Origin of the sequence: Alysiella sp. (genome assembly GCF_030525755.1) — a bacterium.
Classification (GTDB): domain Bacteria; phylum Pseudomonadota; class Gammaproteobacteria; order Burkholderiales; family Neisseriaceae; genus Simonsiella.
On the sequence record NZ_JAUNEC010000007.1, the window covers coordinates 1 to 45694 of the forward strand.

Here is a 45694-nt window from a genome sequence, read left to right on the forward strand (position 1 = left end):
GTTTTTTGCCGAAATTGTCGGTTTATATCCATGACAAAACTAGCACTACCCCATAGGTGCAACTTGTTGCACCCTAGGGAGTATTTGAAACGACCATAAATTGCTTCGGGCTGCCTGAAAACAGTAGTACAAGACAAGTCATTTATTTTCATGGCATATTCAATTTTTTATCCCGAACCCACGTTATTTATTACACGGTGTGCGGTTCAACTGCCCATAACGCCCTACTACGTTCTGAATGGCTGCAGCTTCTTGGTCATCAGCAGACATAAATAATATATTCATGCGACTGGACGTTTGGCTGTCGCCATCGCCACCACCTTGTATCACTTGTCGCGTAGCAACATGTGGGAAATTACCCAATAAGCCTTTGATTCTGTGGTAGTCATCTTCGGGCATACTCACACGCGCAGAACACGCACGGTATTGCGCTTTTGCTGATTCGGTTTCGCTTGGCATTTTTTTGGGTACCACGCCATTGTCGCTGGATTTGGTGTTATTGGGTGCAGGACGTGGGTTGGTAATCTGGGTTTTCTGTGCAGATGCTGTATTTGAACCGTTTGCATTAGTGGGATTGGTAATGGCACTCTGCCCCCCCACATTGACCACTACTGGAACTTGATGAGATTGTTGCGATACAGCTGCGGTTTGCTGTGCAGGTTTGTATTTATCCAATACTTTCAAACCAATTATGGCAGCAAAAACAATTAAATTTAACGCCACCAATGTGGCAAACAACCATTTCATTTTTTCTTGTCCTTATTTTTCATGATTTTTGATGTTTTCTTCTTGCTCAATCCATTCCAGCAAACCGTGTATCACAAGATTGTCCACAATTTTGATGCTGTTGTTCAAAGTGAAATATTCAGGCAATGATGCAGCAACTTTGGCTGCACCGCCACCTGTAATAACCACATCAACGGTATTATTGTGTACCCGATTATGTAAACGTGCGTGCATGAGCATCAAAGCACCACATACAGCGTCCATCATACCTGTGGCAATGGCGTTAGCTGTTGTAGTAGGAAAAGGGTAACGCAAACCTTCTTGACGTTGCAAATTGGCGGTTTTTTGTGCCAGTGATTCACGCATTAAATGAAACCCTGGCATGATGCTGCCACCCAAATAATGTTTGTCTGCCGTAATGGCATCTATCGTTACCGCTGTGCCACAACTGACTACCACACAAGCATTTTGGCTGAAACGGCGACTGCCTAGAGCATTAAACCAGCGGTCTGCCCCATGTTCTACTGGGTTGCGGTAATGATTGGTCATGCCCAAAGCGCGTGGCATAGAAGAGAGCCATTCAATTTTTTGCCCAATACATTGTTCAACCAGTTCTTTTTTCTGTTCATTGCATACCGCAGACCCCGTTATCCGCACCACATTTGCGCCATACTGTTGCCATTCTGCCAACAAAAGCGACAAATCTCGATAAGGAGCGTGGTTGGTACGTACGATTTCGCCATTTTCAATCCATGCCCATTTCAAACGGCTGTTGCCACCATCTAATAACAAATAATGGTGTTGTGTTTTTTCAGGCAGCTTAACGGTCATTGCTGCCAATTGTTCAGGTAAACGCAAACTGGTTTCACCGCTGAACACTTTTTCAATACCACCATTTTCTGTTTGCAACAACAATGCCCCATCATCAGCAATACCACAAACCTGCCCTGCCCCAACGATTTTTCCATCACGCAACAACACAATTTCTTGATTGTGGTCGCGGTGTGCCATTTGATAGGCTGCCTGAAACGGTGTAAAACCTTGCGTGGCAAAAGCATTTAAGGTTGTGTACAAATGATTTAGCAGTGTGTCCATCAAACGTTGTGCCGAAATTTTTTGTTTTACGGCTGCCTGAAACGAAGCGGCCTTGTCCACCGTTTTGGGTAAAACAAAATTGATGCCTATGCCAATGACCACATGAGTTTGTCCATCTTGGCGTACGGTTTCAATTAAAATACCGCCCAATTTGCTCAAACCACACACCAAATCATTGGGCCATTTAATTTGTGCCGCACACCCCAACTCCACCAAGGCTTGCTGGCATGCCAAAGCCACCACAGCTGCCAAAGCACCCAGTTGCGCTTGCTCTTGCTCAAACGTCCAACCCAAGCTGAACATCAAACATTCGCCACAGCGGTTTTCCCATATTCGTCCTTGTCTCCCGCGCCCTTGACTTTGACTCAAAGCAATCACAAGCGATTGATGAATGTCGCCACCATTACGAATTTGGGTCAATAATTCATCGTTACTGGACGAAGTATGTGGCAAAACAGTTGCCTGAAAATGCGCATGATGGTAGGTTTCAGGCAGCCATGCCAAAGGACGAACCAAATGCCACATACCATCTCGTTGACGCAATAAACCACGAATGTGTGGCGGCGTTTGTTGCCACAGCGCGTTCAAACGATGTGTGGGTAAACCAACTGCGTTTGCCAACTCGGTAACATGATGTGTGCGACCATCGGCAAGAATGGTAATCAAAGAATAAGGAGACATGAGCAAATCAGGCTGCCTGAAACCTTTATCCACAGTGAATAAAAGCATGGGCAATGTCAAATAAAAGGCAGATTTTACCTGATTTACGCTACCGATACGCGACTTTTTTCTGCAATCGGGATTTTCAGGCAGCCTGACACACCCCCAAAAACATTCACTCCGCCTCCCCGTCCAATTCCCTTAACCAAGCCAATTTCTCACCGATTTTTAACTCCAAACCACGTGGCACAGGCTGGTAAAAATCAGGCTCGTCCACACCATCGGGCATATACGTCTCGCCAGCTGCATAAGCGTGCGGTTCATCGTGCGCATAACGGTATTCACGCCCATAACCCAATTCCTTCATCAACTTGGTCGGCGCATTGCACAAATGCACTGGCACCGCATCACTGCCGTGTTCACGCACAAACGCTCGCATTTGATTGTACGCCTTATAACCCGCATTGGACTTCGCCGCCGCTGCCAAATACAACACCGCCTGCGCCAAAGCCAGTTCCCCTTCAGGACTACCCAAACGCTCAAACGTTTGTGCCGCATCATTGGCAATCGTCAGCGCACGTGGGTCAGCCAGTCCAATGTCTTCCCACGCCATACGCACAATCCGTCGCGCCAAATAACGCGGGTCTGCACCTCCGTCCAACATTCGGCACAACCAATACAAAGCCGCATTGGGGTGCGAACCGCGCACCGATTTGTGCAAAGCGGAAATTTGGTTGTAAAACTGCTCACCGCCTTTGTCAAAACGGCGCAACTGTTCCCCCAAACTCTGCACGACAAAATCGCTGCTTATCCGCGTAATGCCCTGCACTTTTGCCGCATTCAGTAGCCGTTCCATGATGTTCAACAAACGCCGCGCATCGCCATCTGTCGCCTGAAACACCGCATCACGCGCTACATCGTCCCACGATAAATCCGCATATTCAGGCTGCCTGAAAACTTTATCAGCAAGCTGTTGTAACTGGGCTACCTGAAGCGGTCGCAATACATAAACTTGAGCACGACTCAACAGCGCGGGATTGACTTCAAAAGACGGATTTTCGGTGGTTGCACCGATAAACGTGAGCAAACCGCTTTCAACGTGTGGCAAAAACGCATCTTGCTGCGCTTTATTGAAACGATGCACCTCGTCCACAAACAAGATTGTGCGCTGCCCACGCTGCCAAGCCATTTGCGCCTGCACAATCGCCTCGCGTATGTCTTTCACACCCGAAAACACCGCAGAAATCGGCAAGAACTGCGCCTGAAAACCCTGCGCCAAAATCCGCGCCAGCGTGGTTTTGCCAATGCCAGGGCTGCCCCACAACAACATAGAATGCGGCACACCACTTTCCAATGCCACGCGCAAAGGTTTACCCGCGCCGATTAAATGTTCTTGCCCGATGATTTCGTCCAAAGTTTGCGGACGCAGGCGTTCGGCAAGTGGAGCGGTTGGGGTGGTGTCAAATAAATCTTGCATGGTTTCAGGCTGCCTGAAAAAGAAAAACGCTATTGTATAATCGTTTCAAATTAAAATTAAGAACCTGTATTCACAAGATTGATGGCTTGATTTTATGGTCAATTCTTGCCAATACAAGGCGGCTTTCCATACCCATATTGAACATATTGGCGTGAAAAACCAACGCAGTAGGCGCATGAAGTGGCGATAAAACAAGCTATTGAGATTGTGAATACAGGTTCTAAGACAAAGCCACAGCGAGAAGAACCATGTACACCCAGTACATCATGGGGTGGGCAAGGTGGTATGATTTGAACGCAAATTCAGATACAAAAATTGAAAACATAATGAAAATAATTACTTAAATAATTATGTTCAAGCAAGCACTTACAACTCTTTGAGACATGGCACAAACGGTACATTGGCGTAGGGCTGGTGGTGCAAACCACACGCACGTTTTGGCATATAGAACAAAGTATGTGTGTGCTTATGGCACACACCCTGCAAATTAACACGAAACGCTTGGTGACAAAAAACAATTTGCGGTGCAAACCTTTACACACCACATTCACAGTTCCCAAACATGAACTCGGAATAAGTATCTTTTAAATGTACCACAAACTTCACCGTTTCTCCTTGAGAGAAAGCGTTGGAGTGAGGACTTGTGGAGTGGCATACCTTATCCCCAGCTCTCTCTCAATAGGGAGAGGACATTAAAGTTACTTAATTTGATTAATGACTTTTGTCTCCACATCTGTCAGAAAATCACATCATCTGAATACGCCATAAATCAGCGTGGAGACCACCGTCATGATTAAGCCAATCGCGCTTTCGTAGGGAATTAACTTCAAACGCGCTTTCATGTCCATGTTCACGCTGCCGCCTGTGGCATGGAAAAACGAACCGTGCGGCATGTGGTCGGCAACCGTTGCCCCTGCGTGTATCATCGCTGCTGCCGCCAAACTGCTTACGCCCAATTCCAGCAATGTACTGCTGAACACGCTGGACGCAACTGCCGTCCCTGCTGTTGTGGAAGCGGTCGCCAAAGACATCAGTATCCCAGACACAGGTGCAAGCAAATACGCTGGTAAACCCGAAGCCGTCAGTGCGTTAATCAGCACGTCTTTCAGTTGCGAATTGGCGATAATGCCTGCCAAAGCCCCCGTTCCCAACAGCATAATCGCCACCGAAGCCATTTTGTTTAAACCTGAAACCGCGTATTGATTGATGTGTGCCAATCGCCCCATCAACAATGCGCCCACCAAGCCGCCCACAGGTAAGGCAATTAAAGGGTCTATTGTCATGTTTGCCATCGGACGCAATGCCAGTAAAGCGATTGCCGTTAAAGGTGCAGACATCGCCGCCCAAAAAGATGGCAAATTCTGTGTGTCGTGTGCCACCACTTCGCTGTTGTCAATCAAGCCACCCGAACGCAAACGCTTCGCCAAAAAATACGTCAGCGTCAAACCAAACACCGCAGGAATCACACCAGCCAACATCACAGACGTAAGTGGCACTTGAAATGCGTCCGCAGCCGCAATCGCATTGGGGTTGGGCGACATCAAATTGCCTGCTTTGCCACCGCCTATCATCGCCAACAAAATCGCTGCTTTGGATAAATTGGCGCGTTTTGCCAAAGCCAAAGCAATCGGCGAAACGGTAATCACCGCCACATCAATGAACACGCCCACCATGGTCAAAACCATTGTGGCGATTGCCAATGCCAGTAGCGCACGTGTTTCGCCCAGTTTTTTGACGATGGTTTCGGCAATGGTGTTTGCTGCACCCGACTCAATCAACACACCTGCCAACACACCAGCCGCCAAAATCCGCATGACCGCCGTTGTAATGCCCTGTGCGCCTTTAATCATCAGCGAGACGGTTTGTACCAAATCCGCACCACCGACCAATCCACCCAGCAATGCACCCACAATCATGCCGTAAACAGGTGGTGTTTTGCGTAAAATCAAACCGATTGCCACCACCAAAGCGACAATCGCACCCAAAGCCGATACGCTGACCATTTTTTTTGCTCCTTCATGTATTGAATCATTGTGTGGGGTATTTTATCCACAATATTTGAAATAATTGATGTTTTTTTGGTTTGCACCCGCACCTGCTCTACATCAAAAATTCACGCCAATGTCATCAATTTTGCCACATTTTGCGCGGTAGAAATCAGGTTTTCACGCGCATTGGCGAGCGTTTCAGGCAGCGTGTCCAGTTGGCGGATAATCGGAAACACCGCGTCTATGCCATGTTGATACACAACTTCATAATCGGTGCGCAAACTGCCCACAATCGCAATCACGGGTTTGCCAAATTGTTTGGCGGTACGCGCTACGCCAATCGGGGTTTTGCCTGCGATGGATTGTGCGTCCATGCGTCCTTCGCCTGTTATCACGAAATCGGCATCGGCAATGTGTTCGGCTAAACACACGGTGTCCAGCACGATTTGCACGCCCGATTTCAGTTGCACATGGGGCAAAGTCAGCAAACCGCCCCCCATACCGCCCGCCGCACCTGAACCTGCTGGTGTGGCGATGTCTGTATTTAAATTTTGTTGAATGATGTGGGCATAGTGTTGCAAATTTTTATCCAAAATGGCGACCATGTCGGGCGTTGCGCCTTTTTGTGGTGCGAAAATAGCGGAAGCACCGCGTTCACCACATAAAGGGTTGTTCACATCACAAGCCACTTCTACTGAAATACCTTTAAATTTTTGATGGATAATGGAAAAGTCCACACGCGCAATTTGGTCTAAAATGCCACCCGAGATTTTTTCTGTAATTAACTGATTGTGATAATTGAAAAATTGTGCGCCAAGCGCTTGCAACATACCTGCGCCACCGTCATTGGTTGCGCTGCCGCCTATGCCCAAGATGATGTGTTTCACACCCAAATTGAGTGCGGCTTGTATCAATTCGCCTGTGCCATAACTGCTGGTTTTCAATGGATTGCGTTTATCCAAATCCACCCAATGCAAACCCGAAGCGGCTGCCATTTCTACAATCGCGGTGTGTTGGTCGCCCGACACGCCAAAAAACGCTGCCACACGCTTGCCCAAAGGGTCGGATACTTCGGTGGTGTGCAATGTGCCTTGCGTTGCGTCAATCAGCGATTGAACCGTGCCTTCGCCCCCATCTGCCATCGGGATTTTGACAATGTGGGCATCGGGTAACACGCGCCGCAAGCCTGTTTCAATCGCCTCGGCAACAGCCAATGCGCTTAAACTTTCTTTGAATGAATCGGGAGCAATGACGATTTTCATATTCATAAATCCTTTGTATTGTCTGATTTTCAGGCAGCCAAATATCGGCGCAAACGCAAAGCATTGCCCAAAACCGATAGGGAACTCAAAGCCATCATTGCGCCTGCTAACATGGGCGTAAGCAAACCAAAAGCCGCAAGCGGTATGCCCAATATATTGTAAAAAAAGGCGAAAAACAGATTTTGTTTGATGACACGCAAAGTGGCTTGGGCAATGAAGATGCCCTCTGCCAGTTGATGTAGGGAAGGTTGCAATAAAATCACGTCTGCGCTGTGTTCAGCGGCATCACTGCTGCCTTTTACCGCAAAACCGACATCGGCACTTGCCAAAGCTGCCACATCATTAATCCCATCGCCAATCATGGCAACTTTTGCGCCACTTTCTTGCTGTTGTACAATCCAAGCATTTTTTTGGCGAGGTGTTTGTTCCGCCAAGGCGTACGATGCAGGTATGCCCAGTTGTTTGGCAATGTGTGCCACAACAGCCACACGGTCGCCACTCAGCAAATGAATTTGCAAACCGCTTGCTTGTAAACGCGCAATCGCAGCTTGACTGTCGCTTTTGAGTGTGTCCAATAGAGCAAACGCGCCTGCAACTTTGTCATTGACAGAAAGTGCCACAATGCTGGCATTGTGCCACACTCCGCCCCAGTTTTCAGGCAGCCTGAAACCGCAATATTCGGGTTTGCCCATGCGCACGTTACCAATGTTATCCACTTGTGCCATTAAGCCTGCACCTGTGTCATGTTGCACATTGTGCGCTTGCAACAGCGATACTTGACGTTGTTTTAATTCTGTTGCCAATGTGTGTGAAAGTGGATGTTGAGAATGGGTGGACACCGCCAAAGCTGCCTGAAATAGCACATCAGGCTGCACATCAGGTGCAAACCAAATGTCTGCTACGCTGGGTTTACCTTGTGTAAGCGTACCTGTTTTGTCAAACACCAGCGTGTCAATACTGCCTGTTCGCTCCAAAGCAGCTGCATTTTTAAAACGTACGCCATGTCGCACCGCCACGCCCATACCTGCCATCATCGCCGCAGGTGTTGCCAAACCCAAAGCACAGGGACATGCCACAACCAGAACCGATACCGCATGCAATAAAGCAGTATTCAGGCTGCCTGAAAACCAATATGTTGTCCCAAAAGTGATGCAGGCAATACCCAATACCACAGGCACAAACACCGACGCCACTTTATCTGCCAAACGCGCAATCGGGGCTTTACCCTCTTGTGCTTGCGCCAAAGCAGTCATCGTATCACCCAAAAGCGTGTGCTGCCCCAAAGCATCAGCACAGTAATCCAAGCTACCTGAAAGCAGCGAACCTGCCAAAACCTTGCTGCCTGCACTTTTGTGTACAGGCAAACTTTCACCCGTCAAATGGCTTTCATCTGCCCATGCTTCGCCACTCAAAACTGTGCCATCTGCAGCAATGCGTCCACCTGCCACACAACGCAAAGTGTCACCGATTTGCACTTTATCTAATGCCACCGTTTGCCATTGTTCATCACGCCATACGAGTACTTGTTTTGGCGTTAAACGCATCATCAATGCCAAACTGTTCAGGCTGCCACGCTTTGTTCTGTCTTCCCAATACTTGCCCAGAGACACAAAGGCAATGACCATCACGCCTGCTTCAAAATAAACCTGATTCGTTTGCCCCAACCACGCCATCAACATGGAATACCCATAAATTGTCGTGGTGCCAATACACACCAGCACGTCCATATTCGCCAAGCCACCACGCACACTTGCCCACGCGCTGCGGTAAAACGGTACAGCCAGACACAGTTGCACCACGCTTGCCAAAACTGCTTGAAACCAAATAGGTGGCATCAAAGCATGCGAACCCCAAAGCATACCGACCATGCCCAACATAAATGGCATCACCAACACCAACAACAGACAAGTTCGCCAATGGGTTTGCCAAGATGAGTTTACCAATAGATTTTCAGGCAGCCCATTGTCCATTAAGGCTGCCTGAAAACCCGTTTTCGCAATGATGTCCAGCAACTGTGCTGGTGTAGTTTGGCTGTTATCAAACACGATATGTGCGGTTTCTGCCGCAAAATTCACACTGGCTTGTTGCACAAAGTCTTTTTTGTTCAATACTTTTTCTATACGACTGGCACAGGCTTGGCATGTCATGCCTTGAATGTGCAAATTCAGGTGTTGTTGTGCCACGATTTTCTCCTTTGTAAAACTGATTTTCAGGCAATTAGGTGTTTGTAAAAATTGTCGTGTACTGTAATTGGCACGGATTGTTCCGTTTGAAACACAGAAGCAACATCAGTAGCTTGATGCACTTGTCAATCATCTGCAAACTAATCCACAAACCCTTGTTTTTTCTGAAACGAAGGCTGCCTGAAACGTTCACCCGTATCCAAATTAACTGCAGTTAACTCACCACCCCACAACGCGCCTGTATCCAATGCCAAAACATGATTGCGCTGCACAAAACCCAATGCCGACCAGTGTCCAAACACAATCATGTGACTTAAATTTTGGCGATTTTCGCTGTCAAACCAAGCATGTAAAGCAGGTGGCATTTGTCCAAGCGTGGCTTTGTAGTCAAAATCCATACTGTTATCAGCAAACAAAGTCCGCATACGCGTGAACACATTGGTGGCAAAACGCAAACGGTCTGCACCCTTTAATTTGGGCGACCATTTATCAGGTTTATTGCCATACATTTGTGCGAAATAATCTTGCGGACGGCTGCCCGAAAGCACAGCAGCCACTTCATCTGCCAAGTCTTGTGCTTGCGCCACCGTCCATTCAGGCAACAAACCTGCATGTACTAAAACATGTTGTTCGGTATGACACATCAAAGGCTGCACGCGCAACCAATCGCGCATTTGGGGCATATCGGGGTGCAGCACAATTTCCGACAGCGTGTCTTGTTTTTTTTGTTTGCCAAAACCATAAAGCACAGCAAGCAAATGCAAATCGTGGTTGCCCAATACCATTTGCACGCTGCTTTCGTGTTGCATGACAAACTGCAAACACGCCAAAGATTGTGGTCCACGATTAACGATGTCGCCAACCAACCAAAGTGTGTCGCTGCCATGATTGAAGCCAATTTGCGCCAATAAAGCAGAAAGTTCGTCAAAACAACCTTGTAAATCTCCGATTGCGTAGTGTGCCATAATGAAAACAGGATACAATAAAGACTGTGATTTTATCATGCTTGTGTCAAACATTCAGGCTGCCTGAAAACATCAAACCATTTTTAAAAACCCAAATATAAAGGAAACCCCATGACCCGAAACGAAAAACTTGCTGCATTACGCACAAAAATGCGTGAACATCACTTGGACGCTTGGCTGATTCCCAGCGCAGACCCTCATCTTTCTGAATACTTGCCCGAACATTGGCAAACTCGTGCATGGTTTTCGGGTTTTACAGGGTCGGTTGGTACAGTAGTCGTTACCCAAAATGCCGCCGCTTTATGGGCGGACAGCCGCTATTGGGAACAAGCCGAACAGCAACTTTCAGGCAGCGAGATTGTGTTGGAAAAATTGGGCTTGGGACGCAACCACATAGATTGGTTGCTGGAAAAGTTGCCTGAAAACAGCTGCGTGGGTGTGGCAGCAGACACCTTATCGTTGGCGGAACACAATCAGTTGTGCCATCAATTTGCTGCCAAAAATATGGTGTTGAATATGCAATATGATTTGGCTGGTGCCTTGTGGACAGACCGCCCTGCCTTACCTGTTGCACCGATTTACTGCCATGCCGCCGAATTTGTCAGCCACAGCGCAGCAGAAAAACTGGCACGTGTTCGTGATGCAATGCGAGAACACGGCGTACAACAACATTTTATTTCAGCTTTGGACGACATCGCTTGGCTGACTAATTTGCGTGGCAACGATGTAGTATTCAATCCTGTTTTCTTGGCACATTTATTGATTGATGCACACACAGCAGTGTTGTTTGTGGACAAAAACAAATTGTCCACCGAAGTTCAGGCAGCCTTAAATGCGGCTGAAATTGCGGTTCAGCCTTATGAAGCCGCAGGCGATGCGCTGGCACAACTTTCAGGCAGCCTGCTGTTGGAAGCAAACAAAACCGCCATGAGTTTACTGCAAAGGCTGCCTGAAAACGTGCAAATTGTGGACAAAATCCTGCCCAGCACCCTGTTTAAAGGGCAAAAAACACCGCAAGACATCGCCCACATTCGCCAAGCCATGTTGCAAGATGGCGTGGCATTGTGTGGTTTTTTTGCCGACTTGGAACACAAATTGGCGCAGCACGAACGCATTACCGAATGCGATATTGACACAATGTTGTACCAACACCGCAGCACACAGCCACATTTTGTTTCCGCCAGCTTTGACACCATTGCAGGTTTCAATGCCAATGGTGCGATGCCACATTATCGCGCTGAACCCGAAACGTGTAGTGTCATTGAGGGCAATGGTTTACTGTTGATTGACTCGGGCGCACAGTATTTCAACGGCACAACCGACATCACGCGCGTGATACCGATTGGCACCACCACAACAGCACAAAAGCGTGATTTCACGCTGGTTTTAAAAGCACACATCGCGCTGGCAACCGCTGTTTTCCCTGAAAACATCGCGTCTCCCTTATTGGACACAATTTGCCGTAAACCCCTGTGGCAAGCACAATGCGATTACGGACACGGCACAGGACACGGCGTGGGCTATTTTTTGAATGTGCATGAAGGTCCACAACGCATTGCTCATCAAGCCCCAGTAATGCCACATCACGCGATGAAAGTGGGCATGCTTACGTCCAATGAACCAGGTTTGTATCGTGCAGGACAATGGGGCATACGCATTGAAAATTTGGTCGTCAATCAAAAAGTGGAACAGCCACAGGAAAATGCCTTTGGCACGTTTTTGTATTTTGAAACGATAACGCTCTGTCCAATTGATACGCGTTTGGTGCTGCCTGAAATGTTGAGCATGGACGAGCGCGAATGGTTGAACACCTACCACAAACGTGTACGTCATGAACTGGAAAATCATGTTGAAGGTGCAGCAAAAGCGTGGCTCATCGCGCGAACAGCAGCAATTTAAAGTTTTTTCATTTTCAGGCAGCTTACTGTGTAACCATAAAATAAAACAATTAGATACTGTTACAATTTACCCCTAATTTGGGGCGCGAATATACAAAGCTGCCTGAAACAAAATATTGTCAATACACACAAACAGGAAAACAAATATGGTAGCGCAAGTTTTAACCATTGCAGGTTCAGACAGTGGCGGTGGCGCAGGCATTCAGGCGGATTTGAAAACCTTCCAAATGCGTGGCACATTTGGCATGAGTGTCATCACCGCCGTTACTGCACAAAATACTTTGGGCGTATGCGACATTCACACCATTCCCACTCACACCATTGCCACACAAATTCAAGCCATTGCCGAAGATTTTCGCCCTACTGCATTCAAAATCGGTATGCTGGGAACAGCAGAAGTAATTGAATGCGTGGCAAACGCGTTACAAAACTGTAGTTTCGGTTTATTGGTGCTTGACCCCGTCATGATTGCCAAAGGTGGCGCCCCTTTATTGCACAATGATGCGGTTTCCGCTTTGAAACAATTGATTTTACCTATGGCTGATGTTATTACCCCAAACCTGCCTGAAACCGAAGTTTTAACAGGTATTCAAGTGAACAACACCAATGATGCGTTTCAGGCAGCCTTACAACTGCAAAAAATGGGCGTGAAAAACGTGGTCATCAAAGGCGGACACCGTGAAAACTCTCAAAGCGCGGTATGCCATGATTGGGTTTTCTTGGCAGATGGCACACAACTGACTTTAAGCAGCCCGCGTTTTGACACACGCCACACACATGGCACAGGCTGCACGTTTTCCGCCTGTCTTGCTGCTGAATTGGCAAAAAGCGAAAACATGGCAAACGCCTTGCAAACCGCCAAATCATTTATTTATCAAGCCATATCCAATCCGATTGGTATCGGTTCAGGTCATGGTGCAGTCAATCATTGGGCTTCAGGCTGCGTACTGCCTGAAACGCCTTTTCTTCCTAATCAGCAAACAATATGAAAGTTTCATCATGAGCAAACCCAACACACTCAAAATCGGCATTGTAGGCGCAACAGGTTACACAGGCGTGGAATTGTTGCGCTTACTCGCTCAACACCCATATGCCCAAGTGATCACCATCACCAGTCGCAGCGAAGCAGGCAAACACATTGCCGATTATTTTCCCAATTTGCGTGGCGTGTACGATTTGCACTTTCAAACACCCGAAGAAGCGGATTTATCACGCTGTGATGCGGTTTTTTTCGCCACACCGCACGGCGTTGCCATGCGTGATGCCCCTGCTCTTTTGGCACAAGGGGTGCGTGTGATTGACCTGTCTGCCGATTTTCGCCTTAAAGACATTGCCACTTGGGAAAAATGGTATGGTTTAAATTTCACCGCTGAACATACCTTATCCGAAGCCGTTTATGGGCTACCTGAACTCAATCGCGCTGCGATTGCCCAAGCTCGTTTGGTTGCCAATCCAGGGTGTTATCCTACTTGTGTTTCTCTGCCGCTTTTGCCCTTATTGCAGGCAGGCGCGATTGAAGAAAACGCTCCTCTAATTGCCGACTGTAAATCAGGCGTATCGGGTGCTGGACGCAAGGCAGCGGTACACACGCTGTTATGTGAAGCCAGTGACAATTTTAAAGCCTACGGCGTATCGGGACATCGCCACCTGCCTGAAATCCGTCAAACCATTGCTGGCTTACAAAAAAATGTGGCAGACAAACTGATTTTTGTGCCACATTTAAGCCCTATGATACGCGGTATGCACGCCACTTTATATGTGCATATCAAAGACGGTTTTGCGCCACAATCTTTGCTGGAACAACATTATTCAGGCAGCCCATTTGTGGACGTAATGCCCGAAGGCAGTACCCCTGAAACCCGCAGCGTGCGTGGTGCGAACATTTGTCGCATTGGAGTACAAAAAGCCCCTGAATACGGTGGCAATGTGTGGATTGTGATGAGCGTACAAGACAATTTGGTCAAAGGCGCAGCAGGTCAAGCGGTGCAAAATCTGAACATCATGTTTGGACTGCCTGAAAACGCAGGCTTAAACCACATTGGCTTGTTGCCTTAATTTTAGTAACGTGGGTGCTTGCACCCACATTTTCAGGCTGCCTGAAACAAAGTTCCGCGTAGCAAAAATCAATCATCGGTACATCATAATGGTGGGTGCAAGCACCCCACCCTAACAATACCGAAAACCGATAACACATCTCTCTCCATAATCCCAAGCAAAAGGAAGCAGTATGAATGAAGCCAACCGTTTTAGCGGTCTGTTCAACGATTTACTCGCACGCGATGCTTTTACTCTGCGTTTATTTGAAAACAGCTTCCGCGAACCATTGGGCTGGATAGAACTGATTGTTGCCTTTGCAATTATGGTCGCCACCCACCAAATCGCCAAACACCTGATTTCAAGCAGCCACTATGAACGCATCAAATGGCACAGTTTGCGCCACATTGCCAAACGCATCACTTGGTCAATATTGGTATTCGGTGTTGGCATTGCTACGCTCATCATTTGGGAAGTTTCTGGATTAACTTCCATTTGGTTGCGTTTGATGCTCTTGGCTGCCAACTGGATGACCGCCATACGCATTATGTTGGCGGTATTGAATTTCGCTTTGCCCGAAAACCGTTTTTCCGATTGGTTGGAACGCAGCGCATCCACCACTTTGTGGGTATGTTTTTTACTGTGGGTATGTGGCATTGACAATATCATCATCAATTGGATGAAATCTTTGCAATTAACCATTGGTTCAAGCAAACTCAATTTGTTTACCATTGCCACGGGCATTTTGTGGGTAGGCATCATCATGCTGCTGATGCTGTGGTTGGCACGTTGGATTAACGCCCAACTGATGTCTGCCAACAGCATGGATTTAAATTTACGCATTGTCTTGGGCAAAATTACCACCACCATATTGATGTTTCTTTCGGTATTGATTGCTTTACCTTTGGTTGGCATTGATTTAGGGGTTTTGTCGGTATTGGGTGGTGCATTTGGTGTCGGTTTGGGTTTTGGTTTACAAAAAATCGCCAGCAATTACGTTTCGGGCTTCATCATTCTTGCAGACCGCTCCATTCGCTTGGGTGACCGCTTAACGGTAAACAATTTCACAGGTTACGTTAGCAAAATCACATCGCGTTTTGTGGTACTCAAAAGCACAACAGGGCAAGAAGCCTTGATTCCCAATGAAACTTTTGTTACTTCTACCGTCATCAATGAATCCTATACCAGCGAAGCCTTATACCAAAGTTTAAACGTCCAAGTCGCCTACCACACCGATTTATCATTGGCTTTACGCATTCTCAAAGAAGCTGCTGCCGAACAAGAGCGCGTGGATAAAACATCGCCACCCAACTCTTTTTTGGTCGGTTTTGGCGAAAATGGCGTGGATTTGCGTGTGGGATTCTGGGTCAAAGACCCAGAAAACGGCTTTGCGGGTTTGTTTTCCGCCATTTTACTGACCATTTGGAAACGGTTTCACGAAGAAAACATTGATTTTCCTTATCCACAACGCGAAATCCGCATTCTGCCCGAAGAAGAAAAACCCAGCGACATCGCCATTCTAAAAGCAGGCATGGAAGCCAAAAAAGAAATGGACACACGCAGCGCACAAGCAGAGGACGAACAGACATGATACTGCCTGAAAACCCCGTTGCCCCCAAACCAGCCAAACAACCCATCTCGGTACTGGTTTTACTTCATGACGACATTGGCAATGTTTTATTATTAGAACGTGCCGACAGAAAAGGGTTTTGGCAATCGGTAACAGGCAGTTTAGAAATGGGCGAAACCCCTTTTCAGGCAGCCTTGCGTGAAGTAGCCGAAGAAACAGGCTTAATTTTACAGCCTGAACACATACACGATTGGCAACATCACATCGTGTATGAAATTTTCCCACATTGGCGACACCGCTATGCAGTAGGCGTTACCCACAACACCGAACATTGGTTTTCGGTTCAACTACCACGCGCCTGCACCATTAAACTTGCCCCAGACGAGCACACCGCACAAAAATGGCTGTCTGCCGCCCAAGCCGCCGAAAAAGTGTTTTCACCGTCTAACCGCGACATCATTTTGCAATGGCATCAAACACATTTCGCTTAACTCAACCACAAACATTCAGGCAGCCACAAATGGATATTGTGGCTGCCTGAATGCTGATGCGTGTATTTTGATTGAAATGAACTTTATTTCACAATTTCCACAGGACCATGGTCATCACAATGGTCGCCATGCTGATGATGCAAACGACCATTCACAATATAATCAATGTGGTCGCCATGCGGCACGGCTTCATGACCACAACCTTCACCATGTACATGACCGCCACACACATCAACAGGATTGCACACCGCAGGATTGTGTTCATTTACATCCAAAACATGTTCATCATAATGACCACCGTGTGCATGATGTAAATGACCATCGTGCAAATAATCAATGTGGTCGCCATGACGAATGGCGGTATGACCACAGGTTTCACTGTGAACGTGTTCGTGATTGGCATGAGTTTGACATTGAGACATGATGCATTCCTTCATAAAACAGGTTAAAAAATCAGATGAACACATTATAAATACAATCACTTTAAATTGCAAATTTTCTTTTAAAATTAATAACTTATATATGATATACCATTTCATCAAGCGATAAGGTATAACATTTTTCCCCATTTTCTGCTTTTTCAGGCAGCCAATCGGTCTATAATGGCACTTTATTCAAGCAGGACAAACACCATGAAAACACCCACAACAACCATTTTGATTTTGACCAGCACACTATTTCTATCTGCCTGTGCAAGCCAAGGCATTTCTTTGGGTTTAGGATTGGGTGGCAACATCGGTCGGCATATTGGTTTAGGTACCAGCATCAATATTCCTCTGGGTCAAACTGCACCTGCCAACACCAGTACAGACAAAAGTGGCATCAACATCATTGAAGAACACATTGTTACCTATTTTGACACACAAGGTCAGCCAACAGACCACAGCAATAAAAATGGCTACTATCGCCGCCTATTGAGTAAGCAAGCCAATGGCAATTATTGGGTACAAGATTTTTACAGCACAGGCGAAAAACGCACCGACCCCATGTTGCTCACAAGCGGACAACTTTTTATCTTCCGTACCCAACCTCAAAATGGCAGCCACACAGTTTACGCCATCAACGGCAACATCATGAGTCAACAAAACTTCCGCAATGGCAAAATAGTGATTACCCCTTAAGAACCTGTATTCACAATCTTGAAGTAAAAAATCATGAAAAAAATCCCAATTGAAGAAATAGTGGACATCATCAATCAAACACACAAATGCGGTCGCAAACACTATACTGCCACACCACCCTTACGCTTAAATGATGCGTTGCAACGTACAGCACAAAAACACGCCGATGACATAGCAAAAAAACGCTCTTTCAGCCACGCCAGCAAAGACGGACGCAGCCCAGTAATTGTGCCAACATCATGCCCCCCAATTTCAGCAAAATCAGCATGGCAAGAAGTGGACAATACTGGGTGCAAACATTCAGAAAACCACACTAAATCAACTTTCCAATAAACTGAAACACAAATCAAAACATCATGATAATCCGAATTTTGGCTTTCAGTTTGGTGGTGTTTGCGCTCTTGCGTATAGCATTGTTTGGCGTGTACCGCGATTATTTTGACCAAGCAAATGTGTGGGCAGCATTGTGGCAGGGAACGCGTTTTGATATGCGTTTGCTGGTGTTGGTGTTTGCACCATTTTTGCTGATTTTGCTGCTACCTTATTCACAACTCAACACTTTGAAATTGAGACGATTTTCCGCGTGGGCGTGTTTTACGCTTTTGCTGATTTTAACGGGCGTGGCAATTGCCAATATCGCTTATTTTGGCGAAGTTAAACGGCATTTAGGTGGCGAAATACTCAATATTGGCAATGACTTGGCATTTATTGTACAAACCGCGTTTGGCTCACGGATTGCTTACACGATTGCGGGCGGATTGTTTTTATTGATAATGTTTTGGGCATACAAAAAAACCGTAATTTCAGCGACAAATTCAGTTTCAAGTAGCCTGAAAAAACGTTTTACATTCAGCGTATTGCAGATTTTGCTACTGGTTTTAATGGCACGTGGCATGGTTCTTTCGGGCAAACCGCTCAATTCGGTGGACGCGTTTCAAAACGGCAATCAAGCACAAGCCAATCTCACGCTCAACGGCACTTGGATTGCGCTGCAAGAAATACGTCAACGCCAAAATCAACAGCCTTTAAATTATTTAAATTCAGATACTTACCAAAAAATCGCCACCGAAAATCCACAGCCATTTGTACATCACAGTACACACAAACCATCTGGCAAAAACGTGGTATTCATTTTGCTGGAAAGTTGGTCATATCGCTATATAGATGCGCTTTCGGGCAATCAATATGGTGTTACACCACATACTGATAAATTAATTTCAAAAAGCCAAGTTTGGACACAATTTTATGCCGCAGGACAACGCAGCATCATCGGTATTCAGGCAGCCTTAACTTCAGTACCCGCCCTACCCGAACGCGAACCGCTCGGTTTCGGCTTGGAATTGAACAAAATGAGCCGCATCGCCGAACTCGCCAATCGGCGCGGCTACCGCACGATAATGGCACAATCGTCTAAACGCCGTTCTTTTCACATGGATGGCATTGCCAAATCATTGGGTTTTCAGGAATATTTTGGGCAAGAAGACGTGCCACTGCTGCGCGATTATCCACAAGACACACCGCCTTTTGGTTGGGATTACGACACTTTGCAATTTTTCGGCAAACAAATCAGCCAACAAGCTGAAAAGCCATTTTTCGCATTTTTGTTCACAGGCACAACGCACGAGCCTTTTGCGAATGTGGACGCGGAATTTACCAAATATCCACATGATAATAAAGGAGAAAATGGTTTTTTAAACACATTGGCATACAGCGATTGGGCTTTGCACCAATTCATGAAATATGCCGAGCAACAATCGTGGTACAACAACACCATTTTCGTGTTTACCGCCGACCACACGCTCAACGCTGGTGCAAAACCCACTGATGTAAAACAACTTTTTCACATTCCTCTGATTGTGTTTGACCCAAGCAATCCAGTAGGACAACGCCACGATGAATTATCCAGTCAATACGATTTGCTGCCGACTTTTGCCGATATATTGGGCGTGAACGAACCTGTGTCCACATTTGGCAAGTCGTTATGGCAAAAGGAAAAAGTCTTGCCAATTACGCTCAATCAGGGCAGCATCAGCAGCGCGATTTTCCCCAACGGCTCAACCGCACAATTTCAAGGGCAAAACGCGATTTCAGGCAGCCTGAACACGCCCGAAGCCCAATTTTTGCAATTCCGTATGCAAAAAGCCGATGAATTATTGCGACAAAATGCGTGGGCAAAATAAGAACCTGTATGGTCGCAGAAATGAAAAAGCAATACAAAGCAACAACGCCCGCCCTGCACATCTGTACATAAGGGAGTTGGCAACACTGTACTGGTTTAAATTGAATTTACTAAATGGATTACTTAATCCCAAGTTCACATGAAACAAAATGCTGCCCAAACAATCCACTATCCAAGCCATTCATCAGCAAATAAATCACCTTGTATTGCTCCCATTTCACTTTCAGGCAGCTGTCCTTTTTCGGCTTTTTTGCGTTCATAAGCCGCTCGGCGTGCCGCCAAAATGGTCAGCAATAAACCACGTTGGCTGTCGTTAAATGTGTGCCAATACAAGCGTTCGTTGCGGTTGCGGTAACAGCCGATGCAATAACCTTTATTGTTCACTTGACAAATGCCAACACAGGGGCTGGCGATGGCAAACATTTCTTGTTGTTCGTTTATCATTTGGCGGCCATCACAATCAGGCTGCCTGAAATCTTTCAGGCAACCTGCTGTGTTTATTTTTCGTTTGTTGGATTTAAGGCTGACTGATTTTCAGGCGAGGTCTCACTTTGTGGCACAGTATGCTTGGTCAAATAGGTAATGTGCTCTGTTGCTCGTTCAATATCAAAATCCTGATGTGAGACTTCATTACGTGGGTCAAGTTCTGCCGAAAGTGTGGCTGCGGCTGCAGGAACTTGTACAAACACGCTGCGTTCATCTTGCGGCACAGCAGGCTGCCTGAACGTGAAGGCGGATAAAAACACACAAACCACCGCATAAAAGGCATAAAAACCGTATTGTGGTGCAAAATCGGTAATCAAACCCAATAAAATCGGTGCTGCCAATGAACCTAATCCATAACAAAACAATAAACTGCGGCTGACTTCTACGGTGTTCATATTATTGGGCAAACGGTCGTTGGCGCGCGCAATGCTCAATGCATAAAGGGCGAATAAACCACAACCAAAGGCAAATGCCACGCCATTGTGCAAAATGGGTGTGGCGTATCCGAACAACATGGTAAACAAACCGATTATTGCACCCAATGCCGAAAAAGCGGCACATACCAAAATCGCATTGCGTCTACCAAAACGGTCAGACAATTTAGCAATCGGCAGTTGTACCAAGAACCCACCAACCATAGCAGAAGTTAAAAAAGCGGAGATTTGCTGCAAATTCAATGATTGTTGCAACAGAAAAACCGATGCCATGGTAAACAAGCCATTTACCAAAATCCCACCACAAAACGCGGTAACAAATGCCAGAGGTGCGATGGCAAACACGCGTGGCGTGCGTATGCTTTGGCGTGGCGGCAATTCAGGGGCTTTCATGCGTGTCAGCGTTACAGGCAGCATGGCTGCCATAACCAATAATGTGCCTAACACAAAAATATTGTCGCTGCTCAAATTCAAACTCAACAGCAAAATGCCCAAAGTGAAAGCAAAATAGTAAACCAAATTGTAAATTGCCAGCACTTTGGCGCGTTTTTGTGGCGTGCTTTGTTCCGCAAACCAACTTTCCACCACCATCAACATACTGAAATAACAAAAACCCAATACCGTGCGTAACACGCCCCAAGCATACAGGTTTTCTGTCATCAAATGCGCCAATGAACACATGGCAAACACTGCGCCAAATACACTGAAACTGCGTATGTGTCCCACATTAGACACAATTCGGTGCGCCGCAACAGCACTCAATGATGCACCACAAAAAAACGCGGCATTGAGCGTACCAATGGCAATATTGCTTACCCCCATTTGCGATAATTTCACCCCAGCCGAATTCAGAAATAAACCAAAACCCGCGAACAGCAAAAAAACCGAAGTAAACAAAGCATAAAAGCGGTTGGAAACAGGCATAATATTGAACCCAAAACGAAAAAAATAAGCCTGACAGATTTTTGTGATGCTGTCAAAAATTCCTTGCTGATATGACGTTTCTGATGATGTTCAGGCTGCCTGAAAAAGATTTCAGGCAGCCTGTTGATGGATTATTCATGTACAGCAGCCGATGTTGCCGCTTTAACCAAGACATTTTCTTTGGGTTTTAAACTGACTGCCCCACCTTGATTGGGCAACCATTTTTCTTCTATACGCCACGTCCCTGCCGCATCTGCAATACGCACATACCAATGTATGGTACTGGGTAACGATTGAAACACCGCCGAAAATTCATGTTTGTCGCCCGACACAGGCACATCAAGTGCTTTCAATTCTATGATTTGGTCATACTCTTTTTTAGCAGGATGTTGCAACAACAAATTGATGGTTTGTTTCGGGTCAAAATCACCACTAATGAACACTTTGGCAGCATTGTTTTCATCATTGAAAAAAACCTGTGCGTGTATATTGCGCTGCATGGCAACCACATCACGTTCCAACTGTAAATTGATGTGTTTGCCGTCTTTATAGTAATCATCACTGACCATATCACTGATGTTGTCGCTGGCAATATTCAAAGTAATGGATGTTGCAATCACAACAATAATTGGTCCCGACATCAATATCCAAAAAATCGGCTGACGATACCAAGGTGCTTGACTGCGTTGTTCTTCAACAGATAATTCTTTCATTTGGCATTATTCCCCAATAAAAATGGCATCTTCTTGAATTTGACGACTTTCGCTTTCAGGAGTACTTTGTGAGCGGTATTGGAAAGTAAACTCAATCGGGTGGCTGCCTTTACCCGCATATTCAGGCTGCGTGGCAACTTGCACAGGCACATTCACGATTTCACCACCTTTTAACACAATGCCATTTTCAGGCAGCCCTGTTAAAACAATGTCTTCAAAACCTGCTACGCTGGCAGTTAGCACTTGTACTTCATCACTGGCATTGCTGATGTGCAAAGTATAAGTGTTTTCCAACATACCTTGTTTGTTTTCACGCACCATCACACCACGGTCTTTAATGATGTCAATTTGTATGGTTTGACGCGTGATAATGCCAACCACCAAACCAACAACCGCCAAACTTAAAGCCATACCATAACCCAATACTTTGGGACGCAACAGGCGTTTTTTGATTTCGGCATCGGTGTATTCGTGTTTCAAAACCGCTTCAGTGGTATAACGAATCAAACCACGTGGATAATTCATTTTGTCCATGATTTCGTTACACGCATCAATGCAAGCGGCACAACCAATACATTGATATTGCAAGCCATCACGAATGTCTATGCCTACGGGACACACATGCACACAAGCCATACAGTTAATGCAGTCGCCTACTGTTTGTTCTTCTTTTGGCACATTTTTCTTGCGCGCACCGCGTGGTTCACCGCGTTCCTCGTCATAGGAAATCACCAATGTATCATGGTCAAACATTGCACTTTGGAAACGCGCATAAGGACACATATGCAAACACACTTTTTCGCGCATAATGTGCCCAAACAACCACGTTACAAAACCGTAAAACACCGCCGTTCCGAATGCCACCGAACCTGCTGTACCTGCAAAAACCGCAGGCACAAATTCACGAATCGGCACAAACCAACCTGAAAACGTTAAACCCGTCCACGCTGCAACAATGAAAATCAGGGTGTATTTAACTGCCTTAATGCCAATTTTTCGTGCATGCCACGGCTCTTTATCCAATTTCAAACGTTTATTGCGGTCACCTTCAACCAAATGGTCTATCCACAACATGATTTCGGTGTACACCGTTTGCGGACAAGAATAACCACACCACAAACGCCCTGCAATCGTTGTCCACCAAAACAAACCAAATGCCGAAACCATCAGCAAACCAGTTAAATACAATAAATCAGCAGGTTCTAAAACCATGCCGAAAATGTAAAAATGCCGCCCTGCAATGTCAAACCACACCGCTTGACGACCGTTCCATTGCAACCAAGGCACACAATAGAAAAAAAGCTGAGTTGCCACAATCATCGCTACACGGATTTTCGCATAGCGACCGTGTGCCATTTTGGGTTGAATGCGTTCAGACGCATCGTGAATTTTAATCACAGTTTTGGGTTTATTTGCCGCTTTTTTGAGCGGTTTTTCGGTTGTTGTTTCTTGTGATTTGGGTTCGTGTTCAGACATGGCTGTTCCATTTAATCCTTATATTCGGATTTTTCAAATATCAAAACGGGGTAAATTATACGCCTGTTTTGATTTTCAGACAGCCTGAAAACGACTACAATCGTCTTATTTTCAGGCTGCCTGAAAGTTTTATTCATATGAAATTAAACTTTTTTGACCTAAAACAAATCATGAATCCTTTTACACTTTTTCATTTACCCGAACAATTTGATTTGGATATCGAAACGCTTACCCAAAATTACCGCACTTTGGTGGCACGTTTTCACCCTGACAACACAGCGGCTGCATCTCCATTTGAGAAAAAACAATCGCTTATGATGACAGCAACACTCAATCAAGCTTACCACATTTTGCAAAATCCGCTTAATCGCGCAGCTTATTTACTGCAACAACAGGGCATTCATGCCGATGCACCTGAGCACACACAATTTGCACCTAATTTTTTGATACAACAAATGATGTGGCGTGAACAACTGAATGATGCCAAATTGGCACACGATGAAGTCGCATTGAATGCTTTGCGTACAGAAATCAGTGCTGAACAAACGCAACTACACAATCAACTGGCACAAACTTTAAACGAAAAACAATATGAACAAGCTGCCAACTTGGTTCGTCAAGGGCGTTTTTTAGACAAAATCTTGCAAGAAATTCAGGCTGCCTGAAAAGTTTCAGGCAGCCTGTTGCACCACACAAAAATCTATTGGATATTTCCTAATATCAAGGCATTAACATACCGCCATTAACATGTAAAGTTTGTCCTGTAATGTATTTGGCTTGGTCAGAAGCCAAAAAGCACACCGCATCGGCAATGTCTTGCGCTTCGCCAAATCGCCCCAAAGCAGTTTGTTCTGTGAACATTTTACGTTGTTCTTCTGGCAAAGCGCGAGTCATATCGGTGTCAATGAATCCTGGTGCGACACAGTTTACGGTAATGCCTCTGCTGCCTACTTCACGTGCCAGCGATTTAGAAAAGCCCATTAAAGCAGCTTTCGCAGCAGCATAATTGGTTTGCCCTGCATTGCCCATTGTGCCAACCACCGATGTGATGTTAATAATGCGACCGCTGCGTTGTTTCATCATGCCACGCAACACGGCTTTACTGGCACGGTAAACGGATTTGAGATTCACATTCATAATCTCGTCCCATTCTTCTTCTTTCATGCGCATCAATAAGTTATCGCGTGTGATACCTGCATTATTAACCAAAATATCCAGTTTACCAAATTCTTTTTCAACGTCGGCAATCAGTTGCTCAATCGCACCTTCTTCGCTGGCATTCAATACCCTACTCTGCCCTTGCCATTGTGCCAAACGGGTTTGAATGCTTGCTGCACCGTTTTCTGATGTAGCCGTACCAATCACGGTTGCACCTGCTTGCGCCAATGTGTCGGCAATCGCTGCACCGATGCCACGTGTTGCACCTGTTACCAAAACGATTTTGTTTGTTAATAAATGATTCATATTGTCCTCACATTATATTCAATCAAACCCGAATAAAGTTTTCAGGCAGCCTGTGCATTGTAGCAAAGGCTGCCTGAAAAAGTAAGCATGTCCCAAAAGGATCAAAATTTTTCACAGTTGCTTGGTTGTTTTTTCTCAACTGTTTTCAATGAAGAAGCATTATTGGATTTGCATTTTAATACCACGCCATTATCATTTGCCCACAAATAATGTTTGTAATCCTTATTAACTGGGGCAGCCAAGAAATAAACTTCCATAAGTTTACCATTGGACGATACATCAAAATAAAAATGGTATTTTTGTCCTTTATTGGCAGGCAAGGCTGCATTCAAAAAGGTTTCATATGAGGCTTTATCTGTTAATTTTTTGGTGTTGGCCACTTTTTCATTTTGAATACGCTGATAAATGGCAGTAATTTGTTGCTTGGCTTCAGCTAAATTGGTTTTTTCCACATAGGATTGATAAGTCGGCAAAGCAAATGCTGCCAATACCCCAATAATCACAATAACAACCATAAGTTCGGTTAAAGTAAAACCTTTTTGTTTGGATAAGTTCAGTTTCATGATTAATCTCGGGTTAGTTCCACATAAGATTGCAAAATAACGCGTGTGTCTTCATTGTCGCCATGTGCTTGCGCAGTGATGCGGAAAATTTCGCGCTCATCGCCTGTGCTGGTTGGGGTTTGCGCTACACCCAAATATTCAATGATGTAACTGCGTTTGCCATCATTGTCAACACGGGTACTTTGCTTATTGTTATCCAAAACAGTTTCTCCTGATTGACACGCTTTGCTTATGTCATCAGAACAACGTTTCCATGCTTCAACTTTAGATTCCTTACCTGAATTACCTGAATAGGCAAAAGGTTCTTTTGCACGACTGGGATCATACGTTTTTTCAGCAGGTTTACAGAAACCTTTATCGCAATTATCTGTAAAGGTCATTTTACCTGTACCCGCAGGTTTCAAAGCTTCTTCTTTAATAATGGCTTCTGCATCACGCAAACTGTATTCAGCACGGCTCAATGCCAATTTTCGGTCTGCCTCATTGGCACTAGCACGCACTTCAGTTAAAGAAGCCTGGTTGGTGGCAATAACCAAGAATGCGATGACCAACATCAAAACCAGTACGATAAACAGCGAAAAACCGCTTTGTTTGTGTTTTACATTCATGTTATCTGCCTTGAGTTAGTCTTCTGAATAATTGACGAATGTGGAACATTTAGAACCACCACGCACACCTGCATTAATCACATGGGTGTTTTCCCCACCTACTGATTTGCTGTCATTGGGGTCTCCAGCATATTGGTATTTCAACTGAATTTGCACCAAAGCAGGTAAATTGGGGGCATCTAAAGTACTTGAATATTTGAAATTAACATTATTACCTGGTGTTTTATCGGATACCTGACAATTTTGTTCATACGCATAATTGACATTCATTTCACTAACATTGTTTGCCAATAACTGTGGTGATGTCCAACCGCCATTGATGTCGGTTTCCATACGCAATAAGCTGGATTTTCCATCTACTTCTGCAACCCAATAAGCCACCGCATACAATTGGCTTAACGACAGCAACGCCATATTTTTGGCGCTGATATCAGTGGTGTCAAGCTTACCCTTAATGTTGTTCAAAGTAACCGTAACCTGTTCTGGTTTAACATTACTGTATTGAGGTGTAAATGAATAAGCATTGTTGCAACTGCTCAATACCATAGGTCCTTTTATTTGAACAATGTTACTGCTTCCTTCACGATTAACTACATCAACAGAAGTCGTACCGTTTATCCCTTTAATGCCCCAGCTGTCTTTACCATAGATGAAAATCAAAGCACCCTTACCATTTTCGGTAAAACCAGCAGGGAAACCATCGAGATTGGTAGTTTGAATGATGCCATAGCCCTGATTTTCCGTTGCATTAAATTGAATACCCGCAATCCCATTTTGAATGCCTGTGGCATCTGGAAATGCACCCGTTGGTGTAACTGTGGCGGTTGCTGCACCTTCTACAATTCTGCCAGTACTGAAACAGCCGAAGCTGCCTGCACCTCGTGCGTCACGAGTGATTATGGTCGCAGCATTGCGAATACTGTCTTGTACCTCAATACGTGCTTGTGCTGATTCGTTGAGTTTTCGGGTCATGAAATACGTCCCACCCGCTGCAACGATGACAATGGTTGCCAATGCACTAGCAACCAAAAATTCTATTAAAGTAAAACCGCGTACTTTACAGATAAATTGATGATTTTTCATTTTTAACCCAAATCATAATAATAATGGGGATAATTAACTTTTTACTTTTAATACATAAGTGTGTAATGCCGCATCGGTATCGGTTTTACCATCTTTGTCTTTCATGCGCCAAGCCACCTTAATTACTGTACCATCTGTTGCACCTTTGTTGCAATGTCCATCACCCCATGCTGGCTTGCGTGCATCATCCACATCTTGACAAACGGTAAATTGAATACCTGCCACATCAGGTATGGCATTTAAGGCTGCCTGAAAATTATCAGTTTGCAAATCTGCCAGCTCTTTTTTGGTTTTTTGTGCATTATTCCCCAACTGTGTGAATTCAGTTTTGTTTGCATCAACGTCTTTTGGGTCTGTACGATAATGGTCGTACGTGATGATTAACTCTCTGTTATCATTGATTACAACAGTAGGATTCGCCAACATACCTTCTGCATAAGCTTCAGCAGCTTGGGCAATTAAGGTGCGGTTTTCTGCTTCTTGAACACTTGCTACTGAACGAATTTGTGCAGCAATCAATGCCAAAATACCGAAAGTAAGCAAAAATACCGATACTATTACTTCAATAATGGTTGCACCACGCACCTTATTTTTATTTGATTGCATTGTGAATTTGGGATTCATCGTGTTTTTCCAATGTCCAATGATAAATGAAACTGAAACAGTTTGATGTTTCAGGCAGCTTTACATAATTTGGTGTCTTTATCGCTACCCGCAGGACAAGTCATCGTGCTACCTGAAGGTGAAATAATGACATAACGGTGACGTGATGTATTTTTCTCGTTTTCTGCATCCATTAATTTAATTCGCACATAATGTGACGATAAAGTAACATTGCCTTGATCTTTTAAGCCAAAACGACCATTTTGCAAAAATACAAACTCACCCTGTCCATTTTTAGGCTTGTCATCTTTAGTTTTCTGCAAATTAAAATAATCCACTTCCACTTTAACTTTATCGCCTGCACCATTGCCATTAATGGCAATGGTGCGGATGTTCTGGTCGGTATCGGCTTCATAAGCACCTGTTCGATTCATATCCGCAAAGGCTTTCAAACCACTGCTGTAATTATCTTTATTGCAATTGCCAGAAGGTCTGCCATCGCTGCGTATGGCATTACCACAAATGATAATGGCTTTATTCATGCGAATGGCTTCGCCTTTGGCATAGCGAAATAAACTGGCAATTTGTTCGGCACGGTTATTGATGCGGGATTTGGCGACAAACGCGTTCATGCTAGGCATGGCAACAGCCGCCATAATTCCCATAATGATAACCACGACCATCAGTTCCACCAATGTAAAGCCTTTTATTTTTTTCATCATATTCTCTTAATTATTTGAATTTTTTTGATTTTAAATCTAATCAGTCGCAATATTCTGGGGTATATATGCTGCATTTTCAAATTTGGTAAACTGCCCCAAGAAAGTCAAAAACACCCTACCTGTTGGTCCATTACGATGTTTACCGATAATGCACTCCGCCAAACCTTTAAATTGACTGGCTTCTCGCGTGTAATATTCATCTCGAAACATAAACATAATTAAATCTGCATCTTGCTCAATCGCACCCGATTCACGCAAATCCGACATCATAGGACGTTTATCGGTGCGTTGTTCTACTGTACGTGAAAGCTGCGATAAAGCAATCACGGGTACTTGTAATTCTTTTGCCAATGCTTTGAGTGAACGGGAAATTTCACCTAATTCAGCAGCCCTATTGTCGCTGCGCCCCGAACCTGACATCAACTGCAAATAGTCAATGACAATCAAGCCCAATTTGCCGTCAAATTTTCTTGCCAATCTACGCGCACGCGCACGCACTTCCAAAGCACTTAAACCTGCTGTTTCATCAATGAAAATTGGTGCACCAGATAGTTTTTCTACTGCTTCGTTTAATCTTTCCCAATGTTCATCTTGCAAATTGCCATTTTTCAAAACAGATTGGTCTAAACGTCCAACTGAACCAAGCATACGCATTACCAATTGCGCCCCGCCCATTTCCATAGAAAACACAGCAACTGCTTGTTTTTCATAAATACCAATGTGTTCCGCAATATTGATGGCAAAGGCGGTTTTACCCATAGAGGGACGACCTGCCACAATAATTAAATCGCCTTTTTGCAAGCCAGAGGTAATTTTGTCCAAATCCACAAAGCCCGTGGAAATACCTGTTACTTCATTGGGATTATCTCGCTGATACAAAAAATCAATGCGCTCAATGTTCTCACGCAACAAATCTTCCATATTCAAAAAGCCTTGTTTGGCTTTGACTGTGCTTTCTGCAATTTGGAAAACCTTGTTTTCGGCTTGGTCAAGCAGTTGTTCTGCTGTTGCACCTTGTGGGTTATAAGCACTTCTAGCAATTTCTGTTCCAACTTCTGCCAACTGACGCACAATAGAACGTTCGCGCACGATTTCGGCATAACGGCGAATATTGGCAGCAGAGGGTGTGGTTTGTGCCAATGTAACCAAATAATCAAAACCACCTGCATTTTCCAAATCATCATGTCGCGCCAATTCTTCTTGAACGGTAATGATATCAGCAGGTCTGGCGGTATTGATTAAGGCAATGATGGCACGAAAAATGAGGCGGTGTTCATGACGGTATAAATCTTCTTCACTCACAACATCAGCAACGCGGTCATACGCGTTGTTTTCCAACAATAAACCACCCAATAAAGATTGCTCCGCTTCTATGGAATGCGGGGGCAAATTTAAGCTGCGAATTTCACTGTCATCGGAAAAAGAACCGTCAAATGTTTCCATAGCACCCAAACCACTTCAAATAAAACTTACATTTTTTGGCACATTTTGCACAACAAATTTAAATATGAATTAAGCTGCCTGAAACATTCAGGCAGCTTGTGTGCCATTATTGTTTATGCCAACGTTCTTGCGATTCGCGAATGACTTTTTTTGCTTCTTCTGCATCGCCCCAATGTTCCACTTTGGTGCTACCTGGTTTTTTCAAGGCTTTGTAGTTATTGAAATGAAACTCGATTTGTTTAATCAGTTGTTCGGGCAAATCGGCTAATGTTTTGATGGCATTACCTGTATCACGGTCATCTGCTGGCACAACCACGATTTTGTCGTCCACTTCGCCATCATCTACAAATTTCATGACACCAATCACGCGTGCTTCCATGAATACGCCTGTTGGCAAGGGTTCACGCGTAATAATCAGCGTGTCCAATTCATCGCCATCTTCGTCCAAAGTTTGTGGGATGAAGCCGTAATTAGTGGGTTTTGCAAAAATTTGGGGTTCTACGCGATCCAACTGCATAACCGCTAATTTTCTGTTCCATTCGATTTTGTGGCACGAACCTTCGGGAATTTCTACAACCACGTTAATGATACCTGAGTCCACATCGCCCGCATCCAAAATTTGATTAAAATCTGCCATTTATGTACCTTTCTTCTGGGAAATCAATAAAACATTGACCCAATATTATATCTTAAAGGCTGCCTGAAAGCACGGCATAAGTTTTCAGGCAGCCTTAATGTCTTCTATTGTGTTGTGATTTTGATGTTTTCGGTACACAACAAAAATACTCGGGTTGCCTGAAAATCAGCGTGCGCCAAAACCTGTAAAAATGGTTTTGATGGTTTTAAATAAGATGAACACATCAAGTGCGAAAGAAAAGTGTTTGATGTAGTAAAAATCGTGTTCAATTTTGACTTGTGTTTCGTCTTCGTTGCCTGCATAGCCTTGTGTTACTTGCGCCCAACCTGATAAACCTGGTTTGACAATGTGGCGATAGCTGTAAAATGGTATGACTTGTTCAAATTGGGCAACAAAATATTTTTGCTCGGGACGCGGTCCAATTAAACTCATTTCGCCTTTTAAAATATTGAAAAATTGGGGTAATTCGTCTAGACGGGTTTTGCGGATAAATTGTCCTACTCGTGTGATGCGGCTGTCGCCCACTTGTGCCAATTTAGCACCGTCTTTTTCTGAATCCACACTCATGCTGCGGAATTTGTAAATTTTGAACTCGCGTCCGCCCTGCCCTACTCTGTTTTGTACAAACAAGATTTTGCCACGACTTTCCATACGAATTGCCAATGCTGTTGCCAACATAAGGGGCAAAGTCAGCGGTAAACTGATGAGTACCAAAGCCATATCCAAGATTTGTTTGATGAACATATAAACTGGCGATGGCAACAATGAACCCAAATCGTTTTCATACATATGGCGAATGCGGACACGCCCTGTAAGCGACTCTTCAATTTGGCGTATGTTGTAAACGGGAATACCGCATAAGGTGCAATGTGCCAAAAATTTTTGCCATTCTGCACCCAAATCGGGTGCGTGCAAATTGGTAATGACGGCACGCACTTTTTCGTTTTCAGGCAGCATTGGCTGTGCCAATTTGTGCCAACGCACATTGTTGGACGTGGGCAAAACGTCCATGCCGCTGACATCAATGTAATGTAAATGCAAGGTACGCCGTGCTGCCAAATGGCTTTCAGCAAACAAATACGATAAAGTCAGCACCAAGCCTGCACTTAAATAAAAAACCGAATAAGGCAACCTGAAAAACCACAATGCCACCAATACCCCACCAAACGCTACCGCGCAAACAGGTACAACAGAAAGCGCAGAACGTTCACCTGGAAAACGGCGTAAACTCCGCAAGGTAAAATACGCGGAAACCAAAGCCACGCTCAATGCGGCATAGCTGGTTAAATTGGTTATTGTAGGGCGTGTCCATTCTTGACTGGGCCAAAATGCGATGGCGGGTACAGTCAAAATCAAAACAAAAGCCAATAAAAAACGCAATAAAATCATGATGTCAAATCAATACAAATTTTCAGCCAACCTGCTTTTGACGCAATAAATGGCGATACACCCAAGCACGGAGGCTTTGTGGCAACAGGCGAACAGGTAAACGCAAAGCCAAATTTTGCCCCATCTGCCATGCCGTCAAAAAGCCACTTCGGTAAAACCACCATTGCATTTTGATTTCACGACAGGCATATGCCCAGCCACCACGTCTTTGGTACATTGCATCACCTGCTCGGGCATACACCAATGTTTCAGGCAGGTTGGCAAATTGGCAACCGTTTTGCAGCATTCTTACCCATAAATCGTAGTCTTCATACAAAGGGGCATGACGATAATTGCCTGCTGCCAACACAGCTGATTTTTTAAACGCAACAGTCATGTGATTGATGGGATTACGTTTTCTGGCATAAAGCGCAATATCATGATGTGTATGTGGCACACAACGGCTGTTTTGTGCGTTTTCAGGCAGCGTGTCAAATTCAGCGATTTGTCCACCCAAAACCGCAATGTCAGGATTGCGTTGCCAATAGGCTGCCTGAACAGCAAAACGCTGTGGCACAGCAATATCGTCTGTATCCATGCGACAAATCCATTCGTGTGTGCAATGTTTGATGCCTTCTTGCAATGCCAAACCCAAGCCGACATTTTCAGGCAGCCGCACAATTTTGATGTTTAAGGCTGCCTGAAATGCGTTTACCGTATCTGCCAATTCAGGCGAAATCATGCCATCAAAAACAACAACGGTTTCTGCAACAGGTAAGGTTTGTATTGCCAAACTGTGCAAACAAGCGCGTAAATATTCGGGCTTTTCAGCGTGATAGAGCGAAAGCAAAACGCTAAATGGAACAGTATTCATTGATATTTTAACAGAAAATCATCATCGGCTTTACGCGCAAACCAGTATTGTTTTGTCAATTCAGGTAGTTGGGTAACGGTTAGCCAGTTGGGGTGGTTGCCTTTAAAGGCAATGTAACGGCGGTTATGGTTGATGTGTTTCAGGCAGCCTGCTGGCAGATTTTGCACTATGTATTGGAAAAAATGCTCATCAGGACACAGTTTTTTCTCAAAGAAATCAGCTGCATCGCTGCTTAATGCTGCTTGAAACAGGATATTTAGGGCTTTGCGGTCAGCAGAAAACCATTGGCTTCCTGTGTAGGCAGTATCGGCAAATGGGGCAAGCCAATCGGCTGCCTGAAACAATTTGGTCAAAATCTTGCCATGTAATTGACGCTGCCAAGCGGTATCTGCATGTGGCGTATTGAAACGTACGCGGTAACGCAATCGCAAAGTGGGACGACTTTCCATAAGCAAAGCCCCTTCACCTGCACGAAACATTTCAGTCGCCATATTCTGCGGTGTTGTCAGCAACAGACAGTTGCCACTTATCAGGTGAAAATATTGGTTATCAGACTGGGCAAGTGCCGTTTGTATCAGCGCAAGCGTGGCTTCTATCATACTGAATCCCGCCCAGCGCACATTAATGCGTTGGCGTAAAATCTGTACATTAGGTAGCTTTGTCAATGGCTGAATGGCTGCTAGGGGCGATTTGGCATCATAATGCACATAAAATTGACATTCGGGATAACGTTTTGCCAACACCATGATGCCGACAGGCAAACGATGACACAGTACCAAAAAAGCGGTTTTCATGTTTCAGGCAGCCTCAATGCGGAAATGAGGACGCACAATGTGGTTGCGGTATTGTTCAAATAAAGTGCGATTAAGTGTTTGTTTAATATCCATACATTCCGATAAATCAATTGCATACAAACTGATATTCGGTAAATTGGCAACATTGAGTGCGGCAGTGCTGAACAAATGGTAAATCTCAAAATGGGTATCAGGAGCAGTTTGAATGGCTTGCACCAACCAGTCTTCAAAAATCAGAGGGGTATCAATATATGCCACATTGGGTACACGGTAATCTTCGCGTGGGTGCGGATAATAATGTGTGATGTCCAGTTCGTGCAACAAATGATGCGCCAAAGCAATATTGTCTGCTGCATTGGGTAAGAGTGGCTGACCCAAAAGAATTTTTTGTCGCTTATGTGTGGCTACCTGAACCGAAATTTCAGGCAGCAAGGTCAGGGGGACGGTATGTTCAATGATGTTGGGGCTATCGGGATAAAGCGTGTGATGACGACAACTGACCTTACGCACAGTAGCAGTATCAAAGCAAATACCGCATAAACCTTGTACACAACGGCGCAACAATGATGGCGGTTCATTGCGATAAAAAACCGAAGAGGGTGTGATGTTGCCTGTACCGTCATCAAAGGTTTCCAAACGGTCAAACGTGATACAACTTAACAGCAAATGTACCACCAAACTGTTGATGCTGGACACAAAAACCGTTTCATAATGCCTGCCTGAAAAACGTTTTTTAATATAACACAAGGTTCTGGCGTAAGATAAAGGTTGTTTCGGTGTCAAAATAGCGTAATCGGCACGCTGGCTGTATTCAGTCAAACGGGCATAATAATGCTCAGTTTTGACATTGCGAGTGTAAGCAAACGCCCACACTTCAAATGGTGTTTCAGGCAACTGGGCAATAAGGTGGCTGGCAATCAGCATTTGTAAGGGTGTATGACAAATCACTAAATTCATATCGGTGTTCTCACAGAACGGTACAATAAAGGCAACACAATCAGGCTGCCTGAAAGTGCGGCAAAAGGTATGTATGTCACATTACCCAAAGATACCACCACAAACAGAACAAGCGCATAAACCGCCGCAGAAATCAGCGAAATCCGCGAAATCACGCTGTTTTGGGCATGGTAAAACAAAAAATTGACCAAAATAAAATACGGTATATTTAAAGAAAAAAACAAGGTAAAGCACCCAATAAAGTATTTAATGCCCACAAATTCTGCCCCCAAGAGCCACAAAAACAACTTTTCAGGCAGCAATAACACACACAGAACAGGCACAGGCACACACCATAAAGACCACAAACTGCCTTGTCTCACTTTTATTGCATTCAAACGACCGCTTTTGAGTGCTTGATAAAAATAAGGCACAGTTGCTTTATTGACAGCCATCAGTAACACACCCCATATCGCTGCTACTTGATAGCCTGCGGCATAAACACCTAAATCGTTTGCACCGAATTGTTGATGTAGAAGCAATCTGTCAAATTGTCCCTTAAAAACACCGCTGAATTGATGCAATAAAAGTGGTAAGCCAATCCACAACAAATAACGCAAATTCAAAACAAGCTGCCTGAAACGCCATTTACCTTGCCGCCCCTGTTTTTCTCGTTTAAAAGCCCAGTATGCACCCAACACCAACAAAGCATTGCCCAATACAATCGCCACAAAACGCTTTTCAAGTGGCGCATTTTCGCTCCATTCCAGCAACAAAATGGTCAAAAACGACACCAATAAACCCGAGACACATTGAATGACCGTATAAGCAATCGCCTGTTTGCGACATTGACGCAAAGCCAGTTGCACCGACAACATCGCTTGCACCATCGCCGCCGCAATCACACTTATCCAGATCAAAGATTGTGCCGACCACACCCACAGCAAAGCCAATGTTCCAAGTACTGCCGTGTAACAATAAGCTGCCTGAATCAGTTGTGGCAAATTGCGTTGCCCATAAAAATGACAATAACGGGTTATCGCCGCATCTTGTCCCAAACCGAACACAATCAACAACACCGCCAAACACGCTTGATAAAACGACAGCTCACCAAAGCCCGCCACGCCCAATTTGCGCGTGAGATAAGGTAACATCAAAAATGGCATGGCTTTGGCAAACATTTCGCCAAGCAAGTAAACCAAACTGTCTTTTAAGATTTTCATGCTGTGCTGCAGAACCAGTTAGAAGAAAAGTGTTGAGTGATGCTTTGCATGAAGCAACAAAACACAACATGTCATGTTTCACATTATTTCAAGCAACCTTGCAGTAACAGTACACAGCAATTTTAAAAATACATTTTGCAATATGCGCCGCACTCCCTTCAAACCAAATATTTCAGGCTGCCTAAAATCACATACTGCCATTTTGCAATTTGTCTGCCAAACGGGTACAACATTGATGGAGCAAATCGCGTGTTTCTTGGAAATTACCTGTGTACCATGGATCAGGAACATGATTGTATGTGCTGTTTTCAGGCAGCAAGTCGGTGATTTTAAATAGTTGCATGCTGGACAATGAACCAAAACGTTGCTGCATATCGCGCAAATTGTTGTCGTCCATCACAATTAAATAATCGTAGATTTTGGGTGCGTCATTGGGAACTTTACTGCTAACAAAGTCGTTTGATGCGATGTTGAAACAATCCAAAATTTCTGCTGTACCACAATGCATGTACTCACCATCATGCCAACCTGATGTACCTGCACTGGCACACACCACATTTAAATTGCGTTCAGCAGCAATGTGGCGAAACAGGTATTCAGCCATAGGTGAACGGCAAATATTACCCAAACAAATAAATAAAATTTTTTTCATATCATACCTTTAAAAGACAAATAGGCTGCCTGAAAAGTTTCAGGCAGCCTATGGTATCAATTCAGTATTTCACACCTTTATGCAGCGCAACAATACCCGCGCTCAAATTGTGGTAATCCACTTGGTCAAAACCAACGTCCAACATCATTTGTTTCAGCGTTTCTTGGTCGGGGTGCATGCGAATGGACTCTGCCAAGTACTGATAGCTGTCAGCATCTTTGGCAATCAGCTTACCCATTAAAGGCAGCAATTTAAAAGAATACAAATCGTAAGCGGGTTCCAATGGCTTATACACTTTGGAAAATTCCAATACCAATAGTGTGCCACCTGATTTGAGTACGCGGTACATTTCACTTAATGCCACATCTTTGTGCGTCATGTTGCGTAAACCGAAAGACACAGAGACCAAGTCAAAGTAATTGTCGGAAAACGGCAATTTTTCCGCATCACACACAGCTACGGGCAAAATCATGCCTTCATTGAGCAAGCGGTCACGTCCAACGGTAAGCATAGACGAGTTGATGTCGGTTAACCACACTTCGCCTGTTTTACCTACTCGTTTTGCCCAGCCACGCGACAAATCGCCTGTACCACCTGCAATGTCCAAAACTTTACCGCCTTTTGGCACTCGCGCTGTGCTAATCGTAAAATGTTTCCAAACGCGGTGCAAGCCACCCGACATCACATCATTCATGATGTCGTAATTTTTGGCAACAGAATGAAAAACTTGAGCCACTTTGCCTGCTTTTTCACTTTCATTTACAGTTTGGTAACCAAAGTGGGTTTGTTTGTTGTTGTCTTGCTCGTTCATAATGGGCTTTCTTGGGGTTTCAGGCTACCTGAAAAGGGACTGAAAATCTTGTTATTGCAAAAATGATGTGAAGCATCATCTGATTTTTTTGTTGATGAGCAGTTCATACGCCAAATACAGCAAAGGCAGCGACATAATGCCAACAAATAAACCGTTGGCGATGATGTAATGCGGTGTGAACACAAAGGCAAACACCATACCCAATACCGCACCACCCAAATGTGCAGCATGACCGTGTCTGTCCCACGGTTTAGGGTGCAACATTTGCCAAACGGAATAGGCAAAATACAACGTGGCAAATAACCATGCAGGAATGGGGATAGGTATAAAAAACAAAAAGATGCTGCTTAATGGATTAATCGCAATCGCAGCAAAAATGATGCCCGATACTGCACCCGATGCACCAATGGCGGTATAACTGGGGCGATTTTTGTAGAGCCATAGTGAAAACAGGCTACCTGCTGCCATTGCACCGAAATAGAGCACAAGAAATCCCTCAATGCCGTAAACACGTACAATAGGACGGTAGAAAAAATACAGCGTCAGCATATTGAACAGCAGATGCATCCAATCAGCATGCAAAAAACCGCTACTGATGATGCGACGGTATTGTTTGTCACGCAAAATCGCACCAACATGAAATTGATAACGTTGAAACACGAATTGATTGGTAAAACCAAGATAGGTGCTGATGCAGGTTATCAATATCAGAATAATGGGAATTAAGTCGTTTAAATTGTTCAAATTCATGTTTTATTTTGAAATTTATTTTTTGTACCGAAATTTGGGTTTCAGACTGCCTGAAAAAGGTTTACTGAGTCTCAATGTTTGCCACAAGTTCCGCAACCGTGTACTGTTTTTTTAGCTTGATCATCAAATTCACGGCTACAAGCTGCATCATTCAGACGAGTGAGATAATCTTGCCACAAAATATCATGCTTGATTGCCAAATTGTGCAAATAATGCCAATCGTACAAACCGCTGTCATGCCCATCAGAAAAACAGATTTTCAGGGCATAATTGCCCGCACCTACCAAGTTGGTAATTTGTACAAAGCGTTTGCCTGTTTGTAAAATTTCTTGCCCTACTCCATGTCCACGTACTTCTGCACTAGGCGAATAAACGCGCAGATATTCTGCGCTTAAATCATAAATCGCATCGGCATAAACAAGGGTTAATACATTGCGTTCTGCATTTAAACGAATTTCGTGTGGGACATTCATGATGACAATGGTACATTTTTTTCAGGCAGCATTCTAACAGAAAGCGTTTAAGGCTGAAACCTTTGTAAAACCCATTTTTAAACAAACACAGGGAAAATTTCATATCCGCTATTTTCCTAATTTATTGATAAAAATAAAAATTAACTCAATCAAAAACAGAGCAGATATAAACTCTGCCATCACAAACCAAGTTTTGCAAAGGTTTCAAATTGCCTGATAAAGAAAACAGCAAGGACATATTTGCCTTGCCGTCTCTAATATTAAGCGCACATCAAATTGCCTAATGAATCAATTGTATTTTTTATTCATCATGTTACCGTATTTTTCAATACGCTGTTTTTGTTGCGCCCAAAATTGTTTTTGCTGTTCAGGTGTCAAAACTTGAAATACTACGTGTTCGGTTTTCAACATACGTAACTCATGTTCTGCATGCTCACGCATCAAATTGGCATGTTCTTGATGACGTTGTGCAATCATTTGGCGCGCCATTTGTTCATTGAATGTTTTACCACTCAAAAGTTGCTGCTCTTGATTGAGGCGTTGCTGCATTTTGTCTTGAAGGGATTTATGATGATACATATGATGTTCAGTAGCATTATCAGTGCGACTGCTTTCTAGAATTTTTTTGATTTCGGTTTCTTGCGCTGCAGTTAAATTCAGTTTTTTATATCCATATGGCAAACCACCTTTGTGATGATGGTGCATACCATGACCATGATGTGAATGAGCATGAGACATGGCTTGATGAGTGTACATTTTATCATGTTTATCAGAAGCAGAAGCCAGCCCTGCGCTCATTAAAGCAGCAGCCATAACAGTAATAACAGTCAATTTATTCATGTATTTATTCTTTCAAGGGGTTTGAAGTTGAAAATCATCGGGTGTTGTTAGAAGTCAATCATAAGCAGTTTATGCGTTAAAATGATTTTTTAATGCGTAAATATTGCTTTTATTTTGCTGTTTTTTGTTTTCTGGCTGCCTGAAAACCCAATGTTATGTGAAACAGCGTGAAAATTAAGTCCTAAAATGCAAAATAAAACATACTTTTTGCCAAAAACACAATCAACAACATCTGCAATAATACCGCCCGATGAATGTATTTTGACCATGCCACCGTTAAAGTTTGAGTTTTCATTTTGTAAATTGCCACCCCAAAATGCCCTAAAATTCCCAAAGCCAATAATAATTTTAAAGTCAGTTGCATCGAAAAACCATTTGTAAAAGGGGCTTTCAGAACATCAATATAACGATGCAACATCACCAAACCCGATAAAAACACACCCAACACAATCCATGGCATAACCCGAACCGCACGGCGAGCAATGGCTTTATCCGCTTCTTGACGAGTTTCGCGTGAAACCTGTTTACCATGTAAAACACCCAAAATCAAAGCTTCAAAAATCACACCGCCTACAAAAGCAATCGCACAAAACAAATGCACAATATGAGCATAGGGATAAAGTTGGTTCATCATCAAATCACTTCATTCAAAACAACACAATCACGTCATTTTAAATCATGTTGCGCGGGACGTACACAAACAGGCTGCCTGAAACATTTCAGGCAGCCTGTGTTCACAATCATGAATACCAATTAAGCAATGGATGCATCAATAAATGATGCCAACTGATTTTTCGCCAAAGCACCTACTTTGGTGGCAACCGCTTTACCATTTTTGAACACAATTAAAGTGGGGATGCCACGCACACCAAACTGCGCAGGCACAATTTGATTGTCATCAACATTGATTTTGGCAATTTTCACTTTACCTGCATATTCTTCTGCCAACTGGTCCAACACAGGGGCAATCATTTTGCAAGGACCGCACCATGCAGCCCAAAAATCCAATAATACAGGTAATTCTGCTTGCAATACCTCTTGCTCAAAAGAAGCATCGGTAACGTGTACAATTTTGTCGCTCATTTTTGTTTCCTTCAATAAATGTGTGTTTTCAAGCAGCATAAGATATCGGTTTCGGCAACATATTGCAAGCATCATCGTTTTTTTCAATACCACAAATTGCCCAATAATAAATCAGATAATTGTTTTTAAATAAAAATTTAAACAACAAGCAAACCATGACTGTGCAATACACCCCATTTCCGATAAAATACCGCCCCAAAATAAACCACAGAAAGCACAATGATGACACAAGAAGCGAACCAAACACAATCCTCACTCATTGAATTTCCTACTGATTTCAATCTCAAAATCATGGGCGCACAACACCCTGATTTTGTGCCCGAAATACTCAAAGCCATTCAAACACACGCTCCCCATACCACCGAAGCCAATGTCAAACTGCGCCCCAGCTCAGGGGGAAAATTTATTGGTGCAACCGTAACAGTTCGCGCCGAAAATCAAGAACAGTTGGACAACATTTACCGTGCAGTAACCTCACATCCTATGGTTAAGGTGGTGTTTTAACAATACATTTCTCTCCCCCTTTGGGAGAGGATTAGGGAGAGGGAAAATTTATGAAAATCAAAAAATTGGGTAGACAAGATTACCAACCAATTTTTGATGCAATGAAACACTTCAACGACACACGCGATGACAACACCGAAGACGAATTATGGCTGGTGGAACATTATCCCGTGTTCACACAAGGTTTGGCAGGCAAACCCGAACATTTGTTGTTTCCAAGCGATATTCCTGTGGTGCAGATAGACCGTGGCGGACAAATTACCTATCACGGCTTGGGGCAACTAGTTGTTTATACGATGATTGACTTCAAACGCCGCAAACAAAGCGTGCGCCACATCGTATCCGCGCTGGAAAACGCAATTATTGCCACACTTGCCGAATACAACATTCAGGCAGCCGCCGACCCGAAAAGACCGGGGGTCTATGTCGGCGAACGCAAAATCGCATCTTTGGGTTTACGCATTAAAAATGGTTCAGTTTATCATGGACTTGCTTTAAATGTGAACATGGATTTGTCGCCATTTAAGCAAATCAATCCATGTGGTTATGCGGGCATGGAAATGGTACAAATCGCCGATTTGGTGCAGCCTGCACCTGAATTGGATGAAGTGGGCGACAAATTAAGCACACATTTGATGCGCGAATTGGCTTTTCAGGCAGCCTGAAAATCAAGAACATCATCAGTAAGGAGCTATGATGAAAGATTATTTATTGCTGGCTATGCTGTTTGCTACCTCATTAGCCCAAGCGCAAAATTTTATTCTCAAAGACAAAACTTGGACGGCAAACATTTAGGTTGCCCAATGCAATGAAACCTCATGCGAAGGTGCAGGCAGCATTGAATTGAATACAGGCAAACACCGTCAAACCTTTACCAGCAAAGATTTGCGTGTATTCCGCTTCACAGAAGGTCCGCCATTTCGTTTTACTGATTTTCTCAATCCTGCCAACTACAATTTTGATGGCAAAACCGACATTGCTGTTTCCCAAAGCAGCATTGGTTCTTATGGTACCACAGGCTATAAAATCCATGTGTAAACCGCATCAGGCTGGTTTATTTTAATTGATGAATTAAGCAGTTTAACTGAAACCACATGGGCTTGTCCTAAATAGATAGCAAAAACCACCTGCTCAAAATAACAAACAAATCAGACCCAACATACCGTTATGAAGCATACTACCGAGTGCGCCAAAACAAACGTCCAGCCTTAAAAGAAGTCTATTTACGCAGTGAACAAAACAGCGCAACAAGTGTAGAAATAGAAGAAAAAACATGGTGCAATGGCAAAATGTACAGCCACAAAATCTTTTATCCTACAACAAATAGTATTGTTGCAACAGAAACCGTAGGTACAATGGCGGTATCCGACATCTCCCGAAAAAACCACATGATTGGATTAAAAAATCCAACCCATGCCAGCTTTTCAGGCTGCCTGAAAGAGTTGGCATTAACATCTAAAACAGAAAGAAAAATCATGACCCCAACAGGGCATACCGTTTTAATCACAGGCGGTGCAACAGGCATAGGCTTTGCCTTGGCAAAACAATTCCACGCCGCCGGCAATCAAGTGATATTGGTTGGTCGCCGTGAAGACGTTTTGCGCGAAGCACAAAGCTGGCTTTCAGGCAGCCTGAAAGCCGAACACACTCGCTGCCAAATTGCCGTTGCCGACATTGGCAATGCCCAAGACCGCGCCCGTTTGGTACAGCAATTTCCCGATGCCAATATACTCATCAACAACGCAGGCATTCAGTTTACCAAACCTTTTGACACGCAAACCGATGACGAAATCGCGCAAGAAATCCAGACCAATCTTACCGCTCCCACGCAATTGTGCTTGGCTTTTTTGCCCATTTTACGCAACAAACCGCAAGCGGCGATTGTGAACGTGTCATCGGGTTTGGCGATTGTCCCCAAAGAAACCTGCGCTCTGTATTGCGCCACCAAAGCAGGTTTGCACAGCTTCACACAAGTGCTACGCTGGCAGTTAGAAGCAAGCAGCGTGCGCGTATTTGAAATTCTGCCGCCCATGGTTTTGACCCCGATGTCGCAAGGCAAAGGACATGCCAATCTGAAAATTTCACCCGATGAACTGGCACAAGAATTTTGGCGCGATTTTCAACGCGACCACTATGAAATCATGGCAGGCAAAAGCAAATGGCTCTATTGGATTAACCGCATTTCGGCAACATTGGGGCAACGGATTATGCGTAAGGGTTTATAATGCGAGCCGATTGGCACTTCAGGCTGCCTGTAAAAAATATGTAGTGTGCAACAAGTTGTACCGAAAATTGCAAAACTAAAGATGGTACAATAAGTTGCACCATGCTGATTTCAAAAAGAAAAAAATGACCACCGAAACAAAAACATTCTCATTGGACAACATAATGGTCAGCTTTAACAGCGTTTATTTATAGTAATTGATTCAATTGAAATAAATACGTTTTTCTCTATCTTTTTGATGATTGGATAGACTGAAAAGAATCATGACTAAACTAAAGTGATAAAAAACACAAAAATTACCTAATAATTGAAAAACTTTGTTTTGAGGAAATATTTTTTATGCAAATCATCAAATTTAATCATTTAAAATGGCTTTTTTTATCATTGACTTGCTTACTATCTGCTTGCCAAACCACAGCAAATCAATGTACGCCTGACGAAATTCAACCCCCAAAAGCATTAAACCCTATCCAAGCCACTTATCCCCAAAGAGCGATTGAAAGTTATTTGGAAGGCTTGGTAACTGTGACTTTTCATGTTGATGAGAACGGTAAAGTAACACAAGCCAATATTCATCAATCCAGCAGAATTGGAGTTTTAGATAAAGCCGCGTTAGATGCAGTCCAAAAGGCTGTCTTTCAACCCGCTTTATGCAAAGGCAAACCTATCCAATCTCGTGCTAAAATCAAGTTAATATTTAAAGTAGATTAAGCCCAATAACCTGAAAACCATTTCCATCTGATTCAAAATAAAGAGTTAATCGAATGACCACCGAAACCACCAATCCCCTAGACAACGCCCAAGGCGTAAAACACAAAGGCGCAAGCAAAACCGCACGCATTCCGATTAAAATCGTGCCTTTGGAACAAAAACTGAAAAAACCCGAATGGATACGCGCCAAAATTCCAACAGGTAAAAAATTCTTTGAAATCAAAAATATTTTGCGCGACCAGAAAATGCACACCGTTTGCGAAGAAGCGTCCTGCCCGAATATTGGCGAATGTTTCAGCAAAGGCACGGCGACATTCATGATTATGGGCGACATTTGTACGCGCCGTTGCCCGTTTTGCGATGTGGGACACGGTCGCCCCAATCCGCTTGACCCCGATGAGCCAAAAAATTTGGCAGAAAGCGTGGCGGCAATGGGTTTGCGCTACGTTGTCATCACTTCGGTGGACAGGGACGATTTGCGCGATGGCGGCGCACAGCATTTTGCCGATTGCATCAACGCCATTCGTGAACGCAGCCCGAATACGAAAATTGAAATTCTCGTGCCTGATTTCCGTGGGCGTTTGGACATTGCCTTGGACATTTTGTCCAAAAATCCGCCCGATGTGATGAACCACAATTTGGAAACCCACCCGCGTTTGTACAAACAAGCGCGTCCTGGTTCGGATTACAAGCATTCTTTGGAATTGTTGAGAAGATTCAAGGAAATGCAGCCACATATTCCCACCAAATCGGGCATTATGGTTGGCTTGGGCGAAACGGACGATGAGGTGCGCGAAATCATGCGCGACATGCGTGAACACAATATTGAAATGATTACCGTTGGGCAATATTTGCAGCCGTCTGATGGGCATTTGCCTGTGTTGCGCTATGTTACGCCCGATATGTTCAAGCAATTTGAAAAAGAAGCCTATGAAATGGGCTTTACCAATGCGGCAATTGGCGCGATGGTGCGCAGTTCGTATCACGCTGATGTTCAGGCGGAAGAAGCGTTGAAAGAAAGCGGTTGTGGTCATCATTGATTGATTTTGATTTTTTAGGCAGCCTTCAAAATCATTTCCGTAGGTCGGGCATTGATGCCCGACATGATGAATGACGGTATTGTCGGGCATCAATGCCCGACCTACAACTACTGCGGTCATCATTAAAACCCAAAAATATTTCAGGCAGCCTGAAAAGTATAAAAAGGCTTTTCAGGCTGCCTTTTTAAGCCATATCTCATTAAGGAAAACCCATGAATTTACAAACCGAACTGGAAAAAGCATTGCAAAATTGCGATGTGTGGGCAGACGAAAGCCAAACCGAAATCAATAAGCCCAAATTATTGGATTTACTGGAAAAAACCAATCCCGAAATCATTGCGGCATTATTCAAGCAGCCTGAAACACAACGCCACTTTTTCGTGCAAATTGGCGAAGCATGGGTATTTAAAATGCAAGATTTCCGTTTTTTCTTGGATAAACACAGTGTAAACAATTCCTACACACGTTACGCCAACCGAATCGGCTTAACCGATGGTAGCCGTTTTTTGAAAGACAGCAGCGATGTTGTGTTGGATTTTCCGTTTAAAGATTGCGTATTGAATGGTGGACAAAGCACCGAAGAAGGCGAAGATGTGTATTTTAAAC

48 protein-coding genes are annotated in these 45694 nt (G+C 44.2%); 16 read left to right on the forward strand and 32 right to left on the reverse strand.

What is annotated here, in order from left to right; all coding sequences use genetic code 11:
• Positions 1 to 183: 183 nt before the first annotated feature.
• From Q4B82_RS02695 to Q4B82_RS02725, 7 genes are all read right to left on the reverse strand, one after another.
• Positions 184 to 747, reverse strand: a complete 564-nt coding sequence (locus Q4B82_RS02695) for a cell division protein (protein WP_303064897.1) — start codon at positions 745 to 747, stop codon at positions 184 to 186.
• A 12-nt stretch (positions 748 to 759) separates the two neighbouring features.
• The gene (locus Q4B82_RS02700) at positions 760 to 2550 is read right to left on the reverse strand and encodes a biotin--[acetyl-CoA-carboxylase] ligase (RefSeq protein WP_303064898.1); all 1791 of its coding nucleotides are present in this window, start codon (positions 2548 to 2550) and stop codon (positions 760 to 762) included.
• Positions 2551 to 2656: 106 nt separating this feature from the next.
• On the reverse strand, positions 2657 to 3958 hold the full coding sequence (locus Q4B82_RS02705) for a replication-associated recombination protein A (RefSeq protein WP_303064899.1): 1302 nt from the start codon (positions 3956 to 3958) through the stop codon (positions 2657 to 2659).
• A 749-nt stretch (positions 3959 to 4707) separates the two neighbouring features.
• Positions 4708 to 5961, reverse strand: coding sequence for a GntP family permease (locus tag Q4B82_RS02710; RefSeq protein ID WP_303064900.1), 1254 nt, complete (start codon positions 5959 to 5961; stop codon positions 4708 to 4710).
• 110 nt (positions 5962 to 6071) lie between these two features.
• A complete protein-coding gene (locus Q4B82_RS02715) occupies positions 6072 to 7208 on the reverse strand; it encodes a glycerate kinase (RefSeq protein WP_303064901.1) in 1137 nt (378 codons plus the stop codon).
• A 29-nt stretch (positions 7209 to 7237) separates the two neighbouring features.
• A complete protein-coding gene (locus tag Q4B82_RS02720; protein WP_368501323.1) occupies positions 7238 to 9391 on the reverse strand; it encodes a heavy metal translocating P-type ATPase in 2154 nt (717 codons plus the stop codon).
• Positions 9392 to 9531: 140 nt separating this feature from the next.
• Positions 9532 to 10356 carry a symmetrical bis(5'-nucleosyl)-tetraphosphatase gene (locus tag Q4B82_RS02725; protein WP_303064941.1) on the reverse strand — a complete coding sequence of 275 codons (825 nt, stop codon included), beginning with the start codon at positions 10354 to 10356 and terminating at the stop codon, positions 9532 to 9534.
• A gap of 111 nt (positions 10357 to 10467) precedes the next feature.
• Between Q4B82_RS02725 and Q4B82_RS02730 the strand changes: the two genes are divergently transcribed.
• The 5 genes from Q4B82_RS02730 (at position 10468) to nudB (ending at position 16349) form a co-directional block, all read left to right on the forward strand.
• Positions 10468 to 12255 (forward strand): aminopeptidase P family protein, encoded by a 1788-nt coding sequence (locus Q4B82_RS02730; protein ID WP_303064902.1) that lies wholly within the window; start codon positions 10468 to 10470, stop codon positions 12253 to 12255.
• A gap of 145 nt (positions 12256 to 12400) precedes the next feature.
• Positions 12401 to 13243: a bifunctional hydroxymethylpyrimidine kinase/phosphomethylpyrimidine kinase gene (thiD, locus tag Q4B82_RS02735; protein ID WP_303064903.1), complete on the forward strand. Its 843-nt coding sequence runs from the start codon at positions 12401 to 12403 to the stop codon at positions 13241 to 13243.
• A 10-nt stretch (positions 13244 to 13253) separates the two neighbouring features.
• Positions 13254 to 14309, forward strand: coding sequence for an N-acetyl-gamma-glutamyl-phosphate reductase (argC, locus tag Q4B82_RS02740; protein WP_303064904.1), 1056 nt, complete (start codon positions 13254 to 13256; stop codon positions 14307 to 14309).
• A 172-nt stretch (positions 14310 to 14481) separates the two neighbouring features.
• A complete protein-coding gene (locus tag Q4B82_RS02745; protein ID WP_303064905.1) occupies positions 14482 to 15879 on the forward strand; it encodes a mechanosensitive ion channel family protein in 1398 nt (465 codons plus the stop codon).
• Positions 15876 to 16349 (forward strand): dihydroneopterin triphosphate diphosphatase, encoded by a 474-nt coding sequence (gene nudB / locus Q4B82_RS02750; RefSeq protein ID WP_303064906.1) that lies wholly within the window; start codon positions 15876 to 15878, stop codon positions 16347 to 16349. The genes Q4B82_RS02745 and nudB overlap by 4 nt, the downstream gene beginning before the upstream one ends.
• Positions 16350 to 16432: 83 nt before the next feature.
• On the opposite strand, the gene Q4B82_RS02755 is transcribed toward nudB, so the two are convergent.
• Complete coding sequence (locus tag Q4B82_RS02755) at positions 16433 to 16771, reverse strand: hypothetical protein (RefSeq protein WP_303064907.1); 339 nt, start codon at positions 16769 to 16771, stop codon at positions 16433 to 16435.
• Between the two features lie 210 nt (positions 16772 to 16981).
• Here Q4B82_RS02755 and Q4B82_RS02760 point away from each other — a divergent pair, with 210 nt between their 5' ends.
• Genes Q4B82_RS02760 through Q4B82_RS02770 form a run of 3 tightly spaced genes read left to right on the forward strand, consistent with a single transcriptional unit; the run spans position 16982 to position 19650 of the window.
• Positions 16982 to 17470 carry a NemA protein gene (locus tag Q4B82_RS02760; RefSeq protein ID WP_303064908.1) on the forward strand — a complete coding sequence of 163 codons (489 nt, stop codon included), beginning with the start codon at positions 16982 to 16984 and terminating at the stop codon, positions 17468 to 17470.
• A 33-nt stretch (positions 17471 to 17503) separates the two neighbouring features.
• A complete protein-coding gene (locus Q4B82_RS02765; protein WP_303064909.1) occupies positions 17504 to 17803 on the forward strand; it encodes a CAP domain-containing protein in 300 nt (99 codons plus the stop codon).
• A 23-nt stretch (positions 17804 to 17826) separates the two neighbouring features.
• Positions 17827 to 19650, forward strand: coding sequence for an LTA synthase family protein (locus tag Q4B82_RS02770; RefSeq protein WP_303064910.1), 1824 nt, complete (start codon positions 17827 to 17829; stop codon positions 19648 to 19650).
• 167 nt (positions 19651 to 19817) lie between these two features.
• Here the strand turns inward: Q4B82_RS02770 and Q4B82_RS02775 are convergent, their stop codons facing one another.
• The 4 genes from Q4B82_RS02775 to ccoG form a co-directional block, all read right to left on the reverse strand.
• On the reverse strand, positions 19818 to 20093 hold the full coding sequence (locus Q4B82_RS02775; protein ID WP_303064911.1) for a DUF1289 domain-containing protein: 276 nt from the start codon (positions 20091 to 20093) through the stop codon (positions 19818 to 19820).
• 53 nt (positions 20094 to 20146) lie between these two features.
• On the reverse strand, positions 20147 to 21493 hold the full coding sequence (locus Q4B82_RS02780) for an MFS transporter (protein WP_303064912.1): 1347 nt from the start codon (positions 21491 to 21493) through the stop codon (positions 20147 to 20149).
• Between the two features lie 131 nt (positions 21494 to 21624).
• Complete coding sequence (locus Q4B82_RS02785) at positions 21625 to 22206, reverse strand: FixH family protein (protein WP_303064913.1); 582 nt, start codon at positions 22204 to 22206, stop codon at positions 21625 to 21627.
• Between the two features lie 6 nt (positions 22207 to 22212).
• Positions 22213 to 23682, reverse strand: coding sequence for a cytochrome c oxidase accessory protein CcoG (gene ccoG / locus Q4B82_RS02790; RefSeq protein WP_303064914.1), 1470 nt, complete (start codon positions 23680 to 23682; stop codon positions 22213 to 22215).
• Between the two features lie 167 nt (positions 23683 to 23849).
• On the opposite strand from ccoG, the gene hscB reads away from it, so the two are divergent.
• Positions 23850 to 24347, forward strand: coding sequence for a Fe-S protein assembly co-chaperone HscB (gene hscB / locus Q4B82_RS02795; protein ID WP_303064942.1), 498 nt, complete (start codon positions 23850 to 23852; stop codon positions 24345 to 24347).
• A gap of 55 nt (positions 24348 to 24402) precedes the next feature.
• On the opposite strand, the gene fabG is transcribed toward hscB, so the two are convergent.
• From fabG to trxA, 20 genes are all read right to left on the reverse strand, one after another.
• Positions 24403 to 25146, reverse strand: a complete 744-nt coding sequence (fabG, locus tag Q4B82_RS02800) for a 3-oxoacyl-ACP reductase FabG (RefSeq protein WP_303064915.1) — start codon at positions 25144 to 25146, stop codon at positions 24403 to 24405.
• Between the two features lie 101 nt (positions 25147 to 25247).
• Positions 25248 to 25709, reverse strand: a complete 462-nt coding sequence (locus Q4B82_RS02805; RefSeq protein WP_303064916.1) for a type IV pilin protein — start codon at positions 25707 to 25709, stop codon at positions 25248 to 25250.
• Between the two features lie 2 nt (positions 25710 to 25711).
• Positions 25712 to 26317 carry a PilX N-terminal domain-containing pilus assembly protein gene (locus Q4B82_RS02810; RefSeq protein ID WP_303064918.1) on the reverse strand — a complete coding sequence of 202 codons (606 nt, stop codon included), beginning with the start codon at positions 26315 to 26317 and terminating at the stop codon, positions 25712 to 25714.
• A gap of 15 nt (positions 26318 to 26332) precedes the next feature.
• Positions 26333 to 27400 carry a PilW family protein gene (locus tag Q4B82_RS02815; protein ID WP_303064919.1) on the reverse strand — a complete coding sequence of 356 codons (1068 nt, stop codon included), beginning with the start codon at positions 27398 to 27400 and terminating at the stop codon, positions 26333 to 26335.
• Between the two features lie 33 nt (positions 27401 to 27433).
• Positions 27434 to 28024, reverse strand: a complete 591-nt coding sequence (gene pilV / locus Q4B82_RS02820; protein ID WP_303064920.1) for a type IV pilus modification protein PilV — start codon at positions 28022 to 28024, stop codon at positions 27434 to 27436.
• Positions 28025 to 28074: 50 nt separating this feature from the next.
• Positions 28075 to 28722 carry a GspH/FimT family pseudopilin gene (locus Q4B82_RS02825; protein WP_303064921.1) on the reverse strand — a complete coding sequence of 216 codons (648 nt, stop codon included), beginning with the start codon at positions 28720 to 28722 and terminating at the stop codon, positions 28075 to 28077.
• A 39-nt stretch (positions 28723 to 28761) separates the two neighbouring features.
• Positions 28762 to 30168 carry a replicative DNA helicase gene (gene dnaB, locus Q4B82_RS02830; protein WP_303064922.1) on the reverse strand — a complete coding sequence of 469 codons (1407 nt, stop codon included), beginning with the start codon at positions 30166 to 30168 and terminating at the stop codon, positions 28762 to 28764.
• A gap of 106 nt (positions 30169 to 30274) precedes the next feature.
• Positions 30275 to 30805, reverse strand: coding sequence for an inorganic diphosphatase (locus Q4B82_RS02835; protein WP_303064923.1), 531 nt, complete (start codon positions 30803 to 30805; stop codon positions 30275 to 30277).
• Positions 30806 to 30970: 165 nt separating this feature from the next.
• On the reverse strand, positions 30971 to 32194 hold the full coding sequence (locus tag Q4B82_RS02840) for a sugar transferase (protein ID WP_303064924.1): 1224 nt from the start codon (positions 32192 to 32194) through the stop codon (positions 30971 to 30973).
• Between the two features lie 22 nt (positions 32195 to 32216).
• Complete coding sequence (locus Q4B82_RS02845) at positions 32217 to 33047, reverse strand: glycosyltransferase (RefSeq protein ID WP_303064925.1); 831 nt, start codon at positions 33045 to 33047, stop codon at positions 32217 to 32219.
• A complete protein-coding gene (locus tag Q4B82_RS02850) occupies positions 33044 to 33841 on the reverse strand; it encodes a beta-1,6-N-acetylglucosaminyltransferase (protein WP_303064926.1) in 798 nt (265 codons plus the stop codon). The genes Q4B82_RS02845 and Q4B82_RS02850 overlap by 4 nt, the downstream gene beginning before the upstream one ends.
• A gap of 3 nt (positions 33842 to 33844) precedes the next feature.
• Positions 33845 to 34798, reverse strand: a complete 954-nt coding sequence (locus tag Q4B82_RS02855) for a glycosyltransferase family 52 (RefSeq protein WP_303064927.1) — start codon at positions 34796 to 34798, stop codon at positions 33845 to 33847.
• Complete coding sequence (locus Q4B82_RS02860) at positions 34795 to 36000, reverse strand: oligosaccharide flippase family protein (protein WP_303064928.1); 1206 nt, start codon at positions 35998 to 36000, stop codon at positions 34795 to 34797. The genes Q4B82_RS02855 and Q4B82_RS02860 overlap by 4 nt, the downstream gene beginning before the upstream one ends.
• 187 nt (positions 36001 to 36187) lie before the next feature.
• On the reverse strand, positions 36188 to 36652 hold the full coding sequence (locus Q4B82_RS02865; protein WP_303064929.1) for a low molecular weight protein-tyrosine-phosphatase: 465 nt from the start codon (positions 36650 to 36652) through the stop codon (positions 36188 to 36190).
• Between the two features lie 61 nt (positions 36653 to 36713).
• The gene (gene ubiE, locus Q4B82_RS02870) at positions 36714 to 37463 is read right to left on the reverse strand and encodes a bifunctional demethylmenaquinone methyltransferase/2-methoxy-6-polyprenyl-1,4-benzoquinol methylase UbiE (protein WP_303064930.1); all 750 of its coding nucleotides are present in this window, start codon (positions 37461 to 37463) and stop codon (positions 36714 to 36716) included.
• A 75-nt stretch (positions 37464 to 37538) separates the two neighbouring features.
• Positions 37539 to 38213, reverse strand: coding sequence for a rhomboid family intramembrane serine protease (locus Q4B82_RS02875; protein WP_303064931.1), 675 nt, complete (start codon positions 38211 to 38213; stop codon positions 37539 to 37541).
• A 71-nt stretch (positions 38214 to 38284) separates the two neighbouring features.
• Entirely contained in the window at positions 38285 to 38689 is a 405-nt protein-coding gene (locus Q4B82_RS02880; RefSeq protein WP_303064943.1) for a DUF971 domain-containing protein, read from the reverse strand.
• Positions 38690 to 38974: 285 nt separating this feature from the next.
• The gene (locus tag Q4B82_RS02885) at positions 38975 to 39526 is read right to left on the reverse strand and encodes a Spy/CpxP family protein refolding chaperone (RefSeq protein ID WP_303064932.1); all 552 of its coding nucleotides are present in this window, start codon (positions 39524 to 39526) and stop codon (positions 38975 to 38977) included.
• A gap of 181 nt (positions 39527 to 39707) precedes the next feature.
• Positions 39708 to 40157 carry a CopD family copper resistance protein gene (locus Q4B82_RS02890; protein WP_303064944.1) on the reverse strand — a complete coding sequence of 150 codons (450 nt, stop codon included), beginning with the start codon at positions 40155 to 40157 and terminating at the stop codon, positions 39708 to 39710.
• Between the two features lie 122 nt (positions 40158 to 40279).
• On the reverse strand, positions 40280 to 40609 hold the full coding sequence (gene trxA, locus Q4B82_RS02895; RefSeq protein ID WP_303064933.1) for a thioredoxin TrxA: 330 nt from the start codon (positions 40607 to 40609) through the stop codon (positions 40280 to 40282).
• Positions 40610 to 40831: 222 nt separating this feature from the next.
• Between trxA and Q4B82_RS02900 the strand changes: the two genes are divergently transcribed.
• The 7 genes from Q4B82_RS02900 to Q4B82_RS02930 form a co-directional block, all read left to right on the forward strand.
• Positions 40832 to 41113, forward strand: a complete 282-nt coding sequence (locus Q4B82_RS02900) for a YbeD family protein (protein ID WP_303064934.1) — start codon at positions 40832 to 40834, stop codon at positions 41111 to 41113.
• 50 nt (positions 41114 to 41163) lie between these two features.
• Complete coding sequence (lipB, locus tag Q4B82_RS02905; protein WP_303064935.1) at positions 41164 to 41778, forward strand: lipoyl(octanoyl) transferase LipB; 615 nt, start codon at positions 41164 to 41166, stop codon at positions 41776 to 41778.
• A gap of 178 nt (positions 41779 to 41956) precedes the next feature.
• Positions 41957 to 42151: a hypothetical protein gene (locus Q4B82_RS02910; protein ID WP_303064936.1), complete on the forward strand. Its 195-nt coding sequence runs from the start codon at positions 41957 to 41959 to the stop codon at positions 42149 to 42151.
• A 437-nt stretch (positions 42152 to 42588) separates the two neighbouring features.
• A complete protein-coding gene (locus tag Q4B82_RS02915) occupies positions 42589 to 43338 on the forward strand; it encodes an SDR family oxidoreductase (protein WP_368501324.1) in 750 nt (249 codons plus the stop codon).
• A 338-nt stretch (positions 43339 to 43676) separates the two neighbouring features.
• Positions 43677 to 44048: an energy transducer TonB gene (locus Q4B82_RS02920; protein WP_303064938.1), complete on the forward strand. Its 372-nt coding sequence runs from the start codon at positions 43677 to 43679 to the stop codon at positions 44046 to 44048.
• A gap of 53 nt (positions 44049 to 44101) precedes the next feature.
• Positions 44102 to 45088, forward strand: a complete 987-nt coding sequence (gene lipA, locus Q4B82_RS02925; RefSeq protein ID WP_097113876.1) for a lipoyl synthase — start codon at positions 44102 to 44104, stop codon at positions 45086 to 45088.
• A 212-nt stretch (positions 45089 to 45300) separates the two neighbouring features.
• On the forward strand, positions 45301 to 45694 hold a 394-nt coding region (locus Q4B82_RS02930), incomplete at its 3' end, for a site-specific DNA-methyltransferase (RefSeq protein ID WP_303064939.1).

Excerpts from the sequence above, each read along its gene's own strand:
- lipB (WP_303064935.1), top strand. The coding sequence starts at position 41,164 with ATGAAAATCAAAAAATTGGGTAGACAAGATTACCAACCAATTTTTGAT.
- Q4B82_RS02755 (WP_303064907.1), bottom strand. The coding sequence starts at position 16,771 with ATGTCTCAATGTCAAACTCATGCCAATCACGAACACGTTCACAGTGAA.
- Q4B82_RS02865 (WP_303064929.1), bottom strand. The coding sequence starts at position 36,652 with ATGAAAAAAATTTTATTTATTTGTTTGGGTAATATTTGCCGTTCACCT.
- Q4B82_RS02700 (WP_303064898.1), bottom strand. The coding sequence starts at position 2,550 with ATGCTTTTATTCACTGTGGATAAAGGTTTCAGGCAGCCTGATTTGCTC.
- ubiE (WP_303064930.1), bottom strand. The coding sequence starts at position 37,463 with ATGAACGAGCAAGACAACAACAAACAAACCCACTTTGGTTACCAAACT.
- Q4B82_RS02770 (WP_303064910.1), top strand. The coding sequence starts at position 17,827 with ATGATAATCCGAATTTTGGCTTTCAGTTTGGTGGTGTTTGCGCTCTTG.
- Q4B82_RS02845 (WP_303064925.1), bottom strand. The coding sequence starts at position 33,047 with ATGAATACTGTTCCATTTAGCGTTTTGCTTTCGCTCTATCACGCTGAA.
- pilV (WP_303064920.1), bottom strand. The coding sequence starts at position 28,024 with ATGAATCCCAAATTCACAATGCAATCAAATAAAAATAAGGTGCGTGGT.
- Q4B82_RS02840 (WP_303064924.1), bottom strand. The coding sequence starts at position 32,194 with ATGATTTTATTGCGTTTTTTATTGGCTTTTGTTTTGATTTTGACTGTA.
- Q4B82_RS02915 (WP_368501324.1), top strand. The coding sequence starts at position 42,589 with ATGACCCCAACAGGGCATACCGTTTTAATCACAGGCGGTGCAACAGGC.
- Q4B82_RS02765 (WP_303064909.1), top strand. The coding sequence starts at position 17,504 with ATGAAAAAAATCCCAATTGAAGAAATAGTGGACATCATCAATCAAACA.
- Q4B82_RS02715 (WP_303064901.1), bottom strand. The coding sequence starts at position 7,208 with ATGAAAATCGTCATTGCTCCCGATTCATTCAAAGAAAGTTTAAGCGCA.
- fabG (WP_303064915.1), bottom strand. The coding sequence starts at position 25,146 with ATGAATCATTTATTAACAAACAAAATCGTTTTGGTAACAGGTGCAACA.
- Q4B82_RS02775 (WP_303064911.1), bottom strand. The coding sequence starts at position 20,093 with ATGATAAACGAACAACAAGAAATGTTTGCCATCGCCAGCCCCTGTGTT.
- Q4B82_RS02835 (WP_303064923.1), bottom strand. The coding sequence starts at position 30,805 with ATGGCAGATTTTAATCAAATTTTGGATGCGGGCGATGTGGACTCAGGT.
- Q4B82_RS02875 (WP_303064931.1), bottom strand. The coding sequence starts at position 38,213 with ATGAATTTGAACAATTTAAACGACTTAATTCCCATTATTCTGATATTG.
- nudB (WP_303064906.1), top strand. The coding sequence starts at position 15,876 with ATGATACTGCCTGAAAACCCCGTTGCCCCCAAACCAGCCAAACAACCC.
- Q4B82_RS02815 (WP_303064919.1), bottom strand. The coding sequence starts at position 27,400 with ATGAAAAATCATCAATTTATCTGTAAAGTACGCGGTTTTACTTTAATA.
- Q4B82_RS02710 (WP_303064900.1), bottom strand. The coding sequence starts at position 5,961 with ATGGTCAGCGTATCGGCTTTGGGTGCGATTGTCGCTTTGGTGGTGGCA.
- Q4B82_RS02695 (WP_303064897.1), bottom strand. The coding sequence starts at position 747 with ATGAAATGGTTGTTTGCCACATTGGTGGCGTTAAATTTAATTGTTTTT.
- Q4B82_RS02920 (WP_303064938.1), top strand. The coding sequence starts at position 43,677 with ATGCAAATCATCAAATTTAATCATTTAAAATGGCTTTTTTTATCATTG.
- Q4B82_RS02885 (WP_303064932.1), bottom strand. The coding sequence starts at position 39,526 with ATGAATAAATTGACTGTTATTACTGTTATGGCTGCTGCTTTAATGAGC.
- Q4B82_RS02890 (WP_303064944.1), bottom strand. The coding sequence starts at position 40,157 with ATGAACCAACTTTATCCCTATGCTCATATTGTGCATTTGTTTTGTGCG.
- thiD (WP_303064903.1), top strand. The coding sequence starts at position 12,401 with ATGGTAGCGCAAGTTTTAACCATTGCAGGTTCAGACAGTGGCGGTGGC.
- trxA (WP_303064933.1), bottom strand. The coding sequence starts at position 40,609 with ATGAGCGACAAAATTGTACACGTTACCGATGCTTCTTTTGAGCAAGAG.
- Q4B82_RS02810 (WP_303064918.1), bottom strand. The coding sequence starts at position 26,317 with ATGAATGTAAAACACAAACAAAGCGGTTTTTCGCTGTTTATCGTACTG.
- Q4B82_RS02805 (WP_303064916.1), bottom strand. The coding sequence starts at position 25,709 with ATGAAACTGAACTTATCCAAACAAAAAGGTTTTACTTTAACCGAACTT.
- Q4B82_RS02860 (WP_303064928.1), bottom strand. The coding sequence starts at position 36,000 with ATGAAAATCTTAAAAGACAGTTTGGTTTACTTGCTTGGCGAAATGTTT.
- Q4B82_RS02725 (WP_303064941.1), bottom strand. The coding sequence starts at position 10,356 with ATGGCACACTACGCAATCGGAGATTTACAAGGTTGTTTTGACGAACTT.
- Q4B82_RS02900 (WP_303064934.1), top strand. The coding sequence starts at position 40,832 with ATGACACAAGAAGCGAACCAAACACAATCCTCACTCATTGAATTTCCT.
- Q4B82_RS02730 (WP_303064902.1), top strand. The coding sequence starts at position 10,468 with ATGACCCGAAACGAAAAACTTGCTGCATTACGCACAAAAATGCGTGAA.
- ccoG (WP_303064914.1), bottom strand. The coding sequence starts at position 23,682 with ATGTCTGAACACGAACCCAAATCACAAGAAACAACAACCGAAAAACCG.
- dnaB (WP_303064922.1), bottom strand. The coding sequence starts at position 30,168 with ATGGAAACATTTGACGGTTCTTTTTCCGATGACAGTGAAATTCGCAGC.
- Q4B82_RS02780 (WP_303064912.1), bottom strand. The coding sequence starts at position 21,493 with ATGCCTGTTTCCAACCGCTTTTATGCTTTGTTTACTTCGGTTTTTTTG.
- argC (WP_303064904.1), top strand. The coding sequence starts at position 13,254 with ATGAGCAAACCCAACACACTCAAAATCGGCATTGTAGGCGCAACAGGT.
- Q4B82_RS02760 (WP_303064908.1), top strand. The coding sequence starts at position 16,982 with ATGAAAACACCCACAACAACCATTTTGATTTTGACCAGCACACTATTT.
- Q4B82_RS02855 (WP_303064927.1), bottom strand. The coding sequence starts at position 34,798 with ATGAATTTAGTGATTTGTCATACACCCTTACAAATGCTGATTGCCAGC.
- Q4B82_RS02850 (WP_303064926.1), bottom strand. The coding sequence starts at position 33,841 with ATGAAAACCGCTTTTTTGGTACTGTGTCATCGTTTGCCTGTCGGCATC.
- lipA (WP_097113876.1), top strand. The coding sequence starts at position 44,102 with ATGACCACCGAAACCACCAATCCCCTAGACAACGCCCAAGGCGTAAAA.
- Q4B82_RS02745 (WP_303064905.1), top strand. The coding sequence starts at position 14,482 with ATGAATGAAGCCAACCGTTTTAGCGGTCTGTTCAACGATTTACTCGCA.
- Q4B82_RS02785 (WP_303064913.1), bottom strand. The coding sequence starts at position 22,206 with ATGAAAGAATTATCTGTTGAAGAACAACGCAGTCAAGCACCTTGGTAT.
- Q4B82_RS02825 (WP_303064921.1), bottom strand. The coding sequence starts at position 28,722 with ATGAAAAAAATAAAAGGCTTTACATTGGTGGAACTGATGGTCGTGGTT.
- Q4B82_RS02705 (WP_303064899.1), bottom strand. The coding sequence starts at position 3,958 with ATGCAAGATTTATTTGACACCACCCCAACCGCTCCACTTGCCGAACGC.